Here is a 56271-nt window from a genome sequence, read left to right as displayed (position 1 = left end):
GCGGCTAAGCCGCCCTCGAATACGGAAGGGCACCATGGCGCAGGACGGGCTCAATTATCGCGATGCAGGCGTCGATATCGATGCCGGCAATCGGCTGGTCGATCTCATCAAGCCGCTGGTGAAAGCCACGGCACGCCCCGGTGCGGATGCCGACATCGGCGGATTCGGCGGACTGTTCGATCTGAAGCGCGCCGGCTTTTCCGATCCGCTGCTGGTGGCCGCGACGGATGGCGTGGGCACTAAGCTCAGGATCGCCATCGAGACCGGCAAGCATGACACCATCGGCATCGATCTCGTCGCCATGTGCGTGAACGATCTGGTGGTGCAGGGCGCCGAGCCGCTGTTCTTCCTGGATTATTTCGCCACCGGCCGGCTTTCTCCCGAGGTGGGCGCGCAGATCGTGCGTGGCATCGCGCTGGCCTGCAAGGAGTCCGGCTGCGCTTTGGTGGGCGGCGAGACCGCCGAGATGCCGGGCATGTATTCAGATGGCGACTATGATCTCGCCGGCTTCTCCGTGGGTGCCGTGGAGCGCGCCGGCCTGCTGCCGCGTTCGGATGTCGGCCCTGATGACGTGATCCTCGGCCTTGCCTCGTCGGGCGTGCATTCCAACGGTTATTCCCTGGTGCGCCGGGTGGTGGAGCGCGCCGGCCTCTCCTGGCAGGATCCCGCGCCGTTCGCCGGGGGCCAGAGCGTCGGCGAGGCGCTGCTGACGCCGACCCGGCTCTATGTGAAAAGCGTGCTCTCCGTGATCCGCCAGACCGGAGCTGTGAAGGCATTGGCCCATATCACCGGCGGCGGCATCACCGAGAATCTGCCCCGCGTGCTGCCCAAGGGCACCATCGCGCGCATCGACCTCTCCAACCTCATCGTGCCGCCGGTGTTCCGCTGGCTGGCGCAGGCGGGAGGCGTGGCGCCGGAGGAAATGCTGCGCGCGTTCAATTGCGGGATCGGCATGGCTGTGGTCGTGCCGGCGGAGCAGGCCGAGGCCGTCGCCGATGCGTTCGCGGATGCTGGCGAAACCGTGGTTCACCTGGGCAGCATCGAGCCGGGCGAAGGGGCGGCCCGCGTGGTCTATGAGGGCGATCTGGGGATCTGATCGCTGGACCCGCGCCGTTCCGTTCGCACGGCGTTGCGCTGTCCACCTGATTTCGTGTTCAACTCTTTGTGCGTAGACGCTTTTTGGCTTAGATGACGTTGGGCGATTTCCAATTTGAGCGGGCCGGGCTGTACATAGAATGCAGAAGAAGCGCACAGCCATCCTCATTTCGGGGCGTGGCTCCAACATGTCGGCACTGATTAAGGCTGCTCAGGCCGCTGATTTTCCGGCTGAAATTTCGCTTGTCGTTTCCAATCGCCCGGACGCTGCGGGGCTCGCGGTCGCCAAGGCCGCGGGGATTCGCACCCTGGTGCTCAACCATCGCGAATTTGCCGACCGGATCGCCTTCGACGCCTCACTGGACGCGCATCTGCGCATCGAGAGCATCGACATCATCTGCCTTGCCGGTTTCATGCGCCTTTTGACCCCCTGGCTGGTGGGGCGCTGGCGCGACCGCATGATCAACGTGCATCCCTCGCTGCTGCCGAGCTTCACCGGGCTCGACACCCACGCCCGTGCGCTTGCGACTGGCGTGCGCTTCCATGGCTGCACGGTTCATTTCGTGCGGGCCGAGGTCGATAGCGGGCCGATCATCATGCAGTCCGTGGTGCCGGTGCTGCTCGAGGACACGGCTGATATCCTGGCCGCCCGCGTGTTGCGGCAGGAACACCTACTTTACCCCACCGCTCTGGGTCTCATTGCCGGCGGCCGTCTGCGGGTTGAAGACGAGCGTGTCATCATCGAGGGCGCCCGCATGCCCTCCGAGGTGCTGGTCGCGCCTCGGGTCTAAATGGCGCGGTCCGGTTGGTCGGCCGCTTTGCGCACCTGCACCCGGTTGTCATGAAACGCCGCGCCGCCGATCGGCGCGACCGGGTCGGCTCCGGTCAGGGCGTTGATGCCCCGCCCGTTCTCGTGGGCATGGTTGGGCTTGATCTGCTCCGACACCACCACCCCGCGCCGCAACCCCTCGAACAGGCGGGCCACCAGCACCACCGAGCCGCGCGGGTTGGACACCTCCAGCCGGTCCCCCTCTGAGACACCCAATGCCGCCGCGTCCTCGGGATGGATCAGAAGCGAGGGCGCGCCTTCGCGCTTGGCGGAGGTCGGGGTCTCGGTGAAGGTGGAATTGAGGAAGTTGCGGGCCGGTGCCGTCACCAGCCGGAAGGGATGCGCATCGGTGGCGTCCTCGATCACCCGCCAATGGTCGGGCAATTCCGGCATGTCGTGGATCGGGCCGAATGTGTTGCCCCCGCCATAAGACGGCTTCTGCCAATCCGGCTTCAGGCGGAAGCGCCCGTCGCGGTGGCCGAACCCCTTGAGGTAGTGCGCGGTCTCGAAGTCCGGTTGGACATCGATAAAGCGCGCCGCCTCCAGCGCCTCGAACGAGCCGCGCCCGGAGGCCGCCAGCGTGTGATCGACCAGTTCGCGCGCACTCATGGCGAAGCCCGGGTGCTCGGCGCCCAGGCGGCCGGCGAGGCCGCAGAGGACATCGTGATTGGACCGGCACTCACCCGGCGGTTCCACCAACTTCGGGCCGAGCAGGATGTGTTGGTGGCCGCCGGCGGTGTAGACATCGTCATGCTCGGTGAACATGGTGGCCGGCAGAACGATGTCCGCCTGTCGCGCGGTATCGGTGAGGAAATGCTCGTGCACCGCCACGAACAGATCCTCGCGCGCGAAACCGCGTTTCACCGCCTCCTGGTCGGGGGCGATGTTCATGGGGTTGGTGTTCTGGATGAACAGTGCCGTCACCGGCGGCCCGCCTTTCAGGGCTTCGCTATCGCCGGTGAGAATGGCGCCGATGCGCGACTGGTCGAGTTCGCGGGTCGCGGGATCGCGAACATCCAGACCCTCGATCAGGGTCTTGCGCAGGTTGTAGATGCCGGAATTGGAATGGAACGCCCCGCCGCCCTCGTGCTGCCAGGCGCCTGAGACCACCGGAATGCAGGAGACGGCGTGCATGTTCACCGCGCCGTTGCGGCTGCGGGAGAGGCCGTAGCCGATGCGGAAATAGGCGCGGGGCGTCTCTCCCACCAGCGCCGCGAAGGCTTCGATCTCCGCCACCGGAATGCCGGTGATGGCGGAAGCCCAGGCCGGGTCGCGGGTGCGCAGGTGCGTCTCCAGCGCCTCGGCATCATTGGCATAGCGGGCCAGATAGGCCCGATCCGCCCGCCCGTCGCGGAACAGCACATGCATCACCGCGCAGGCCAGCGCCCCGTCGGTGCCAGGCCGCAGCAGGAGGGGAATGTCGGCCTGCTCCATGGTCGGGGTGCGGTAGACATCGACCACCGCGATCTTCGCGCCGCGTTCCTTGCGCGCCTTGATGGCGTGGGTCATGACGTTGACCTGGGTCGCCACCGCATTGGTGCCCCAGATCACCACCAGATCGGAGCGGCCGATCTCGCGCGGGTCGGCCCCTGCCAGCCGGCCGGTGCCGGCCATATAACCGCTCCACGCCGGATTGACGCAGATGCTCGCGAAGAAGCGGGAATATCGCTTGGCATGGGTCAGCCGGTTGATGCCGTCGCGCATGACATGGCCCATGGTGCCGGCATAATAATAGGGCCACACGGTTTCCGCACCCAGCGCGCGCTCGGCCGCAAGCAGCCGCTCCGCGATGCGGTCCAGTGCCTCGTCCCAGGAGATCGGCGCGAACTGGCCGGAGCCCTTGGGCCCGGTGCGCAGCAGCGGGACGGTCAGGCGGTCGGGATGGTGCGCCCGCTCGGCATAGCGTGCCACCTTCGCGCAAATCACCCCGGCGGTGTAGCTGTGGTCCGCCGCACCGCGCACCCGGCCGATCCGGCCATCCCCACGCACTTCCACTTCCAGCGCGCAGGTGGAGGGGCAGTCATGGGGACAGGTAGAGGCGCGGATCGCCGCGTGCTTGGTCATCGTGGGCTCCTTCGCCCGCGATCATAGCGTGCCGGCGGGGGCTTTATCGAGACCCGCGCGCCTTTCTCTTGCGGTGCGCCATGCGCTTGGCGTCAGCGCCCGCCCCTCCTAATTACCGGAGGAGCGGGGGATGGGGAACTCACGCCGCCTGGGGGCGCTGACGGCTGCGCAGCAGCCAGCCCAGCGCCACCACGAACACCGCACCCACGGCGCTCGCGACATAGTGGGGGAGATTGGCGGGCTTCATGCCGATGGGCGAGTCTTCGTCGGGCTTGACCAGGTGCGGGTCGAAACTCTGCATGTATTGCAGCGACATCACATCGCTCACCAGCATCTCGCCGGCGATCCAGCCGAGCAGGGCCGCTCCGGCCCAGACCAGAGCGGGCAGGCGGGCGAGCAGCGCCATCACCAATTGCGAGCCCGCAACGATCAGCGGAATCGTGAGCAGAAGGCCGAAGATGAACAGTTCGGGATGGCCGCGGGAGGCGGCGGCGATGGCCACCACATTGTCCAGGCTCATCACGGCATCGGCGATGGCGATGGTCCGAACAGCCTTCCACAGGCTGGTTGCCGCCTGCACCTCATGGCCGCCGCCCTCGCTATCGGTCACGAGCTTCACCGCGATCCACAGAAGAAGCAGGCCGCCGACCACCTTCAGCAGCGGCACGCCGAGGAGGTAGGACACCGCGAGCGCGAAAATGATGCGCAGGCCGACCGCCGCGCCCGCACCGAGCAGGATGCCCCACTTGCGCTGCCTGTCGGGCAGGGAGCGGCAGGCCATGGCGATCACCACGGCGTTGTCACCCGATAGCAGCAGATCGATCCAGATGATCTGGAGCAGCGATAGCCAGAAGGTGGGTGCGGCAAAATCCATATCGGTTCTCGTCGATGTGCGGCGGGATGGGTTGAACGCTTATTATTTACGTTACGTCATGTGAGAAGCGAAGAAAAAGGGGACGCGGACGTCCCCTTTTATCGCCGCGTGAGGCGGCGTTTCCTTGAGCTAGTGGGCCGCTTTCGCCTTGCGCATCCGCCCCACCGTGTAGGCAATGCCCACCACGAGAACGGCGCATACCGCTGCCGCCGGATATTCCCAGCGATGCGCCACTTCGGGACCGATTCGGTCGATGACGGCGACGTCCGAGACCAGCATCTCTCCGGCCACCCAGCCCAGCAGCGCCGCGCCGGCCCAGATCAGCAGAGGGAAGCGATCCAGCAGCGACATCACCAAGGAGGAGCCGGCGACGATCAGCGGAATGGAGATGGCGAGGCCGACAATCAGAAGGAACCAGCTTCCGTTGGCGACCGCCGCGACCGCCACGACATTATCGAGGCTCATGACGATGTCGGCGATGGCAACCGTGCCGATGGCCTTCCAGAGGCTGTCGCTGGCTTCGACCGTGTCTTCGCTCTCCTCATTGGGAAGCGCGAGATCGACGGCGATGTACATGAGCGCCAGCGAGCCGACCAGCTTCAGCCAGGGAAGGGCGAGCAGGGTGGCGACGATGCCGGTGAACAGGATTCGCAGGCCGACCGCGACGCCCGCGCCGGTGATGATCCCCCACTTGCGGGTCTTTTCCGGCAGCGAACGGCATGCCATGGCGATCACCACGGCATTGTCACCCGAGAGCAGAATGTTGATCCAAATAATCTGAAGCAGCGCCAGCCAAAGCGCCGGATTGTCGAGCGACAGCGACATCGTTCCCCATCCTCACAAACGTTTCCAACTGGAATGCCGGAGTCTGGTGCGCCGTATTATGCATTCCTGAGCGGAAGCTAGTCGACAGGCCGCTGTGCGACAACCAAAACCGGACACGGCAGGCGGTAAAAGCATATTGCAGTGCAGCCGGAGCTGTTAAGCCCCGGCTGCGGATGTCGTCAGCCGACGATTTCGTTTCCGGCGAAGAACTGGGCGATTTCGATGCCCGCGTTCTCCACGCTGTCCGAACCGTGGGCCGTGTTGGCTTCGATGGATTCCGCGAACAGCTTGCGGATCGTGCCTTCGGCTGCGTTTGCCGGGTTGGTCGCGCCCATCACTTCGCGATACTTCGCCACCGCGTCTTCGGCTTCCAACACCTGGACCACGACGGGGCCGGAGGTCATGAAGGCGACGAGGTCGCCGAAGAAGGGCCGCTCGCGATGCACGCCGTAGAAGGTCTCGGCCTGGGCGCGGGTCAGTTCAATGCGCTTCTGAGCAACGATGCGAAGGCCGGCCTTCTCAATGACGGCGTTGACCGCGCCAGTGAGATTACGGCGCGTCGCGTCGGGCTTGATGATCGAGAAGGTGCGCTCGATCGCCATGTTCACCGTCCTGTTTTTTCTGAAATCGGAATTCCACGCTCAAGGCGTGGACGCGGGCTCTTAGCAGCGATGCCAGCCTGCGGCAAGGGAAGGCGGCTGGCGCGCGCGCTGCCGGCGCCCCTCAGCCGCCTTTGCTTTCCTCGAACACCAGGGCAAGCCGGGTCATGAAGGGCTCGTCGGTCTGGTCTACCCGCAGCGGGGTGACGGAGATAAAGCCCTGGTCCAACGCGCGCAGATCCGTGCCGGGAATTGTGGCGGAGATCCGGCGCTCGAAGGCGATCCAGAAATACGGGTTGTTACGCCCGTCGTGCCGCGCCTCGATGCGCATCAGGTTCTGGTCGCGCTTGCCCTGGGCCGTCACCGCGATGCCGCCGACGGCGTCCGGCTTGCGGTCCGGGAAGTTCACATTGATGACGACGCCCGGCGGCACCCCTTCCTTCAGCAGGGTGCGAATCACCCCGGGGCCGTGGGTCTCGGCCGTGTCGTAGCTGGGATTATCGCGCGTGGTGGGGCCGAATGCCTGGGACAATGCAATCGAGGGAATGCCGAGGATGGTGCCCTCGATGGCGCCGGCCACGGTGCCGGAATAGCTCACGTCTTCGGCGATGTTTTGCCCGCGGTTGACGCCGGACAGCACCAGGTCGGGACGCGCGTCGAGGATGTGGCGCACGGCCATGATCACGCAATCCGTGGGTGTGCCCTTCACCGCGAACCGGCGCGGAGCCACTTCGCGCAGCCGCAGCGGATCGGACAGGGAGAGCGAATGGGCAACGCCGGACTGGTCGGTTTCCGGCGCAACCACCCACACGTCATCGGACAGGGCTTGAGCGATGCGCACGCAGGCGTCGAGGCCGGGGGCGTGGATGCCGTCGTCGTTCGTCACCAGGATGCGCATGTGTGTCTCTTTTCCTGTTTTCGGGCGGCTCCCTCTCCCGCTTGCGGGGGAGGGCTGGGGAGGGGGCCGGAGCCTCACAAAAAGCGCTGCACCCGCTGTTTCGTCGCCATTCCCCCTCCCTACCCCTCCCCCGCAAGCGGGAGAGGGAATGCGGTGTGCGAGGGGGGAGGGAGACGGATCCCTATCCCATCTTCTCGATCTTGGTGATCCCGCCCATGTACGGCAGCAAAGCCTCCGGCACGATGACGGAGCCGTCCTCCTGCTGGTAATTCTCCAGCACCGCCACCAGCGCGCGGCCGACCGCGACGCCGGAGCCGTTGAGCGTGTGGACGAAGCGGGGCGCGCCCGGCTTGCCGCTGGCGTCCTTCGGGCGATAGCGCGCGTTCATCCGCCGGGCCTGGAAGTCGCCGCAGACCGAGCAGGAGGAAATCTCGCGAAACGCGTTCTGCCCCGGCAACCAGACTTCGATGTCGTAGGTCTTCTGCGAGGCGAAGCCCATGTCGCCGGTGCAGAGCGTCACCACGCGATAATGCAGGCCAAGCTTCTGCAACACCGCCTCGGCGCAGGCCAGCATGCGGTCATGCTCCGCCAGCGCCTGCTCCGGCGTGGTGATGGAGACCAGTTCCACCTTGGTGAACTGATGCTGCCGGATCATCCCCCGCGTATCCCGCCCGGCCGATCCCGCCTCGGCGCGGAAGCAGGGGGTGCAGGCGGTGAAGCGCAGCGGGAGTTCGTCCTCGGTGAGGATGGATTCGCGGACGAGGTTGGTCAGCGGGACTTCGGCGGTGGGGATGAGCCAGAGCAGTTCACTCCTGAACTCTTCAGAACTAAATAAAAGCCGACTCCAGCTACCCTTTGGATGGGCAGCCTCAAACTTCGCTTCTTGTTCGGCTTTTGGGAGAGATTTAAGCGTAGGGAACTGGTCGTCTCGAAATTTGGGAAGTTGCGCGGTTCCGAACATCGCGTCGTTGCGCACCAGCAGCGGCGGGTTCACCTCAGTGTAACCGTGCTCGACGCCGGTATGCACATCCAGGAACAACTGCCCCAGCGCCCGCTCCAGCCGCGCCATCGGCCCCTTCGTCACCACGAAGCGCGCGCCGGAAAGCTTGGCGGCGGTCTCGAAGTCCATGAGGCCGAGCGCCTCGCCCACCTCGAAATGTTGCTTGGGGGTGAAGGCGAAGTCGGGCTTTGTGCCGACCACCTTCAGTTCCACATTGTCGTGCTCGTCCTTGCCGTCCGGCACCTGATCGAGCGGGACGTTGGGAATGGCGGCGAGTTCGTCGTTGAGCGTGCTCTCGATCTCCTTCACCTGCGCTTCCAGCGCCGGCACGTCGGTCTTGAGCTTGGCGACCTCTTCCATGAGGGCGGCGGCGCGCGCTTCGTCCTTGGCGGCCTTGGCCTGGCCGATGTCCTTGGACGCGGAATTGCGGCGGGCGAGCAGGGTCTCAAGCGTGGTGAGGGTGGCGCGGCGCTGTTCGTCCAGCCCCAGGAGCTTATCGCGCAGGGCGGTCGCGTCCGCCTGGGGCACCTGCCGCCGGACGAGAGCGCGCACCAAACCCTCGGGCTCGTCGCGAATCCATTTGATGTCGTGCATATCGACCGACTCCGAGGAAACGGCGGACGCCCCAAACCACGGTCATGCCCGGGCTTGTCCCGGGCATCCACGCCTCTCCACTAGACGGAACCGCGTGGATGGCCGGGACGAGCCCGGCCATGACGCTTGGGAGAGAGGACGGCCTCCGTCCAAAAACCTTAGGAAATGCGCATCACGCGCCGCGTCAGGCGGCGTCGGATGCTGCCTCTCGGGCCTTCTCCTCCGCTGCCCGGCGCTTCTCGACGATGCGCACCAGATAGACGGAAATCTCGTAGAGAAGGAGCGTCGGGATCGCAAGGGCGAGCTGCGAGACCACGTCCGGCGGCGTCAGCACGGCGGCGACGATGAACACGCCGACGATGGCGAAGCGCCGCGCCTTCTTAAGCTGGTCCGAGGTGAGGATGCCGATGCGCGCCAGCAGCGTCAGGACCACCGGAAGCTGGAAGGTGATGCCGAAGGCGAGGATCAGGGTCGTGATGAGCGAGAGATATTCGCTCACCTTCGGCAGCAGCGAGATTTCCGCGCGCCCGTCGCCGCCGACCTGCTGCATGTTCAGGAAGTAGCTCATGGCCAGCGGCATGGCGCCGAAATAGACGAAGGCCGCGCCCGCCAGGAAGCAGAAGGGTGTCGCCACCAGATAGGGCAGGAAGGCCTGCCTCTCGTGCTTGTAGAGGCCCGGCGCGACGAACATGTAGATCTGCGTCGCCACGATCGGGAACGACAGGAAGGCCGCGCCGAACATGCCGAGCTTGATCTGGGTGAACAGGAATTCCTGCGGTGCCGTGTAGATCAGCTTCACGTTACCGCTGAAGCCGGAGGCGAATTCATAGGGCCACAGCAGGATGTTGTAGATCTGCTTGGCGAAGAAAAAGCACAAGAAGAACGCCAACATGAATGCAATGACCGACTTGATCAGCCGCGAACGCAGCTCGATCAAATGATCGATCAAGGGGGCCTTGGAGGCGTCGATTTCCTCCTCGCTCATGTCGGCGTTCCGCTCTGGGGAGGCTTGTCTTCCGCCGCCACCGGGGCAGGCGTGATCGGAGAAATCGGCAAGGGCAGATTGATTTCCGGCTCTGCGGCAGGCTCGGGCAGGGGCACCAGGGGCTCGCTCGTGATCGGGGGTGTCGGTGCGGCGGCCAAAGTCTCGCTACCGCTTTCCACGGCCGCGACAGGCGCTGCCGGCTTGCCCGCGCTTTCCACGGTGGAGCGGATTTCCTCACGGATCGAGCGCAGCGGGTCGAGCACATCCATGCCGGGGAAGCTTTTCTTCACGCTCTCGCCGGCACCGCCGGCACCGCCGACGATGTCGCCGATGTCCTTGCGGATTTCGGAAAGCTCAGCTTCCCTTAGGGCATCTTGAAATTGCCCTTGGAACTCCCCGGCCATGCGGCGCACGCGGGCGATGGTTTTGCCGACCGTACGCAGGACGGAAGGCAACTCTTTTGGACCGATGACGATCAGCGCAACCACGCCGATCAGCATCAGTTCCGACCAGCCGATGTCGAACATGACGGCCTATTGCCGGCGACTATGCCGCCGCCCTCTCCTCGTGGGGTGCCGTCAGACCGGCTTCTTCTCGGCCTCGGCCGAGCTGGGTACTTGATGCGGAATGTTTCGCGGGGCCTCGGGCGCGGTGGACGGCGCAGGTGTCTCGTCCTCGGCCATCCCCTTCTTGAAGGACTTGATGCCCTTGGCCACGTCGCCCATCAGGTCGGAGATCTTGCCGCGACCGAACAGGAGGAGCACCACGGCCAGCACTACGATCCAGTGCCAGATGCTCATCGAACCCATCACTCACCCTCCGTGAGAGTCTCGTCGCCGAGTCTCTTGATTGTAGCCGGCCTCAGGCTTGCGCCCGTGCCACGCTTTTTCGAGCGGCGACACTAGGACCCGGAGAAGGCGAAAACAAGGACTTCCGCCGGGTCGATCAAAAGCCCGACTTTCTCGCCCGTTTGCACCGGACCGCTGGTCCGCAGCCGTGCCGTCAACGGACGATCTAACCCTTCCACCGCCACCAGCACAAGGTCGATTTCCCCAAGGGAACGTCGCTCGATGATCCGCCCCGTCAGCCCCTCGCCACTCACAGCAAAAGCGATGCCCTGGGGTCGCACCGCCGCCACCGCCGGCCCGTCGGAGATTGCGGGGGCGGGAAATCGCCCCAGCGGCGTGTCCGCCACGCCGGCCCGCACGCGTGCCGGCACCTCATTCAGTTCGCAGAAGAAGCGGGCGACGCCAAGGTCCACCGGGGTGCGGTAGAGGGTTTCCGGCGTGTCCACCTGCACCAGTTCGCCGTCGCGAAGCAGGGCGATGCGGTCGGCAAGGCGCATCGCCTCCTCGGGATCGTGGGTGACGATCATCGCCGTGGCGCGCACATCGCGCAGCACCGCCAGCGTGTCGGCCCGCACCTGGTCCCGCAGCCGCCGGTCCAGGCCGGAGAACGGCTCGTCCAGCAGCAGGATGCCCGGCCGTGGCGCCAGCGCGCGGGCAAGCGCCACCCGCTGCTGCTGCCCGCCTGAGAGTTCATGGGGATAAGCGGCCTCGACACCTCCGAGGTCGACCCGCGCCAGCGCCCGCATCGCCTCGTCCCGCGCCGTGGCGCGCGGCAGGCGGTCGAGCCCGAACATCACGTTCTGGAGAATGGTGAGGTGGGGGAACAGGGCATAGTCCTGGAACACCAGCCCGACGCCGCGCCGCTCCGGCGGTACGACGCCGAGAGGTCCGGCGACCTCCTGCCCGTCGATCAGGATGCGGCCTGCGTCGGGCACCTCGATGCCGGCGGCGAGACGCAGCAGCGAGGTCTTGCCGCAACCGGAGGGACCGAGCAGGCAAAGGACTTCGCCCGGCCGCACCTCCAGCGACACGCCGCGCACCGCCTCCACGCGCCCGTATGACAGGTGAACATCCAGAAAATTCAGGCCCTTGGCGAGGGCGGTCGGCGCCGGTTCGCGCATGGCGAGGGCGCTCATGTCTCGTCCTCTTCCTCTTCCGGTGCGGGAGTGAGGATGAGGTCGAGCAGTTCGGGCTCCAGCGGCTCCTCGTCGTCCCGCAGGCGGTCATCATCCGAGGGCAGGGGGATGGCGAAGCCGGAGGGCACACGCGGATCGATCAGGCCGGCCCCCTTCATCTCTTCGATCCCCGGCAGGTCGTGCACCGCGTCGAGGCCGAAATGGATCAGGAATGCCGGTGTGGTGCCATAGGTCACGGGCCGTCCGGGCGCCCGGCGGCGGCCGCGCAGGCGCACCCAGCCGCTTTCCAGCAGCACATCCAGCGTGCCCTTGGAGGTGGAGACGCCGCGAATATCCTCGATTTCGGCGCGGGTGACGGGCTGGTGATAGGCAACGATGGCCAGCACTTCGGTCGCCGCCCGCGAGAGCTTGCGCATTTCGGGCGCGCCCTCTCCTGCCACCTCGGCAAGGTCCGGTGCGGTGCGCAGCATCCAGCCGCCCGCGACCCGCACCACATTGACGCCGCGCCGGGCATAGTCCGCCGTCAGCATGTCCATGAGGGCGAGAATGTCGGTGTCCTTCGGCAGACGGGCTGCGAGGGTCACGGCATCCAGCGGCAGGGAGGAGCCAAACAACAGGGCCTCGACCGTGCGCATGTCGCGCACCAGGGCGGCCTCGCGCTCGTCCAGCGGGCGCGCGTCGAACAGGTCGATACGCGGGGAGGCGCGGCTCATAGTAGGGATTCCTGGGTCCCGCGCGGCCGCAGCCAGAGCGGGGAGAACGGCGCGTCCTGGCGGATATCCAGCGTCCCCTCGCGCACCATCTCAAGGCTTGCGGAGAAGCAGGAGGCGAGCGCGGTGGCGCGCTGCTCGGGTTGGGCGAGATAGTCGATCAGGTACAGGTCCAGCCGCACCCAGTCGCCATGCTCGGCGCCCACCAGCCGTTCCAATCGCGCGCGCGCTTCCGCCAGCGACCACACCGCCCGCGTCTTGAGGGTGACATAGGAGAGGGCGGTGCGCTGGCGCTGCGTGGCATAGGCGGAGAGGAGATCGTAGAGGCTGGCGTCATAGACCACCCGCCCCGGCAGCGCCGCTTTGGCTTCCGGGAGTCGCCGGGCAAAGACGTCCACACCGAGCCGGGTGCGCGCCATAAGCCGTTGCGCGGCTTGGCGAATGCGCTCGAGATGCCGCAGGCGCCGGGCGAAGGCGTCCGCCATCTCCTCAGCGCTCGGCCCATCCTCCTTCGGCGGAGGCGGCAGCAGCAGGCGGGATTTGAGATAGGCGAGCCACGCCGCCATCACGAGATAGTCCGCCGCCAGTTCCAGCCGCACCTTCCGCGCCGCATCGATGAAGGCAAGGTATTGGTCGGCAAGGGCGAGGATCGAGAGGCGGGTCAGGTCCACCTTCTGGGTGCGGGCGAGGGCGAGCAGGAGGTCGAGAGGTCCCTCGAAACCTTCGATGTCCACAACGAAGGCGCCCTCTCCCGCGGTGGCCGGGGTGTCCTCGGCGAATTCGGGGGGAGGGGGCGCCTCGGTCATGATGTCAGGCCGGCGCGTCGGCCAGCGCCGCCAGTTCGCGACGGACGGCTTCCAGGTCGAATTCGGCCGGGTCCTTGCGGAAAGCCAGCGCCGCGTCGGCGCGCTCCGCGGCGAGGCCGGAGAGAAGGGGGGCCTCAGCGGCGATTGGCATCATCTCGTCCATCCGGCCGTTGCAGTGCAGGAGCATGTCGCACCCGGCGGCGAGCGCGGCCACGGAACGGGTGGCGAGGGTGCCTGCAAGCGCCCCCATGGAGAGGTCGTCGCTCATCACAAGGCCGGTGAAGCCTATGAAGCCACGCACGATTTCGTCCATCACCCGCTTCGAGGTGGTGGCGGGATTGTCTGGGTCGATGGCCGAATAGACCACATGCGCGGTCATCGCCAGCGGCAGGTCGTTGAGCGGGCGGAACGTCGCGAAGTCGGTGCGCTCCAGAAGCTCGCGGGGCGCGTCCACCTGCGGCAGGCGCTCGTGGCTGTCGACCGGGGCGCGGCCGTGGCCGGGAATATGTTTGACCACGGGGAGGACGCCGCCCTCCAGCAGCCCCTCGGCGGCGGCGCGGGCCAGGGCTGAGACCTGCTCCGGCGTGTCGCCATAGGCCCGGTTGCCGATGATGCCGTGGCCCTCCGGCAGGCGCAGATCCGCCACCGGCAGGCAGTCGACATCGATCCCGACTTCAGCCAGATCTGCCGCGATCAAGCGTGAGTTCAACCGCACTGACGACAGGCCACGTTCAGGGTCTTGTTGATAAAGTCGGCCGAAGGCTTCGCCGGGCGGGTAATCGCGCCAGTGAGGGGGGCGCATCCGCTGCACCCGGCCGCCTTCCTGGTCGATCAGCACCGGCGCGCGCCAGCCGAGAGCGGTGCGGGCCTCCTCGATCAGGATGCGCACCTGCTCGGGGGTCTGCACGTTGCGGGCGAACAGGATGAGGCCCCAGGGCGCGGCCTCCTTCAGGAAGGCGCGCTCCTCGTCGAGGAGCACGAGCCCGGCAAGGCCGGTGATGAAGGCGCGCGAGGTCATGGTACGGGCGTATCGGCGGGCCGGCGCGGCGTCAAGGCGGGGGCGGGCCGCCGGCCGCTTTCTCCCACACTGGCGCGGGGATCAGTCCGCGAACGGTCCGAACACCATGTCCGGGGCGCTGGTGTTGTGGCGCGAGGGGGAGAGGCGGCCGGCCCAGAGTTCCAGGGCCGGGCCGCCGGGGAAATCCAAGATCGGCTGCTCGCGCCAGCCGGCCACGCCCGGCGGCTTCCAGGCGACCGCCGCGACGTCGTTGTTGAAGGCTGTGACATACATGGAGCGCAGCGCCGCGAACGGGCGGTCCGTCGCCACCCCGTCCAGCGTCACGTCGAGCGTCTGGCGTTCGCGGTCCAGCGCGGAAATGCGCATGCGGGCGGTGCCGCCGGCGGCGAAGGAGAGGGTGAAGGTGCTGGCCCCGGGGTCGAACGCGATTTCCTTCAGCTTGACCAGTGGCCGCACGTCGGTTTCAACCGGTCCAACCAGAAAGGAGGAGCCATAGGCCGCGACAGGCAGGTGGCTCGGCGGCAGCGGGCGGGCGCGCCAATAGCCGTCAGGGGGATAGACCACGAGGCTTTCGTACAGTCCGCGCGGCGAACGCGCCCAGAGCTGCACCATGTGCAGGCCGTTGAAGGTCCGCCCGGCGATCTTCACCGGCACATCCGGCGCGCGCCAGAAGCTTGGGAAGGTGAAGCCCACGAGCTTGAATTGCGAGGAGCGGAACAGGATCTGCGTGCGCGGCTTCGCGGCAAAGCGGGTGTCGCCGGACATATCGCACTGGGTCCAGTCGGGCGCAGTGCGGTCGGCGTTGAGCATGCCGATATAGGCGGGGTGGCGCGCCTCGATGCGGAACGCGCGCACCGCCGGTGCGGCGAACACCAAGGCGACATTGTCCTTCTCGGCACACAGCACCGGCTCGCTCTCGTTGCGCACCTCGACGGAGACGGGGGCGGCAAAGGCGGGGGTGGAGAACGCCAGCAGACTGGCGAGGAGGACGTTTCGCATCGGGAAAGACCCATCTCCGTCATGGCCAGGCCGGCCGGTTCATGGCTGAGGGACCCGCCGCGCGCTCCCTCTCCCGCTTGCGGGAGCTCTGCGAAAGGGATCTCGCAAACGCCCTCGGTTCGCTAGATGCAAAGGCCGAGCTGCCTTTTACCTCTCCCCGAGGGGGAGAGGTCGGCTGCGAAGCAGCCGGGTGAGGGGGCTCCGACATTTCAGGGCTGGAAAGGGTTGTCCCCCTCACCCCAGCCCTCTCCCCCGCGGGGAGAGGGGGCATGCCGCAGTCACTCGACAAACACCACCAAACCCGCGCCTACCCCTTTCGCAGAGCTCCAGCTTGCGGGGGAGGGCTGGGGAGGGGGCAGGAGCCTTCAGACAAAGCTCTGCGCCCGGCCATTTCTGACCAATTCCCCCTCCCTAACCCTCCCCGCAAGCGGGAGAGGGGATCATAGGGCGGAGCGGGATCAGATGCCGCCGATGCACATGTATTTGATGTTGAGGTAGTCGTCACAGCCGTATTTGGAGCCTTCGCGGCCGATGCCGCTCTCCTTCACGCCACCGAAGGGGGCGACCTCGGTGGTGATGACGCCGGCATTCACGCCCACCTGACCATAGTCCAGCCCTTCCGCCACGCGGAACGCACGGCCGAGGTCCTTGGTGAAGAAATAGCAGGCGAGGCCGTATTCGGTGTCGTTGGCGAGGCGGATGGCGTCCGCCTCGGTCTCGAACTTGAAGACCGGAGCCATGGGGCCGAAGATTTCCTCACGCGAGAACGCCATGTCGGGCGTGGCGTCGGCGATCACCGTGGGCTCGAAGAAGGTGCCGCCCAGGGCATGGCGGTGGCCGCCGGTGACGATCTTGCCGCCCTTGTCCAGTGCGTCCTTCAGCAGGCGCTCCACCTTGTCGACGGCCCGCTGCTCGATCAGCGGCCCCTGCACCACGCCCTCCTCGAAGCCATTGCCGACCTTCAGCGCCTTGGACGCCTCGACGAACTTGGCGACGAAGGCATCATAGATGCCGGCCTGCACATAGAAGCGGTTGGCGCAGACGCAGGTCTGGCCGGCGTTGCGGTATTTCGAGGCGATGGCGCCCTCGACCGCCTTGTCGAGGTCGGCATCGTCAAACACCAGGAAGGGGGCGTTGCCGCCCAGTTCCAGGGAGATCTTCTTCATAGTGTCGGCGGACTGCTTCATGAGCAGCTTGCCGACGGCGGTGGAGCCGGTGAACGTCACCTTCTTCACCGCCGGGTTCGAGGTCATCTCCCCGCCGATCGACTTGGCATCGCCCGTGACGATGTTGATGACGCCCGCCGGAATGCCGGCCTTCTCCGCCAGCACGCCCCAGGCGAGGCCGGAGAAAGGGGTGAGTTCCGAAGGCTTGCACACCACGGTGCAGCCCGCCGCCAGCGCCGCGCCGATTTTGCGGGAGAGCATGGAGGAGGGGAAATTCCAGGGGGTGATGGCGGCAACCACGCCCACCGGCTCCTTGGTGACAAGGATGCGCCGGTCGGCCCAGGGGGAAGGGATGGTGTCGCCATAGAGCCGGCGCGCTTCCTCGGCGAACCAGCGCACATAGGCGGCGGAGGAGCCGACCTCGCCCTTGGCCTCGGCCAGCGGCTTGCCCTGTTCGGTTGTGAGGATGCGGCCGAGTTCGTCGACATTCTCCACCAGGAGGTCGGCGAGCTTGTGCAGCAGGGTCGCGCGTTCGGCGGCGGTCTTGGCGCGCCAGACGGGGAAGGCTTTGGAGGCGGCTTCGATGGCGCGGCGGGTCTCGGCGGCGCCGGCATCGGGAATGGTGCCGAACAGTTCGCCCGTGGCCGGGTTCACGACATCAATCGTTGCGCCGCCATCGGCGTCGACCCATGCGCCGCCGATCAGCATCTGCTTGCGCAACAGGGGGAAGTCGGAGGCGTTACCGGAAATGGGCGTGTGGACGGTCATGGTTTCCTCTTGCCGGCGGCGTGCGAAAGGCTTCCGCCGAGATGCGGAGCCACAAAGAAGCGCGGCGGATAGGACTAGCGCACGCAGGTGATGGAATGGAAGGGGACGATCTGTTCCTTGTGATGCTCGCCGCCCGCGATATGGCACCTGAGATAGTCTCGCCCCACGCTGAGCGGGGCATATCCGGTGATGGTGGCGCCGCCGATCACCTGGATGATGATGGCCTGTCCGTCCTTCGCGCCGACGATATCGAGAATGGCTTCCCGGAAGTCGTCTTCTTTCAATTGGCACCGCATGGATGGTCCTCCAATGCTGACGTTTCCTCGACCGGCCGTTTCGGCTCGTTATGTCCAGTATAGCGCGCATTGCCTGGCGCAGACATGCCGGAATTGCAGCCCTTTTCCTGCAAGGATTGCGAAGCGAGATGGTTCCCGTAGGTCAGGCTGGGGCGATGGCGTGGAAGAAACTGCCGGAAACCTGGCCCCTTCGGCTCCCCTCAGCGCCGAGCGCACGGCCCTGCGCATCGGTGAGGTCAGCCAGCGGGAGGTCGGCGCCGCGCGAGACAATGGTGGCGTAGTGGAACTCGTGTCCCCGCACCCGTGCCCCCTCCGGCCCCAGCGCGCATTGCCCCAGCAGCCGCGCCTCGCGATAGCCGAGCGTCATCTTGCGCTTGGCGAAACTGGTCTCCAGCGCCAGCAGGCCGAGCATGGCATGGACGGTGCCCTGCGCATCCACCAGCGCGGTGCCGAGCGCCATGTAGCCTCCGCATTCGCCATGCACCGGGCGGGTCTGCGCGAACCGCAGCATGCCGGCCTTGAAGCGCGCGGCGGCGGCGAGGGTGCCGGCGTGCAATTCGGGGTAGCCGCCCGGCAGCCAGCAGGCATCGCATGTTTCGTCCGGCGCCTCGTCCGCCAACGGCGAAAAGGGCAGAATTTCAGCGCCTTGGCGGCGCCAGCTGGCGAGGAGATGGCCGTAGACGAAGCTGAACGCCCCATCCCGCGCGAGCGCGATGCGCTGGCCCGGCGGCTTCAGCATCGGCCCCTCTTCGCTCGGTGAGGGCGCTGCCAAGGGGGCTGAAAGGGCGAGCACCGCGTCAAGATCGATGTGCCGCTCGGCCATGTCGGCGAGCGCCGCGAGGCGCGCGGGCAGGTCGCCATGCTCGTCCGCCTGCACCAGCCCGAGGTGCCGCTCCGGCAACACCAGCGCATCGGTGCGCGGGATCGCGCCGACCACCGGCAGGCCGAGCGGGGCCATGGCGTCGCGGATCAGCTTTTCGTGCCGTGCGCTGCCGAGCCGGTTCAGCACCAGGCCGGCGATGCGCACGGCGGGATCGTGGTGCATGAAGCCCCGCGCCACTGCGGCGGCGGTCTGCGACTGGCCGGAAACGTCCAACACCAGGAGCACGGGCAGGCCGAGGCGGGCGGCTACATCCGCCCCCGCGCCGGAACGGCCGGGCACTCCCGGTACGCCGTCGAACAGCCCCATGGCGCCTTCCACCACTAGGATTTCGCCCCCCTCCGCAGCCTGGCCGGCGATGGCGCCCAGCAGATCCGGCGGCATGGCCCAGCTATCGAGATTGAGCCCCGGCCGCCCGGTGGCGGCGCCATGGAAGGCGGGGTCGATATAATCCGGCCCCGACTTTGCCGCCCGCACCGCGATGCCCCTGCGCGCCAAAGCGGCGAGCAGGCCGAGCGTCACAGTCGTCTTGCCCGAGCCGGATCGCGGCGCCGCGATCATGAAACCGCGCGTCATGGGAGGGCTCCGTTTGTGCGTGCCGCTCTTGGCGGGACTTCAGGCGCCGGCCCCCTCCCAACCCTCCCCCGCAAGCGGGAGAGGGCTTTTCCGGCTGCGCTGCGCGTGAGTCCGCGTCCGCCGGGAGCGCCCTCCGCCGCTGCCGCTCCCGCTTGCGGGGGAGGGTTGGGGAGGGGGAATGGGTGAGAAATGGCGACCGCGCAAAACGCAGTTCGCACGCTTTCCGCAGTGCCCGGAAATAAGGCTGTTTCCACCTCTCCCCGAGGGGGAGAGGCCGGCTGCGCAGCAGCCGGGTGAGGGGGCTCCTGAGGCGCAGAACGGACAGGGTTGCCCCCCTCACCCCAACCCTCTCCCCGTCGGGGAGAGGGGGGTGCATCGCCCGAAACCCAAGAGGCTCCCTCTCCCGCTTGCGGGGGACGGCTGGGGAGGGGGCAGGGCGCCGCCATCAAAACCCGCTGGGGGATGAGAGGAATCCCGTCCGGCTTCGTGTAAGAAACCTCATGGACGAAGACATCGCCCTCGATCCCCCGCCGGACCGTCCGCTGAAGCGCGGCTGGACCACGGGCACCTGCGCGGCCGGCGCGGCGAAGGCGGCCTTTGCCGCTTTGGTGACGGGCGCGTTTCCCGATCCCGTCGAGGTGGAACTGCCGGGCGGCGGGCGCCCTGCCTTCGCATTGGCCGTCACGGGCCGCGAGGGCGACACCGCCATGGCCGGCATCGTCAAGGATGCGGGGGATGATCCCGATGTTACCCACGGCGCCCTGGTGCGGGCGCGGGTGACGCGCGGCGCGGCGGGGACCGGCGTGACCTTCAGGGCGGGGGAGGGTGTCGGCACCATCACCCGGCCCGGCCTGCCGCTGCCGCCGGGCGAGCCGGCGATCAACCCCATGCCCCGCCGCATGATCGCCCAGGGAATCGCCGAGGTGGCGCAAGCGGCAGGCGTGGGCGCCGATGCGCAGGTTGAGATCGCCATCGAGGACGGCGCCGCGCTGGCGCTGAAGACGCTGAACCCGCGCCTCGGCATCCTGGGCGGACTTTCGGTGCTGGGGACCACGGGCATCGTCATCCCGTTTTCCTGTTCGGCCTGGATTCACTCGATCCATCGCGGCATCGATGTCGCCCGCGCCATGGGGCAGGCTCATGTGGCCGGCGCCACGGGGTCGGCATCCGAGGCGGCGGTGCAGACGCTGCACGGCCTGCCGGAGGTCGCGCTGATCGACATGGGCGATTTCGTCGGTGGGATGCTGAAATATCTCGGGGCTCATCCGGTGCCGCGCATCACGGTCGCTGGGGGCGTCGCCAAGATGACCAAGCTGGCCCAGGGCCTGCTCGACCTGCATTCCAAACGCGGCGCCGCCGATCTCGCCGCCCTTGCCGCCCTGGCATTGGATGCAGGCGCGAGCGTGGACCTCGCCGCTCGGATTGCCGCCGCCAACACCGTCGCCCACGCCTTCCAGCTTGCCGGCGCCGAGGGGGTGATGCTCGGCGATGTGGTCGCCCGCCGCGCCTGGGACACCGCCGCGCGGGTCATCGCCGGCAAAGGCATGGCGCTGGAAATCGCCGTCTTCGACCGCGATGGGGCGCTGATGGGATTGGCGCCGTTCAGGGAAGCGTAATTTTTTTGCGCGACCCCACCGTTCGCGACCCTCCCCCCTTGAGGGCAGGGGAATTGCATTTGGAAATTTGGAGCCCCGTTTCTTTGAAACGCGCGGCCGAAAGACCTCATGGAATCGTCATGGCCGGGCTTGTCCCGGCCATCCACGCGGTGCCGCCGGGCGCCGGCCCAGGAGGTCAGCGCGCACGGAGGGGCGTGGATACCCGGGACAAGCCCGGGCATGACGTCATGTCGGGCGGGAACGCCCGCACAACGCCATAGGCAATTCCCCTCCCCGCAAGGGGGAGGGCAGGGTGGGGGGTATCTCTCGGCGTGTTCCGGCGTGGGTGGCCCTGGCGGCACCATACCCCCCACCCCAACCCTCCCCCTCAAGGGGGGAGGGGGCGCGAAACGACGGGGCGGTTGATTCACCGGAATTGCCTCACATAATCCGCATCATAAAGCGCGCTGTCGCGAAAACCTTCAGCGGCCAGTGCCGGCCCCACAAGGATCAGCGCCATCCGCGCCAGGGGCTCGGCGGCGAGCCTGTCGCGGATGTCGGACAAGGTGCCGCGCACGATGCGCTCGTCCGGCCATGTCGCCTTGGAAACCACCGCCACCGGGCATGCAGGCCCGTAGAACGGCGTCAATTCCGCAACCACCCGGTCGAGCGCGTGCACGGCGAGGTGGATGGCGAGCGTCGCACCGGTGGCGGCGAAGGCGGCGAGGGTTTCCCCCGCCGGCATGGCGGAGGCCCGCCCGGAGATGCGGGTCAGCACGAGGCTCTGCGCCACTTCCGGCACGGTGAGTTCACGGCGCAGCACCGCCGCCGCCGCGGCAAAGGCGGGAACGCCGGGGGTGAGCGTGTAGGGAATGGCGTGACGATCCAGCCGGCGCATCTGCTCGGCGAGCGCACTGTACAGCGAGAGGTCGCCGGAATGCAGCCGCGCCACGTCGAGGCCCTTGGCGTGGGCATCGAGATATTCGCTCTCGATGCGGTCGAGATCGAGCGGGGCGGTGTCGACGATGCGCGCGCCCGGCGGGCAATGGCTGAGAAGCTCCGGCGCCACCGTCGCACCGGCATAGAGGCAGACCGGGCAGCGGGCGATGAGGTCGCGTCCGCGCACGGTGATGAGATCCGCTGCGCCGGGTCCGGCGCCGATGAAATGGACGCTCACGCCACGCCCCCCCGCGCGATCGCGCATGTCACCGCGCCAAGCACGAGGCGCGGCCCCAGCAGATGCGAATCGCGCCCCGCAGCGGCGAGAGCGGCGGTTTCCGATGCGGAGGGCACGCGCAGCAGAGCCACCACCCGCTCGGAGCGGGTCTGCGTCCGCGCGGAGGCGGCCTCCAACTGGGCCTGCGGCACCAGAACCAGCGGCAATCCAAGGCCGGCGGTGGCGGCGGCGATGCCCGGTTCGCCGCCCTTGATGGCCGGGGTGGCGATGGCGCTGAGCGCATCGCGGGTGAGTTCCGCCCGCTCCAGCGCGGCGTCGATGGCGTCGAGCACGTCGCGCGCGCTCACCCCCCCTTTTGCTGCCGATGCCGGCGACGATCATGCCCGCGTCTCCAGGGGTTTCACCCAGACCCATTGCGTGACCGGCATGGCCGGGCGCCAGCCGGTCATGCCCTTCACCGGCGCGGCGCGGGTGACAGCGAGGCGCACGAGATCACCGCCGAGCCGGGCGTGAAGACCTAGCAGCAGCGCTTCGGTTTCCAGCGTCACCGCATTGGCCACCAGCCGTCCACCCGGCTTGAGATCGAAGATCGCGCCATCCAGCACCCCTTCCTCGCTCCCGCCGCCGCCGACAAAGATGGCATCCGGCACGGGCAGGCCCGACAATGCGGCCGGCGCCGTGCCCTCCACCACCCGCAGGTGGGGCACGCCCAGCGCCGCCGCGTTCCGGGCGATGCGCGCGGCACGCTCCGGCGCCGCCTCGATGGCGATGGCCTTGAGCGAGGGATCGCACAGCAGCCATTCGATGGCGACCGAGCCTGCCCCCGCGCCGATGTCCCACAGCGTTTCGCCCCGGCGCGGGGCAAGCGCGGACAGTGTGAGCGCGCGGATCTCGCGCTTGGTGATCTGCCCGTCGTGCTCGAACAGCGCATCCGGCAGGCCGCGCCCCAGGTGGAGGACTGGGGCACTGCCTTCCACCGTGATGGCAAGCAGGTTCAGCGGATCGATATCGGGAAGCGCGAAATCGCTGGCCTGCACGCGTCGCACCCGCTCGCGCGGTCCACCCAGGGCTTCCAGCACCACCACCTGCGAAGCGCCGAAGCCCAGGGTGTCGAGCAGGGCGCAGACCGCCGCCGGGCCGTCCGCATCCGACGTCAGCGCCAGGATGCGGCTGCCGGGATGCAGGATCGGCCGGATGCGGCCGATCTCCCGGCCGTGGAGCGAGATGCACGAGACGTCCTGGAGCGCCCAGCCGAGGCGCGCCGCCGCAAGGCTGAAGCCAGAGGGCGCCGGGATCACGCGCATCTCATCGGCCGGCACATGCCGCGCCAGCGTCGCGCCCACCCCATGGAGGAATGGATCACCGGAAGCGAGGACACAGACCTTTCGCCCGCGCGCTGCCAGCACCTGCGCGATGCCCTCGGAGAAGGGGCTCGGCCAAGCGCGCGGCTCGCCCGTCACGAGGTCGCCCGCAAGCGCGAGGTGCCGCGCGCCGCCGAAGACAAGCTCGGCATCGCAAATCAAGCCGCGCGCAGCGGGCGAGAGGCCGGCGGCGCCGTCCTCGCCGATGCCGACGATGGACAGCCAAGCGCGCGGCGAGGCAGTGTGCGGCGCCATGCCAGATTTATCGCCGTCCCACGCGCCCTCACCCATGCCCCTGCTCCTCCTGGGCGGCACGGCGGACGCCCGCCGCCTCGCGGGGCAGATCGCCGGCCGCGCCGATCTCAAGGTTATTCTCTCGCTCGCCGGGCGCACGGAAAATCCCGCGCCCCAGCCGGTCCCCACCCGTACCGGCGGGTTCGGCGGGGTGGAGGGGCTGGCGCATTATCTGCGCGCCGAGGGCATCGGCGCGGTGATCGATGCGACCCATCCCTATGCCGCCGCCATTTCCCGTAACGCCGCCCAGGCCTGCGCGGCCGCCGACGTGCCGCTGCTCGCCCTGCTGCGCGCGCCGTGGGAGCGGCAGGCGGGGGATCGCTGGCATGAGGTGGCGGACGTCGCTGGCGCCGTGACGGCGCTGGGGGACAGTCCGCGCCGTGTGTTCCTGGCGCTCGGCCGCAACGAGGTCCGCGCCTTCGCGGCGGCGCCCCAGCATGGCTATGTGGTGCGCAGCGTCGATCCCGTGGTTCCGCCTTTGGCGGTGCCGGATGCGCATTATGTGATGGCGCGCGGCCCGTTCGCGCTGAGTGATGAACAGGCTCTGCTCGCGGCCCACCGCATCGATGTCATCGTCGCCAAGAACAGCGGCGGCGCCGCCACTTACGCCAAGATCGCCGCCGCGCGGGCGCTTGGTATCGAGGTTCTTCTGCTGCGCCGGCCTGAACTTCCAGACGTCGCATCGGTGGAAAGCACCGAGGCCGCCGTCGCGTGGCTGGATGAGGTTCTGGCGCGCCGGTGAGGGGGGCTCCCGTCTGCTTCGCAGCGGATCTCTCGACCTTGGCGGGGCTATTCTCTCTCCCGCTTGCGGGGGAGGGTTAGGGAGGGGGAATTGCTGAGAAATGGCCAGACGCAGTGCTTCCCGTGAGGCTCCTGCCCCCTCCCCAACCCTCCCCCGCAAGCGGGAGAGGGGGCGCCCGCGCATGACGTGGCGCGCGTTATCAGCGGAAAATCCGCTTCCGGAGCACCACCGGGTGCCGCGCGAACCCTCCCAATAAAGGGGAGCGTCGCCTAAAGCGCGGTGGCTCCCTCTCCCGCTTGCGGGGGAGGGGTGGGGAGGGGGCAGGAGCCCTACAGAAAGCTCCGTACCCGGCCATGACTCACCAATTTCCCCCTCCCCAGCCCTCCCCCGCAAGCGGGAGAGGGGGCGAGCGCGGATGATGCGGCGCGCGTTATCAGGGAGAAATCTACTTCCGAAGCTCCGCTGGGTGCCGCATGAACCCTCCCCCCTTGAGGGGGAGGGCAGGGTGGGGGGTATTTCTCCGCTTGGTCCGGCGACGGGGGTCCTGGCGGCGCCATACCCCCCACCCCAAGCCTCCCCCCTCAAGGGGGAGGGGGCGGCCCGGGCTGCGCGAGCGTCGACAAAGGAGCGAGCCTCGACAAAAGAAGCAGACATCGGCGCGGAAGAGGCCGTCATCCCCCCGCGCTCCGGGGGGAATAGACCAATGGCTCAAGGCCGGCGCGCTCCACGATGCGGGTGGCGGGAGAGCCGATGATGATGCAGGTGGCCATGTCCGCCATGTCGGATGCCGCTTCGGCCAGGGGCACGACGCGCATGCGCTCGTCGGCCCGTCCCGCCGCGCGGCCGAACACCACCGGAACCGTGCCAGGCAACACCTCGCGCAGCAGGTCGAATGCGGCGCTCAATTGCCAGGGCCGTGCGCGGCTGACCGGATTGTAGAGCGCCACCACGAAGCCGGCCTGCGCCGCCGCCTTCAGGCGTCGCTGCACCAGATCCCACGGCTTGAGATTGTCGGAGAGCGACATAGCGCAGAAATCATGGCCCAGCGGCGCGCCGACCCGCGCCGCCACCGCCAGCATGGCGGTCACGCCGGGGACCATGCGGGTCTCGATGGCGCGCCATTGCGGCGGCCCCGCCTCAATGGCTTCGCACACCGCCGCCGCCATGGCGAACACGCCGGGGTCGCCGCCGGAGACCATGGCGACGCGCGCACCCGCAGCCGCGTGTTCCAGCGCCGCGCCGGCGCGGGACAGTTCCTCGCGATTGTCCGAGGCGTGGCATACCTGGCCCGCGCGCAGGACCACACGGTCGAGATAGGGCCCATAGCCGAACAGGGCGTCGGCTTCGCTTAGCGCCTGGGCCGCCTCGGGTGTCATCTGCTCCGGTGCGCCCGGGCCGAGGCCCACCACGACGAGGCGCCCGCTCATTCCGGGCGCTCCCAGCCGGGAACCAGCACGATGGCGAAATAGGGGGCGGGCGTGTCGGGCCGCTCGGCGAGCGGAATGGTGGTGCAGTTCGCCATGGTGCCGCGTTCCACATAATGGGCGCGCGGCAGGCGCCCGGCAGACGCCAGCGCGCGGCGGATCTTCGGCAGGTTGCGGCCCACCTTCATGATCACCGCCGCGTCCGCCTGCGCGAGGCGGCGGGCCAGTTCGCTCTCCTCCAATGTGCCGGGCAGCACCATCAGGACATCGTCGCCCTGGGCGATGGGGGTACCCACCGTGGACCAGCAGCCAGACATGCCTGTCACGCCGGCGATCACCTCGGTGGGAAACCGCGAGGACAGGCGGACATGCAGATGCATGTAGGAGCCGTAGAACAGCGGGTCGCCCTCGCTCAGCACCGCCACAGTGCGGCCGGCGTCCAGATGCAAGGCGAGGGCCGCAGCCGAGGCATCGTAGAAGGCGCTGATGGCCTCACGATAGGCGGCATCATGGCGGTGGATTTCGGTGGTGACGGGATAGAGCAAGGGCAGTTCGAGAACGCCCTCGGTGAAATGGCTTTGAGCGATGGCGCGGGCGTGGCTGGCATTGCCCGCCTTGGCGAAATAGGCCACCACATCTGCCGCGCCGATCGCCCGCGCGGCCTTGAAGGTCATAAGCTCGGGATCGCCCGGCCCGACGCCGACGCCGATCAGCCGCCCGCTCATACCCCGGCCCTCGCCAGTGCGTTCAATGCGGCGGCGGTGATGGCGCTGCCGCCGAGCCGCCCGCGCACGATGGCGAACGGCACGCCGCGCGGGTTCTCCGCCAACGCGTCCTTGGATTCCGCCGCGCCCACGAAGCCCACCGGCATGCCGAGAATGGCAGCGGGGCGCGGCGCGCCGGCGTCCAGCATTTCCAGCAGGTGGAACAGAGCGGTCGGCGCATTGCCGATGGCAACCACCGCCCCCTCCAGCCGATCACGCCACAAGTCCAGCGCCGCCGCCGAGCGGGTGGTGCCGAGCCGTTCCGCCAGCGCCGGGACGCTGGCATCGCGTAGGGTGCAGATCACCTCGTTGCCGGCGGGCAGGCGCGCGCGTGTGATGCCGTGGGCGACCATCTGCGCGTCGCACAAAATGGGTGCGCCGGCCTTGAGCGCCGCGCGGGCGGCGCTGACAAATCCCTGGCCGAACACGAAATCCTGCGCCGCCGCGACGAGGCCGCAGGCATGGACCATCCGCACCGCGACATCGGCTTCGTCTTCGGAGAAGCGCGAAAGGTCCGCCTCGGCGCGGATGATGGCGAAGGATCGCTCATAAATGGCGGTGCCGTCGCGGACGTAATCGAACGTGGCACCCATCAGGCTGAAGGCTCCAGCAGCGCCGCGAGATCGAGGCGGGAGAGAAATTGCGCACCGCTTTCCCCCGTCCGCCGCTCGGCCGCCAATTCGGCGATGCGGGCGAAGGCGGGCATCAGGGCCTGCGGCTTGAGGACGGCATCGGGCGGGGACCCCGCATTGCCCTGTCGCACGAGGCCGACCGGACTGTCCATGCCCTGCGCGTCGCGCCCGACGATGGTGAGTGTCGCAGCCGCCGGCCGGGCGCACCCCTTGGCGCAGCCGGACACATGCACCGTAACGCTGCCGTCCAGCAGCGGGGCCAGCATCGCCGCAATCTCCGGCGCCATCGCCCGCGCCGCGATCCGCCCCGAAGCACAGGCCGGTGCACCGGGGCACGCCATGACGGACCGGCGCGGATCCGCCGGATCGATGATGAAGCCGAGCTGTTCCGCGTCTCGGGCCAGCGCCGCCGCGCCTTCCCGCGAGAGCCCTACCGCCACGATCATGCGCGGCGGCGCTGGCCGCAGATCCCGCGCGCCATGGTGCGCGGCTGCATCGGCAAGCGCGATCATCATCCCGGCATCGGCGACGCCGAAGGGAAGCGCGATCGCCAGGGCGAGGGTGCCGTCGGCGAGGGGGTGGAGTGGGATACTTGGTGTGGGGGGATCTCTCAACGAGATCGAGCCGCCGTGCATGCCAAGCTCCCTCTCCCGCTTGCGGGGGAGGGCTGGGGAGGGGGCAGACGCAGGCGCTTCAGCATAGTCAGGATTGTCCATGCCGCGCCAATTCCCCCTCCCTAACCCTCCCCCGCAAGCGGGAGAGGGGACAACCTTGCGTGGGAGCCAAGAGAGAGCAGGCAGAATGGACGCGAGAGCCGCGACGCGCCCGCCACGCAGAAAATCGGCCATCCTTGCCGCCGGGCCGTGCGTCGCGAGTTGGGTGAGCAGGGCAACGACAGAGTCAGCCGCATCCCTATGATCGATATGCCCGAGTGCGGTGGCGGCTTGGGCGCTGCCGGCCAGGGCGAGGTCCCAGGCGCCGTCGTCGCGCGCCTTCAGGCGGATGTCGGCGGGGAGTGCGTCGAGGGAGACCGAGCCGCCGCCGTCGATCACCACGGAGACTTTCGGGCCGAGCCGCCCGCCGATCCCCAGGGCCGCGATGCCAGCCCGGACGGCATCAGCCAACGGCCGGGCATCGGCGTGTTCCTGCGCATCCAGCCCAGCCAGCGGCGAAACATCGAGCGCAAGCCCTTCCCGGGCGCGGATGCCGAGGGCGTCCACCGCTCTATTGAGCGGGCCGATTGTCGCCGCGCGGAGGCCGCGCAATTGCAGGTTTCCCCGTGCCGTCACCTCCAGCAGGCCGTTGCCGAACGTCTGCGCTGCCGCTGCCAGACCCGCGAGGGCCACGGGAGACAAGGCGCCATCCCAGGGGGTGAGACGCACCAGCAGGCCGTCGCCGGTTTCCATGGGTACGCTCAGCGCCGGGCAGGCGCCGCGGCGGCGGGGGAGGGTCATTCCGCAGCCTCCGCGCGCAATGCCGTGAGGTCGCCGTCGAGATCGTTGCGGCGGGGATGCCACAGCCCGCGCCGCCGGGCATCCTCGAAGCGCGCGGCCATGGCCTGCGCGGCGGCGGGATTTTCCCGCAGCAGGAAGGCGCGCACGTCGGGATCGCCGAGATAGGCGGCGTGAAGCTGGTCCAGCAGGTCGCCGGGCACATCGTGGGTGGTTTCGGCGAAGCCGATGAGGCGGTCCACGGTCTCGGTGAATTCGGACGCGCCGCGCGGTCCATGACGCATCTGCCCGGCGATGAAGCGGCGCGAGACCCGCCCGTGGACGATCCGGGCCAGGGCATCGCGCAGCCGGCGGGCGCGGGGGCGATGCGGGTCGCTGGTATCGAGCACCACGAGGTCGGCGGCGCGGCCCAGGGTAAAGGCCGCCGCCGCGAAGCCGCCCATGAAGGCGACATCCTCGCCGCCGTCCAGCAGGTCGCGGCCGGGATCGTCGGCGCCGTGGATCAGCGCGTCGGCATCGGCAATGCGGTGGGCGAAGGCATCGCCGCTGGGGCTGGCGGTGCCGTCCGGGCCGCCATAGGCAAAGGCGGTGGCGTCGAGATAGGCCCGGCCCAGTTCCGCGCGGTCGGTGAAGCGGCCCGAGGCAAGATGATCCTCGATGCCGGCGCCATAGCTGCCCGGCGCCGAGCCGAAGATGCGCGCGACCGTCCCGCCCGCGCGCACGCTGACGGCAAGCGGGTTGTCGTCGGCTTCATCCTCGCGCGCTGCGACCGCGCGGGCTGCGGCGTCGAGCAGGGCGAGCTGAGCGGGAAATACGTCGCGGAACAGGCCGGAGATGCGCCATGTCACGTCCACGCGCGGCCGACCGATTGCGGCCGGCGGCAGCACCTCGATGCCGGTGACGCGTCCGCTCGCTACGTCCCAGATCGGCCGGCAGCCCATGAGATGCAGGCCCTGGGCGATCTCCTCGCCGCCGGTGCGCAGGGTGGCGCTCCCCCACAGGTCGATCACCACCGCGCGGGGATAGTCGCCGTGGTCCTGGAGATAGGCGCGCACCACTTCATCCGCCGCCAGCCGGCCGAGGTCCATGGCGGTGGCGGTGGGCAGATGGCGCGGGTCGGCAGTGAAGAGATTGCGGCCGGTGGGGAGGACATCCTGCCGCCCGCGTGACGGCGCGCCGGAGGGGCCGGGCGGCACATGGCGCCCGTCGAGTGCCATGAGCAATGCCGCGCGCTCGGCCGCGCCACTTGCCGCTCGTTGCGGGTCGGGTGAGGCGGCGCCGAAGACATGGAGCCCGTCCTTTACGGCGAGGTCCTTGAGATCGCACAGCCAGGCGTCGATGCGCTTCAGGGCCTCATCCGGATCGGTGCCGTCGGCGACGCCGGCTCTGCGGGCGAGGTCGGTTTCGCCTGCGGTCGCCACGATCAGCCGCGCGAGCTTGTCCCGCCGCCGGTTATCGAGCCCGTCGGCGCCGGCATATTCGTCCACCAGCCGTTCCAGGCGCTGCTCGGCCTCGGTCAGCTCCGCCCCGGCGAGCGGCGGGGGAAGATGGCCGATGGTGACGCCGGCGATCCGCCGCTTGGCCTGCGTCGCCTCGCCGGGATTGCTGAGGATGAAGGGATAGATCACCGGCAAAGCGCCCAGCACCGCGCGCGGGAAGCAGGCGGGTGTCAGCGCCGCCGCCTTTCCCGGAAGCCATTCGAGCGTGCCGTGGGCGCCCATGTGGATGAGCGCATCGAAGTTCCGCTGAAGCCAGAGCCCGAAGGCGAGCAGCGCGTGGCGCGGCGGCAGGGCCGGATCGTGATAATCGGCGCGCCGGTCGAGCGAGGAGCCCCGGTCGGGCGCAAGCGCGACCATCGCCGTGCCGAACCGCGCGGCGCGGAAATGGAATGCGCCCTCGCGCGCCAACGGGTCGTTTTCCGGCGGGCCCCATGCGGCCTCCATCTGCGCCTGGAGAGCGGCGGGGAGTGTTGCAAGCATGGCGCGGTAGGCGCCAAGCGGCAGGGCTTCGGAGGGAATGATCGCGTCGAGCAGGGCGCGGGCATCGGGCGGTGCCGGGGGAACATCGTAGTCCGCCCCCGCCAGGGTTTCGAGCAGGCTGCGCACGCTCTCCGGCACGTCGAGCCCCACCGCATAGCCGGTGCGGCCCGGTGCGCCGGGATAATCCGGCATCAGGATGGCAAGGCGCCCGCTCATGGGTTGGCGCGCGCGCCAGCCGTGCCAGGGCGGCGGCGCGATCCGCCACATGGGCGACGCCCTCCGGTTCGGCGCGGTTGCGGGCGGCGGAGAAGGCGAGGTCGTCGTCGCGCGCCTCCGCATCCTTGAACGACAGCGCGCCCGCAAGGACCCGGCCGTCCAGTTCCGGCAACACGACGTGCATGGCGAGGTCGGCGGAGGCGAGACCGCGCGGGCTTGCCGCCCAGGCGGAGTGCGCGGTGGTGGCGGGGATTGCCTGGAGCACCGGCGGGCCGCCGGCCGGGAACAGGTCCTGCGTCTCCCCCGCCGCAAACGCGGTGGCGGTGATGATGACATCCGGCCGGTGCGCGGCGATGGCCTCGCGCACGAAGGCGCGGGCAATGTGGTCTTTCAGGGACGACACGAAAAGCGGCAGCGGTGCGACCCCGCGCGCGGCCAGCGCATCGCAGAGGGCGTCAATGGGCGCGGTATCTCCGGCGAGCCACATGGAGCGGTAGAAGAGGATGAGGACGCTTGAACTGCCCGCAGCTTCCCGCTGCGTGTGGTCTGAACCCTCCCCCCTTGAGGTGGAGGGCAGGGTGGGGGGTATCTGTCCGCTTAGTACGGAGGTGGTGGTCTCGGCGGCGCCATACCCCCCACCCCAACCCTCCCCCTCACGGGGGGAGGGAGCGCGCGAAGGTGGGAGGGGCGGTGCGTGAGCGAAGGAAAGGCCAGGCTCGCAGGAAGCGGCGACGGGTATTGGCTGGGTGGTCTCATTGCCCGTGCTCTCGAAACCCTCTCCTCTTGAGAGGCCGTCGCGATGGGCGCGGTCGCCCCCTCTCCCGCTTGCGGGGGAGGGCTGGGGAGGGGGCAGGAGCCCTGCGACGGGTGCCCCACCCAGCCATGTCTCAGCAATTTCCCCCTCCCTAACCCTCCCCCGCAAGCGGGAGAGGGAATAGCCCACCTCCCCCCTTGAGGGGGAGGGCAGGGTGGGGGGTATCTGTTCTCTTAGTGCGGAGGTGGTGGTCCTGGCGGCGGTATACCCCCCACCCCAACCCTCCCCCTCAAGGGGGGAGGGCGGCGATTGAGTGGGGAGGGTTGGGGTGTGGTTGGCGGCCTGCACACGCGCGTAGAATGCAGCGGCGGGGACGGGGTGTGGCGGCGGGGCGTCCAGGGCGCGGCCATCCGTGCGCGCAGCAGCCAAGCGCAGCAGGGCGCGCATGTTGTCCGGGCCACCCTGGCGGAAATAGGCGAGCCAGAGGGTCCAGTCCTGCGGTGTGACAGTGGACAGGCCCATAAGGCGGGCGTCGTCCTGGTCCTCTCCCGGCAGCAGCGCCAAAGCGATGCCGTGGGTGCGGGCGATGACCGACAGGCGCTCGGCTCCGTAGCGCCACCAGTCGAGCCCGCCCAAGAGGCGCGCGACGATGACCTTGGCGTGCCGCGCCGAACGCTCCAGCCAGAGGTCCACCGACATGGGGTGGCGCAAATCCTTCAGCCGGGCGAGGCGCAGGCTGGGGAGGTCCGCGCGGTCCGTCCGCCAAGCGGCAGCAAGTGCGAGCAGGTCGCTATCGGTGAACGAGAGGGCAAGCATCGCGGCCGGAGGCTGGCGGAGGTCGATGGGCTCCGCCAGATCCTCGATGGTGGCCGACGTGCTCGCCAGGAGATGCATGGCAGAAGTCTAGCCCCTCAGGCTGCCGTCGTCGCCAGCCGCGCCGTGCCGAGAATAGCCTGCGCCGCTGCGTCCCGATCGAAACCCTTGAGGCCGATCACCACCAGCGCGCCGGCCCGCTTTTCATTCGCGGCCCACGGCCGGTCGAACTGGTGCGACACGCGGGTGCCCACACCCTGGACCAGCAGGCGCATCGGCTTGCCGGCGACGCTGGCGAATCCCTTTACGCGCAGCACGCCCGGCAGGCCGGCAGCCTCAGACACGCGCTGCGAGAGCGCGGCCGGCTCGGAGATTTCCGGCAGGGGCAGCACGAAGCTGTCGAAATCATCGTGGTCGTGATCGAGTTCGTCGTCGTGATGGGTCTTGCGGTTCTCGATCTCGTTCTCGGTGCCGACGCCGAGGCCCAGCAGCACGGCCGGGTCCACCTTGCCACCGGCCGCATACACCATCGATACCGCGCGCGGCAGAACCTGCGCGACGCGGGCGGCGGCGATCTCGGCGCCGGCGGCGTCCATCAGGTCCGACTTGGTGATGACGATCAGGTCGGCGCAGGCGATCTGGTCCTCGAACACCTCTTCCACCGGGTCGTCGTGATCGAGCGTGTCATCGGCGGCGCGCTGGGCGGCGAGGGCGGCGAGGTCGTCGGCGACCCGGCCTTCGGCGAGCGCGCGTCCATCCACCACCGCGACCACGCCATCCACGGTCACGCGGCTCTTGATGTCCGGCCACTGGAACGCCTGGACCAGGGGCTTGGGCAGCGCGAGGCCGGAGGTCTCGATGAGGATATGGTCGATGCCCGGCCGCGCCAGGATCTGGTCGAGCGCCGGCACGAAGTCATCCGCCACGGTGCAGCACAGGCAGCCGTTGGAGAGTTCGACGATATTCTCCTCGGGGCAGCTTTCGATGCCGCATCCCTTCAGGATTTCCCCGTCGATGCCGACGTCGCCGAACTCGTTGACGATCACCGCGAGCTTCCGCCCTCCCGCATTCTCAAGGACATGGCGGATCAGCGTCGTCTTCCCGGCACCGAGAAAGCCGGTGACGATGGTGCAGGGAACGCGGGTGAGAGAGGTCATCGGGGTTCCTCGATGAAGGAGAGGGGAGGCACGCGGGCGATCATGCCGCGCTTGAGGCAATCGGGGCGGCCGCGCCAGGGCATGATGCCCTCGGTGGCGCCGGCAAACAGCGAGGCGCCGGCCAGAAGATCGGGTGCCGACTGGGGCGTGAGGTCGCCGAAGACATAGGACCAGCCGCCCGCGCGGACCATGGCGGCGGAGAGCCCGCGCTTGCAGTTGGAGAGGCAGCGCACGGGCCGGACCACCACACCCGGGTCGGCTGCGGCCGCAGCGACCGCTTCGGCAAGATGGCCCCCTTGGGGCGGCTCCTCGGCGGGCGTGCCCGGAACGCGGCAGGTGGTGCAGACGAAAAGGGTGACGGCGGGCGCGGCTTGAGAATCAAGCGCGACGGGCCCGTGATCGTCGGGCTCCTGCTCGTGCCGGTCTGTGGGCGTCGGTCGCTCCAGGGCGATGGTCCTGCGGGTGCGAAAGACGCGCCGATCCGACGCGAAGCCGCCTTGCCAGGGCACCCCGCCCGGCGCGCGGTTCGTCGAAGGCAGGTCTCCTGGCTCGCGGGTCGTCGTCTCGTGCCGCCTTCCCGAAGCGCCGGCAGGGCCGGTCTCCAGTGGCTTTTCGGTCGAGACTATCCGCCTACAGTTGCGGGGGCAGCCGCGGAATTGGCGCCGAGTCGCGCCGAACCGCATTCCCTTTTCACCCATCCGACACGGGTCTGCGTCGGTTGGGAACCTTTGACACCGGCACTAAAGGGTGGGTGGCCGGCGAAGTCAATCAACATGGAATGCATGGGCTGGACGGCGGGAGATTTGCCAGGCGGGTGTCGCCTCTCTGGGCCGCTGCTTGATTCCCTCTCCCGCTTGCGGGGGGAGGGGTAGGGAGGGGGCATTGGTGAGAAATGGGGTAGGTGCAAAGTTTATTCGGAAGGCTCCCGACCCCCTCCCCAGCCCTCCCCCGCAAGCGGGAGAGGGGGCGGCCCAAAGCAGAAACGCCCCCCAGAAACAATCATGCCCGGGCCTGGCCCGGGCATGATGAAGTGGAGGTCTATTCGCCGAACAGCTTGCGCTGCCACCAGCCGGAGCGGGGCTTTTCCGGGGGCTGGGTGGGAGCGGGCGCCGCCGCGGGTTCTTCAGCCGCAAGCGGCGCTGCGATATCCGCGTCCGCGATCGGAACCGAGGCCTCTTCCTGGATGGACACCACGTCCACCGGAGCGGTCGATGCGGTCTCCAACTGGGGGGCAGGGGCACCCGCGCCTGGGGCCTTCTCGCGCACCGTGGACCGGCGGCGGGCAGGCTTGGCTTCGGGAAGCTCAGGGGCGGTCGGAGCCGCGGGGGCCTCAACTGACTTTCGCTTGGAGGCAGGCGCCTCGGCAACAACCGGTGCGGGCTCGTAAACAACGGCTTCCGAGATCGAGACTTCGGAAGTCGAGACTTCTGAGGTCGACACGTCCGCGACCATGGGTTCCGATGTCACCGGCTCGGCGTCTGCGGGGACGCGATCCGCAGGCTCGGCGCTGGCGGCGATCTCTTCGCTGCCCTCGTCCTCGCCATCATTCGTCTCGCCTTCGCCTGCCTCGCCTTCGCCGTTCGGAGCATCCTCGCCCTCACGACGATTGCGGCGGCCACCACGGCGGCCGCGACGGCGGCGGCGGCGGTCGCTCTCGGCCTGCGATTCGCTGGTTTCGCCGTCCTCGGTCTCTTCGGCTTCGCCTTCGGCGGCGGGTTCGTCTTCGCCTTCCGCAGTCTCGCCTTCAGAGCCGGGCTCGCGCGGCTCGCCATCGCGCTCGCCACCACGGCGGCGGCGGCGGCGGCGCTTGCGGCGTCCGTTGCCATCATCGGCGCGCTCGCCGCGCTCCTCAGTCTCCTCGGTCTCGGCTTCCGGCTCGGCTCCGGGGGCCTCCTCGAGGGTCTCGTCCTCTTCCTCATACTCCTCCTCGGGGAGGATGGAGTCGGGGCTGATGGCCTTGCTGAGGCGCGGGGCGGCCGGCGCGGGGGCGGCGGTGTCGCCCTTCTCGATGATGAAGGGCTGGTGCCCGTTCACGCTCTCATCGGCGCTGATGGTCAGCGTGACGCTGAAGCGTTCTTCCAACTCGCGCAGGTGCGCCCGCTTATGGTTGAGCACATAAAGCGCAACCTCGGTGCGGGTGCGGCCGATGAGGTTGTTGGAGGCGCTGCGCAGCAACTGCTCCTCGAAGGCGCGCAGAAGCTGAAGCGCGACCGAGGCGGCCGAGCGCACATGGCCGGTGCCGCCGCAGGTGGGGCACACCTCGATGGAGCTTTCCAGCACGCCGGTGCGGATGCGCTGGCGCGACATTTCCATCAGGCCGAAATGCGAGATCCGCCCGACCTGGATGCGCGCCCGGTCGTTTTGGAGGCAATCCTTGAGCTTGCGCTCGACCGTACGGTTGTTGCGCTTCTCCTCCATGTCGATGAAGTCGATGACGACCAGGCCCGCGAGATCGCGCAGGCGCAACTGCCGGGCGATTTCCTCGGCGGCTTCCACGTTGGTCTTGAGCGCGGTGTCCTCGATGTGATGCTCGCGCGTGGCGCGGCCGGAGTTCACGTCGATGGAGACCAGGGCCTCGGTCGGGTTGATGACGATGTAGCCGCCGCTCTTGAGCTGGACCACCGGCGAGAACATCGCGTCGAGCTGATGCTCGACACCGTATTTCGCGAAGATCGGCTGCGGCTCGCGGTAGGCCACCACGTTCTTGGTGTGCGAGGGCATGAGCATGCGCATGAAGTCGCGCGCTTCGGCATATCCTTCCTCGCCGGCGACGTGGATGTCGTCGATGTCCTTATTATAGAGGTCGCGGATGGCGCGCTTGATCAGCGAGCCTTCTTCATAGACCAGGTTCGGGGCGGCGGAGCCGAGGGTCAGCTCGCGCACGGTTTCCCAAAGGCGCAGCAGGTATTCAAAATCGCGCTTGATCTCGACCTTGGTGCGGTTGGCGCCGGCGGTGCGCAGGATGATGCCCATCCCCTCCGGCACTTCCAGATCCTGCACCACTTCCTTCAGGCGCTTGCGGTCGACCGCATTGGTGATCTTGCGGGAGATGCCGCCGCCACGCGCGGTGTTGGGCATCAGCACCGAATAGCGGCCGGCGAGCGAGAGGTAGGTGGTGAGAGCGGCGCCCTTGTTGCCGCGCTCCTCCTTGACCACCTGCACCAGCATCACCTGCCGGCGGCGGATCACTTCCTGGATCTTGTAGGAACGGGCGCGGCGCTGATGCGAACGCACCGGCACCTCTTCCATGGCGTCGGCGGAGCCCAACTGCTCTACTTCGTCCTCTTCGTGTTCCTCGTCTTCGTCCTCGTCGTCGTCTTCCGCGTGGGGCGCGTCCGAATGGGTTTCGGCGGCGGGGGCGGCCTCGGTCACCTCAGGGGCGCTTTCGCACTGGTCGGCGACTTCGGAAACAGTATGGGACGCGACGGAGGCTTCAGCCGGCGCCGGCTCGTGGACCGGGGCGTCCTCTGCGGGGACCTCCTGCGCTACGGGCGCATCTTCGGCCTGCGCGAACATCTCTTCGGCGATGTGGGGCGCGGCTTCCGGGTGGTCGTGGTCGTGATCGTCCTCGTCGTCGTCCTCGTCGCCGCCCAGAATCTGGCCGTCCTCGATGGTTTCGACGGCGTAGGAGTCTTCGATCTCCTCGATGTGACCGGAGCCGCCCTGGCTGTCCTCGTCCTCTGCGGTCTCGGAGACGCGCTCGTCGCGGCGGGCGCGGCGGGGCCGCGAGCGGCGGCGCTCACGGCGCTCCTCGTCCTCGTCGGCCTGACGGGCGGCGCGCTCTTCTTCCTCGATCAGGGCGAGGCGGTCGGCGACCGGGATCTGATAATAGTCGGGGTGGATTTCGCTGAAGGCGAGGAAGCCGTGGCGGTTGCCGCCGTATTCCACGAAAGCAGCCTGGAGCGAGGGCTCGACCCGCGTCACCTTGGCGAGATAAATGTTGCCCCGCAACTGCTTGCGGGACGCGGCCTCATAGTCGAATTCTTCGACCCGGCTGCCGCGCACAACCACCACCCGGGTCTCCTCCGGGTGGGTGGCATCGATGAGCATCTTGTTTGCCATGGAATTCTCTCTGGGCGGCACCGGAGCCAAGGCTCCGCGACGGTGGGCGCGGCATTGCCTGCGAACCGCCGATACGCCGTGAATGGGAAAGGGAAGAAGGGGAACGCAGGCGCAGGGGCAACGTCTCGACGCTCTTGGCATCGTGGCACGTGGTGGCACGCTGTGCGCGCCTGTCGTGCAGTTGAACGTTCATGCCCTCGGCTACTTGTTCCTTAGCGAAGCGTCGGACCGGACGGGCGCCCAATCCTGGCATACGGCGGTTCGATCCCCCTTCGGATCGGGCACCTCGGTGGTCGTGAGCGACGCGGCCTGCCATCCAAGCGCACCTTACGGCGCGCTCACCGCTGAAGCCCTCACGCTTGATCGTTGAGCAGCTTGCGGCGGGAGATGCCGGCTCGCCGGGAATCCCGGATATGAGGGCGGCATCGGGAGAAAGCCACGCCACCGGGGCCGAAGTGCCAATTCCGGAACGCGAACGGTATGCCCCTCTTTCTTAAACGCGCACATCCTGCTTTGGCAAGGTTCATGCCTGTTTCGGGGGCAATAATCTGCGGATGCCCTGTTGCGGGCACGCCACAAGGCGATGTGAACGGTGGACGGCCGTGAACCATCGGTTAACGCGGTTCGCCCTATCCGGTACATATCGCTTCAGGACGAAGCGTCGCATGACGGGGGTCTGGGGCTCGCAGCCAATGGTGGCGCACGCACTTCACACCGGGATCGCTCAGGTCGATCCAAGGACGTCGGGAAGCGCCCACGCCTCGCGGGGCGTGTCATTCTGCCGCGCGCCCTTGGTGCGCGCCGGCCTCGCCGCGCTGGCACTGCTCGCGGGCGGGAGCGCGCAAGCGCAGCAGCAGCCCCAAGCGCAGGCGCCGGCTCAGGAAACCGCTCAAGTCCAGCAGCCGACGCCATCGGCCCCCGCACAGCCGTCTGCCGTCGCCACCCCGGCGCAGGCCCTCGACGCGCGCGTTGCCGGAGACGAGCGCCGCACGCGGCTGATCGTCGATCTCAGCCGCAAGGTGGAGTTTCGCGCCTTCACTCTCGCCAACCCCTACCGGGTGATTCTCGATCTTCAGGACGTTGCCTTCATCTTCGAGCCGGGCCGGGTGCCGACCAAACGCGGCCTGGTGTCCAATTACCGTTATGGGGTGTTCGCGCCCGGCAAGGCGCGGATGGTGCTGGATGTGTCGGAGCCGGTGGCCATCGACAAAGCGTTCGTGCTGGACGCGGTTGACGACCAGCCGGCCCGCCTCGTTCTCGATCTTGTGAAGACGGATGCGGCGAGTTTCGCGGTCAGCGTTGCCACCGCCGCCGAGGCGCGGGGCGCGCCTTCGAACATTCTGGCGCGCAGTTCCGTCCCCGATGGCGACACCCGCCCGGTGATCGTGCTCGACCCCGGCCATGGCGGCATCGATTCCGGCACCACGGGGGCCAGCGCCTTCTCGGAGAAGAACATCGTGCTGGAGGTGGCGCTCGCGTTGCGCGCCAAGCTTGAGCAGAGCGGGCGTTACCGCGTGGTGCTGACCCGCTCCAGCGATACCTTCGTCGCCCTCGGTGAGCGGGTGAAGGTCGCAAGGGCCAACCGCGCGTCGCTGTTCGTGTCGATCCACGCCGACGCGCTCGCCAGCAATGACGGCCAGGCGCGCGGGGCCAGCGTCTACACCCTGTCCGAGACCGCCAGCGATTCGGAGGCCGCGCGCCTCGCGGAAATCGAGAACAAGGCGGACTTGATCGCCGGCGTCGATCTCTCCGAGGAGAGCGACGAGGTGGCGGGCATTCTGTTCGATCTCGCCCAGCGCGAGACCAAGAATTTCTCGGCCTTGTTCGCGCGCACGTTGGTGAGCGCGATGAAGGCGGCAGGGCGGATCCACAAAACGCCGCTGAAATCGGCGGGCTTCCGGGTTCTGAAAGCCCACGACACCCCCTCGGTGCTGGTGGAACTCGGCTATATGTCGAGCCGCGAGGACCTGAAGCTCATGACGTCCGACGCATGGCGCGACAAGGTCACGGGGGGAATGAGCGATGCCATCGACGAATTCTTCTCCACCCGCACCGCCGGCATCACCGGGTCGATCCCTGCCGCGCAGACCGGCAAATAGCGCCCGCGCCACAGGTCGCGAGGGCCGTGCGGGCTGGTGGCAAGCGTGCTTTCCGGGCATCATCTCCAGAGGGTTGAAGTCCCCTGCGGGCTTTTGGCCGTGAAGCGGCCACTTTTCGCCAACATAGCGGGACCAATGTCGCCCGCGTGCGTTATGTACCGGGCGCTGCGCCGCCAAGCTTGAATGCAAGCTTGAATGGCGGTCAATGCGGATAGTTTGCGGCGGGCCTTGACGGGTCCCGGGCGGGAGGAGCCGGCGAATGCGGCTGCTGTTGAGGTTCTTCGGCTTTCTGTTTGCCCTGGGCACTGTGGTGCTCATGGTGGGAGCGGGCGCGGCTACCTATTTCGTCTGGAAATATTCCCAGGACCTGCCGGATTATTCGCAGCTCCAGAATTACGAGCCGCCGGTGATGACCCGCGTCCATGCGGACGACGGAGCGCTGGTGGCCGAATGGGCGCGCCAGAAGCGGCTCTATATCCCGATCCAGAACGTTCCCCGCCTGGTGATCGAGGCGTTTCTGTCCGCTGAGGACAAGAATTTCTATGAGCACGGCGGCATCGACCCCTCGGGCATCTTCCGCGCCGGCCTGGTCTATCTCCAGAATTACGGCTCGAACCGTCGCCCCCAGGGCGCCTCCACCATCACCCAGCAGGTGGCGAAGAACTTCCTTCTGACCAACGAAGTGTCGATCGACCGTAAGATCAAGGAAGCGCTTCTGGCGCTGCGCATCGAGCGCGCCTATTCGAAGGACCGCATCCTCGAACTCTATCTGAACGAGATTTATCTCGGCATGGGCGCATACGGCATCGCCGCGGCCTCGCTGATGTATTTCGACAAGTCGGTGGACGAACTGACCCCGGCGGAAGCCGCCTATATCGCGGCTCTGCCCAAGGCGCCGTCCTCCTACAATCCATTCCGCGACCGGGAGCGTGCCATCGACCGGCGCAACTGGGTCATCGACCGCATGGCGGAGAACGGCTACCTCACCGCCCAACAGGCGGACGTGGCGCGCAAGTCTGCGCTGACTGTGACGCCGCGGCCCACCGGCGGGCAGATTTTCGCAGCGGAATATTACGCCGAGGAAGTCCGGCGCCAGATTTATGACCGGTACGGCGAGACCAAGCTGTACGAGGGTGGCCTCTCGGTCCGCACCGCGCTCAATCCCAAGCTTCAGGTGATGGCGAAGAAGGCGTTGTCCGACGGCCTGATCCGCTTCGATGAACAGCGCGGATGGCGCGGCCCGTACAAGACCATCGACCTCACCGGCGACTGGGGCGTGAAGCTGTCCGAGGTGAAGGCCTACAGCGATATTCCCTGGAAGCTTGCGGTGGTCCTGTCCTCAGACAAGGATTCGGCACGCATCGGCTTCCAGCCCCCGCGCGAGAAGGGCGGCGGCGTCTCCTCCCAGCGCGACCTCGGCCTGCTGTCGCTCGACGGCGTGAAATGGGCGCGGTGGACCAAGGGGCCGGATGCGGGCAGGGCGGTGTCCTCGGTTGCCCAGGTGGTGAAGCCGGGCGACGTGGTCTATGTCGAGCCGATCACCGGCAAGGATGGCCAATACCGCCTGCACCAGATCCCCGAGGTGGAAGGTGCCATGGTGGTCATGGAGCCGCTGACCGGGCGCGTGCTCGCGCTTTCGGGCGGCTTTTCCTACGACGAGAGCCAGTTCAACCGCGCAACCCAGGCGCTGCGCCAGCCCGGCTCCTCGTTCAAGCCCATCGTCTATTCAGCGGCGCTCGACAACGGCTACACCCCCTCGACCGTCGTTCTGGACGCACCCATCGAGATCGACCAGGGACCCGGCCTGCCGGTGTGGGCGCCGGAGAACTACGCTAAGAAGTTCTACGGCCCGCAGACCCTGCGCTTCGGCCTGGAACAGTCGCGAAATGTGATGACCGTGCGTCTCGCACAGGATGTGGGCATGCCGATCATCTCCGAGTATGCCCGCAAGTTCGGCGTTTATGACGACATGCTACCGGTGCTCTCCATGGCGCTCGGTGCCGGCGAGACCACGCTGATGCGGATGACCGGCGCCTACGCCATGATGGCGAACGGCGGGCGCAAGGTGACGCCGTCGCTGATCGACCGCATTCAGGATCGCTATGGCCACACCATCTACCGCCATGACGAGCGCGAGTGCCGTGGCTGCGACGCCGAAAGCTGGCAGAATCAGCCCGAGCCGACGCTGATCGACCGGCGGCCGATCGTGCTCGACCCCATGACCTCCTACCAGATCACCGAGATGATGGAGGGCGTGGTTCAGCGCGGCACCGGCACGGCCCTGAAGGAACTCGGCAAGCCGGTGGCCGGCAAGAGCGGCACCACCAACGACGAGAAGGACGCCTGGTTCGTCGCCTTCACGCCTGAAATGGTGGTGGGCGTCTATCTCGGCTACGACAAGCCCAAGCCCATGGGCAAGGGCGCGACCGGCGGCGTCCTCTCGGCACCCATCGTTCGGGACTTCATGAAGACGGCGCTCGCCGACCGGCCGGCGATTCCGTTCCGTGTTCCGCCGGGCATCAAGCTGGTGCGGATCAATCCCAAGAGCGGCCTGCGGGCGGGGGCGGGCGAGAACGCCATCCTCGAAGCCTTCAAGCCGGGCACCGCGCCGCCCGACAGCTATTCCGTCATCGGCGCCTCGGATGCCTCGCTGGGCGTGACACCCGAAGCCGACCGCGCCGTCCGCGCCGGGACCGGCGGTCTCTACTGATCGCGAAACAGGCTCAGCTTCCGTCCTCTTTAGGGGTCGGAAGCTCGGAGCGGGGGTCCCGAGCGGCCGCCCTGCCGAGCTTTCGTGCGTGACCGCTGGTTTACACGCTCCACCCCCCTCGCTACTTTCCCCGGCCATTTATCGAAAGACAGGTTTGCCATGCGTGCGGAGCTTGCCGCGAAGGTCGAGGAGATCAACGAATCCGTCGACCTTCTGCGCCAGCATCTCAATGTGGACCGCTCGCGTCGGCGTCTTGCCGAGCTGAACGCCATCGTCGAGGATCCAAAGCTTTGGGATGATCCCGAACGGGCCCAGAAGCTGATGCAGGAACGCACCTCGCTCGAAGACGCACTCGGCGCCATCGACCGGGTGAACCGCGAACTCGCCGACCACGTTGAACTGATCGAGCTGGGTGAAGCGGAAGGCGACGAGGGCGTGATCGCCGAAGCCTCGGTCGCGCTCGACGGGCTGAAAGCGGAGCTTGCCCGGCGCGAACTGGAATCGCTGTTCAACGGCGAGGCCGATAGCAACGACACCTATCTCGAAGTCCATGCCGGTGCCGGCGGCACCGACAGCCAGGACTGGGCCGAGATGCTTCTGCGCATGTATCGCCGCTGGTGCGAGCGCCATGGCTTCAAGGTGGAACTGGTGGACGAGTCCCAGGGCGAGCAGGCCGGCCTCAAGTCCGCGACCATCACGGTGAAGGGCCACAACGCCTACGGCTGGCTGAAGACCGAAGCCGGCGTGCACCGCCTGGTGCGCATCTCGCCATTCGATTCCAACGCCCGCCGCCAGACCTCGTTCGCCTCGGTGGACGTCTATCCCGTGATCGACGACCGCATCGTGGTCGAGATCAATGAGAGCGAAGTGCGCATCGACACCATGCGCTCCGGCGGCGCCGGCGGCCAGCATGTGAACAAGACCGAATCGGCGGTGCGCCTCACCCATTTGCCCACCGGCATCGCGGTGGTGTCACAGGGCGATCGCTCGCAGCACAAGAACAAGGCCACCGCCTGGAACATGCTGCGCGCCAAGCTCTACGAGGCCGAGCTGAAGCGCCGCGAGGCGCAGGCCGCCGCCGAGCAGGCCGCGCGCACCGACATCGGCTGGGGCCACCAGATCCGGTCCTACGTGCTCCAGCCGTATCAATTGGTGAAAGACCTGCGCACCGGCGTCCAGTCGGGCACGCCGCAGGAGGTGCTCGACGGCGACCTCGACCCCTTCATGGAAGCCGCCCTCGCCCAGCGCGCCTATGGCGGCGGCCCGGCCGAGGTGGAGGACGTGGAGTAAGTTCGATCTCGGACGGCGGAGCGTTTACCGACGCTTCGCCGCAGAGCCGGTCAATAATGGAACCGGCATTGGGCGATTTCGAGCTGCTGGTGGGGCGCCTTCCCGGAGACGCGATACACCAGTCGATCATCCCGCGTGAGCCGGCGCGACCACCAGCCTGCCAGATCTCCCTTCAAGGGTTCAGGCTTCCCCATGCCGACAAACGGGCTGCGCCGGCATTCCCGGATGAGGTCGTTCAGCCGCCCGAAGACCTTCGGGTCGGCCGCTATCCAATGATTGTATTGCTCCCACGCGAGGTCGGAGAAGATCAGCCTCACGGCTCGATCAACGCACGCTCGGTGCCGCTGCCTTCATCGAGCTGGGCAATGGAGTCCCGCAGCGCACGGGCATTCGCCGGCGTCGAGAGGAGATGCATGGTCTCCTGGATGGAATTCCAGGCGTCCAGGGAGACCATCACCACCGGCTTTCCGTTCTTGCGGGTGACGACGACCTCTTCGTGGTTTTCCACCACGCGGTCCATCACATCCTTCAATTTGGCGCGGGCGTCCGTGTAGGTCAGAACCTGCATGTGATCCTCCATATCCCTGATATGTACAGAACACTGTACATATACAAGTGGGAGAAATGAAGGCATGCGCACCGACCCACGCACAGTGTGGGTCGGTGCTTATTATCAGCCGATCGTCACCTTCAGCGTGCCGACACCCGCGACGCCGCCTTCCAGCACGTCGCCGGCCTTGCAGGGGCCAACCCCTGCCGGCGTGCCGGCGAAAATCAGGTCGCCGGGCATCAGGCGGAACAGGGTGGAGAGTTCGGAGATCATCTCCGGCACCTTCCAGATCATCTGGTTGAGGTCGCCCTCCTGCTTCAGCACGCCGTTCACCGAAAGCCAGATCCGCCCGGCGGAGGGGTGGCCGATGCGCGAGACGGGCACCAGGGCCGAGGCCGGCGCCGACTGCTCGAATGCCTTGCCGACTTCCCACGGCCGTCCGAGCTTCTTGGCTTCGCCCTGAAGATCGCGCCGGGTCAGGTCGATGCCGATGCCGTAGCCGTAGACATGATCGAGCGCGCTCGCGAGCGGGATGTCCTCGCCGCCTTCCCGGATCGCCACCACAAGTTCGATCTCGTAATGCACATCCGAGGTGCGCTTGGGATAGGGGATGGTGGCGCCGTCCGGCACCAGATTGTCGGGGTTCTTCTGAAAGAAGAAGGGCGGCTCGCGGCTCGGATCGTGGCCCATCTCGATGGCGTGATCGGCGAAATTGCGGCCGACGCAATAGATGCGGTGAACCGGAAACAGCGCCGCGCTCTCCACGACGGGAAGGGTGGGAATTTCCGGGGCGGTGATAACGAAGGCGCTGGCCATGAGGGGTCCTCTTAAAGGGCCGAGGACTCAAACCCCGGCGCAAGCTGCGGCGCGGCATAAAAGGCGTTTCTGGCGCCGGGATCAATGCGTCAGCTGGCGCGGGACCGAAAAACGGCGGGAGTTGCCTCCCGCCGCGCATGAAGACTTACGGTGTCGCGGACTATTCGGCCGCCACCCCGACCCCGATTGGGCAGGACACGCCGACGCCGCCGAGGTTGCAATAGCCCTGCGGGTTCTTGCCGAGGTATTGCTGATGGTAGGTCTCGGCGAAATAGAACGGGCCGCCCTCGGCGATCTCTGTGGTGATGGCGCCGAAGCCCCGCCCCTTGAGCGCGGCCTCATAGGTGGCCTTCGAGGCCCGCGCCTCCGCCAGCCGCGCCGCGTCGGGCACATAGATGCCGGAGCGGTATTGCGTGCCGATATCATTGCCCTGGCGCATGCCCTGGGTCGGGTCGTGGTTTTCCCAGAACGCCTTCAGCAATGCGCCGAACGAGGTCTGCTTCGGGTCATAGACCACCAGCACACCTTCGGTATGCCCGGTGCGGCCGGAGCAGGTTTCCTCATAGGTCGGGTTCGGCGTGTGGCCGCCGATATAACCCACGGCGGTCACATAGACGCCCGGCAGCGTCCAGAACATGCGCTCGGCGCCCCAGAAGCAGCCCAGCGCGAACACCGCGCTCTGCAAGCCTTCGGGATAGGGGCCCTTGAGCGGGCGGCCGTTGATGAAATGGGTCGCGGCGGTGGGAACAGCGTCGGCCCGGCCGGGGAGGGCATCCGCGGCGGCGGGAATGTCGAGGGACTTCTTGGACCAGAACATGGCTTCGCGCTCCTCGCGCGCGTTCCGCGCCGGTGCTTGAGACACGGTGCGATGCGGCGCGCTTGATCGAGGGGGGAGCAACTTGTGGGAGGGCTTGGGGCCGCCCGGAGCCTGCTCGAACGGCTCGCTGCCTAATATGGGATTGCGCCCACTTAAATGCGAGGGGCGGCTCAGCCGACTTCGTAGCGCGAGCGCCGCCGCACGCGGCCGATGGCCAGCATCAGAAGCCCCAGAACGGCGAGCACCGCGAACAACGGCAGGCCCAGAACCGGCGCGGCGAGGTCCGGCCAAGCCCAGGCCGAAAGGCCGGAAACCCGCGCCTGCGCCTGGGTGAGCGTGGCCGGGGATAAGGAGTTCCAGGCGTCCCGCGTTGAGGTGAACAGGATCCGCGAGGCGGCGATAGAGCGCGTGCCGTCCACAACCAGGGCGACGAAGCCGCCGGCCAGAACCCAGAAGCCGAAGAAGCGAAACAGGAAGCGGATCATATCGTGACGTGCCAAATGTGCCGGCGGATTCCCGCGACGCTTCCTTCTAGCACGACGGCGGGCCTGGGGAAGCGGCGAAGCATGTTCGCCCTCAAGGGCTTAGAGCATGCCCGAGTGGCATGCCGGCAGGGTGCCTGTGCGCAGTGGACCTAAAGGACTTGATGCGCGCGCGCTTGTTTGCTTCCATCCCGACATGGGCACTGGACTCATCGAGATCCGACGCGCAAGGACGCAGGACGCTCCTGCGGTTGCAGACGTCCACGACAACGCCTGGCGCACCGCGTATCGCGGTCTGATCCCGGGCCTGGAACTCGAGCGCATGGTCGAGCGGCGCGGCCCCATGTGGTGGGAGCAGGCGATCCGAAGGGGCAGCCGCGTTTCGCTTCTCATCGCCGGGGACGAAGTGGTTGGCTACGCCAATTACGGCGGCAACCGCGCCAAGACCCTCCCCTATGGCGGCGAGATTTATGAGATCTACTTGAAGCCGGTCTATCAGGGGCTCGGCTTCGGGCACCGGCTTTTTTCCGCCGCCCGGCGCGATCTGTCATTGGCGCGCCTCAATGGTCTTGTGGTGTGGGCGCTCAAGGACAATTCAGGGGCCGTCGGCTTCTATGAGGCCTTGGGCGGGCAACGCGTCGCAGCCTCGACAGAGCGTTTCGGAGCGAAAACCCTGGACAAAATCGCCTTCGCTTGGCAGCGGTAACCGCGCTGCAACGCAGCGCGAGATCCCCTAGGCTTTCCAAGTGAGTGGTGACATGCGCATCGACGCGATCAAGATCGGCAAGAATCCGCCCCACGAAGTCAACGTGGTGATCGAGGTGCCGATCGGTGGAGAGCCCATCAAGTATGAGCTGGACAAGGAAGCCGGCACCCTGTTCGTGGACCGCTTCCTCTATACGCCCATGCGCTACCCCGGCAATTACGGCTTCATCCCGCACACGCTCTCGGGCGATGGCGACCCGTGCGATGTCCTCATCGCCAACACCCGTCCCATCATCCCCGGCGCGGTTATCGCAGCTCGGCCGGTGGGCGTGCTTCTCATGGAAGACGAGGGCGGCCTCGATGAGAAGATCATCGCCGTGCCGGCGCCGAAGCTCACCAAGCGGTACGACAAGGTGCTGACCTATTCCGACCTGCCGGACATCACGATCCAGCAGATCGAGCACTTCTTCACCCACTACAAGGATCTTGAGCCCGGCAAGTGGGTCAAGATCGTGCGCTGGGGCGATGCCGAAGAGGCGCTGCAGATGGTCAACGAAGCCATTGAGCGCGCCAAGGCGAAGGGCTGATCGTTCCGTCCGACTGAGTTGAGCGTATCGTGGCCAGGGCAATCCCGGCCACGATTGTTTCTACGGCTCCCTTAAGCCGCGATGCCGTGGGCCGCGAACACCGGCCGGGCGCGGGCGGCGGCGAGGTCGGGGTCGCGCAGCAGGCCGGCTGCATCCGCCAGCCGGAACAGGTCCGCCAGATGCAGTGTCGAGCGGGCGCTTTCCTGGCCGCCGACCATGGTGAAATGGTCTTGATGGCCGTTGAGATAGGCCATGAAGACGATGCCGGTCTTATAGAAGCGCGTGGGCGCCTGGAAAATGTGCCGTGAGAGTGGGACCGTGGGCGCGAGAATGCGGTGGAACGCGCCCTCATCCCCGCTCGCCAGCGCCGTGAGTGCGGCGGACGCGGCCGGCGCGATGGCATCGAAAATACCTAGCAGCGCGTCGGAATAGCCCTCCGCGTCCCCTGCGATCAGCTCGGCATAATTGAAGTCGTCGCCGGTATACATGCGCACGCCCTTGGCGAGGCGCCGGCGCATGGCAATCTCAAAATCCTTGTCGAGCAGCGACACCTTCACGCCGTCCACCTTGGCGGCGTTGCGGTTGATGACCTCGACGGCGGTATCGAGCGCCGCGCCAAGGTCGCGCGTGCCCCAATATCCGGCAAGCGCGGGGTCGAACATATCGCCCAGCCAGTGGATGATGACCGGCTCCTTCACCTGCGAGAGCACCCGGTCATAGACCCGGCCGTAATCCTCCGGCCCGCGCGCGACACGGGCGAGCGCCCGCGAGGCCATGAGGATGATCTTGCCGTCTACCGCTTCGATGGCCTCGATCTGCTCCTCATAGGCGCGGATCACATCGTCCAGGGAGCGCGCGGCCTCGGGCGCGAGATGGTCCGTGCCGGCGCCGGAATAGACACCCGCGCCGCGTGCCTTGGCGGCCGAGACCGAACGGCGGATCAATTCCAGGGAGGTCGGCCAGTCCACCCCCATGCCGCGCTGCGCGGTGTCCATGGCTTCGGCGACGGAGAGGCCGAGGTCCCACAGATGCTCGCGATAGGCGATGGTGCGGTCCCAATCGATGGCGGCGTCGATCCAGGGGTTTTGCGCGCGCAGCGGGTCGGCGACCATGTGGGCGGCGCCGAAGGCGATCCGGTTGAACGGCCCCGCCTGCTTGGTGGGAAACGGCGAGGGCTCGCCGGTGCGATAGGTCTCGACGCGACCGGAGGCGGTGGGAAGAAGGAGCGCGGGCATCAGTCAAACCATTCGTCGTGGTGATCGAACGCGGGGATCGGGACAATCAGGATGCGCATCTTGCCGATGGCGCGGTGGCGGCATCCCGGTTTGATGAAAATAGACGTGAGGGGCGAGACCGGCACGCGCGCGCCGTCCAACTCCATTTCGCCCTCGCCTTCGAGGATGACGTAAATCTCGGTCATGCGCTTGTGGTAGTGCACGCGCGCATCCTCGGTGATGTCGGTGAGGTGCACGGTCGCGGTCGTGTTGTCCTCGGTGCTGAAGGCGCGCCGCGCGAAGCCGCAGGGGCAGGGCACGGCCGGCACATCCTCCAGGCGGGCGATCATGTAATTCTGCGTTGTCATTGTGCGGCCTCGGCAATGGCAGGCTGGCGGTCGCGCGCGGTCGCGCCCGGCACCGTGAGGGGGGCAAGGCGGTCCCAATCGGGCAGGACCGAGGAGGCGAAACCGGGCACGGCAAGGGAAGCGGTATCGAGAAAGCCGTCACCGACGGCGAGTCGCATATTGCCTGCGGTGTGCTCATAGAAGGCGGGATGGGCGCGAAGGAACGCCTCAGCTTCCGGCGCCCTGTCGAAGCCGTCGGCATAATGATGGCCGTTGCGCTCGGCGTGCGTGAGGCCGAGGAAGGCGACCAGCGCCGTGTCCTGCTGCACCGCCAGACCTGCCTGGCAGGTCAGGTCCTCAGCCGTGAGGAAGCCGCCATTGGCCTGCGCCCGCGCGCCGTTGAGCAGGGATTTGTAGAAGCCCTTGCAGGATTTGGACGACACGCCGGCATAGCCGAGAGCGCGGGCGGCGGGGAAGGCACCATAGCCGTCGTCCGCCTCGTCGATGATGACATCGAAGGGCAGGGACGGCAGGGCGGCCGCGAAGGTCTTCTCGCGCGGCAGCGGCTGTTCCAGATACAGCATGCGCTGGGCGATGCGCGCGAGGGCGGGATCCCGCGTGATCGCCTCGGCCAGGGCGGTCAGGGCATTCGCGTCGGGATATTGCTCGTTGGCGTCCAGGCTGACCTGGCTATTGTCGGGGAGATGGGCGGCGATCTGCGCAAGCCGCGCTCTGTCCGCATCGAGGTCGCCGGACAGCTTGAGCTTGAAATAGCGGACCTTGTCGCGCGCCCCAAGCGCGGCGATGCCGTCCGGCCCCTCCAGCGGGTCCATCATCCCAACCGTATGGCGCAGGGCGACGCGCGCTTGTGGGGTACGGGTTTCGAGAAAAGCGGAAATGGTGTCGTCGGAGAGGTCAGGCGTCAGCCGGCCGTCGAGGCCGCCCGCATTCGCACGAAGGCCTCGGAAGACATCGAGCCCCAGCCCTCGCAGCAGCGCGTCGAGGATGGCTTTGTCGATTTCGGCAGGTCCAAAAGCGGCGGCGAGCGCGGGAATGCCTGCGTTTGCGCACCGCGCCATGTGCGCGCCGTAGCGCGTCGCGTGCAGGCCGAAGGCGGTATCGGCCTCGCCCTCAAGATAAAGCGCGCGCGCCCAGAGCAGCGCGGTGCGCAATTCATCCACCGTATCGGCGACGTCGAGATGGGGCCGCTTGTCGAACCATTTCGGCACCATCAATTCGGCGGTGCCGCCGATCACCTGCCGACCATCGGGAAATTCCGCCGTGACCCGCACGAAAGCCTGCGATGCGCTTTCCACCGTCACCGCGCCGAAGCGGAACGGCGCGCGGAAGTTCACAGGCCGCTCGAACAGCTCGATCTCGCGCAGCTTGAGGCGCGGGGCGTCCATCAGTCGAGGCCGCCGTGAGCGTAAAAATGGTGGCGGATCTTCTGCGTCAGCGACACGAACACCGGGTCGGCCATCACGTCGAGCGTGCGCGGGCGCTCCAGATTCACGTCGTAGACGGCGGCGATGGTGCCGGGCCGCTCGCTCATTACCAGCACGCGATCAGCCAGGAACACCGCCTCCGGGATGGAGTGCGTGATGAACAATATGGTCTTGCCGGTGGCGCGTTGGATGCGTTGCAGCTCCACGTTCATCTTCTCGCGCGTCATGGCATCGAGCGCGCCGAACGGCTCGTCCATCAGAACGATCTTGGGGTCGTGGACCAGCGCCCGGCAGATGGAAGCGCGCTGCTGCATGCCGCCGGACAGCTGCCAGGGGTATTTCCCGGCAAAGTCGGCAAGCCCGGCCATCTCAAGCAATTCATAGGCTCGCTTGGCGTAGGTCGCCTTGTCCAGCCCCTTCACCTCCACCGGCATCATCACGTTGGAGAACACGCTGCGCCACGGCAGCAAAAGCGGCTGCTGGAACACCACGCCGACGCCCGCATGCGGCTGGAGAATGACTTTTCCCTCGACGCGGATTTCGCCGGTGGAGGGCGGCATCAGCCCGGCCACCATCTTCAGCAAGGTGGACTTGCCGCAGCCCGAGGGCCCCACCACCACCAGGAATTCACCTTCGTTGATGGTGAAGTCGATGGGCTTCAGCGAGGGCACATCGCCGTCTCGCGTGCGGTAGGTCTTGGAGACCCCCTTCATTTCGATGATCGGGCGGGATGCGGGCGTGGGGGCTTCGCCGGCAAGATTGGCGCCGGCAAGATTTTCGCTGGCGGTATTTTCGCTGGCGAGCCTGAGGTGCGGTCGGGCCATTTCAAGTTCCTTGACGATCGGTCGCTCTCAACCGGGCGCGGTGCGCCCGGTACCCACTCAGGCTGCGACCACGAAGTCGCGTCGCTGGCTGGCGTGCCAGGGGATCGAGACACGCTCGATGATGTCGATGATCCAGAACAGGATCACGCCGATCATCGAGAGCACCACCAAAGCGGCGAACATCATCGGCAGCTCGAAATTGCCGATGGACCGCTGGAGCACGTAGCCGATGCCGGAGTTGGAGCCGACGAATTCGCCCACCACCGCGCCGACCACGGCCAGAGTCACGGAGACTTTCAGCCCGGCAAAGATGGCGGGGGTGGCGAACGGCAGGCTGACCATGCGGAAGGTCTGGAGCCCCTTGGCTTCCATGGAGCGCGCGAGGTCCAGAAGGTCGGGGTCCACTGACTTGAAGCCCTGCACGGCGGCGACCACCACGGGAAAGAAGCCCAGCAGGAAGGCCGAAATCACCTTGGGGAAAATGCCGAAGCCGAACCACACCACGAACAGCGGCGCGATGGCGATCTTGGGGATCGACTGGGAGAACACCAGGAGCGGGTAGATGTAGCTCTCCACCGTCTTCGAGGAGGCGATCAACATCGCCACCGGAATGCCGAACAGGGCGGAGAGCAGGAAGCCCGCCAAGGTCGCCGTGGTCGTCGGCACCGCCTCGCGCAGCAGCAGCGGCCATTCCTTATAGAGGGTGATGATGACATCCACCGGCGAGGGGACCTGATACGGCGGAATGTTGAACACCTTGATGGCAAGGTCCCACATCACGATCGTCGCCAGCATGAACAAGGCGGGCCGAATCCAGGGGCCGTTTATCACGCTCATGATGGTCCGGCGGCGTTTGGTTTGCGCCATGGCGCTCCTCCCTGGAGCTATGTGGTTTTTAGTTTGTAGCTTTATTAACTCGATAGTTAATAGATGCGCGCGCCGGGCGTCAAGCGGGCTGATGTACCCTCTCCAATGTCGGGCCTCAGAGGCCACACGCGGCCTTTCCGGAAGGCGACCCCGCCCTCAATTACTTAAGCGGAACTATTCGCATCCGCCGGTGTTGTGGGACGTTAATTGGGGGCAAAAGAAAATGGGGGAGGCCCTGGAAGCCACGAATGCGGCAGGGATGCCGACCACGATCCTGGTGGTCGAGGACGAGGTGCTCGTGCGCTTCGTGATCTGTGATGCGTTGCGGGCACAAGGCTTCAAGGTGGTCGAAGCGGTCAGCGCGGTCGAGGCCGATGCGTTGGTGCGCGAGGGCCTAGCGGTGGATCTGGTGTTTACCGACGTTCGCATGCCAGGCGCGTTCGACGGGCTGGAACTTGCCCGCCGGCTGAAGGCACAGAAGCCCGACCTGCCCGTGCTGGTCACGTCAGGCCATCTTGATGGCAGCGTCGTGAGCTGGGCCACCGGCTTTCTGCCGAAGCCCTATATCGCGCAGGATGCCGTCACGCGAATATCCGCCCTAATTCCGAGGACGACGCGCTGATCCCTTGGGCCTACTTCAGCCCGAAGCGCAGGCCGATGCGGAATTGCTGTTCCTGGACGCCGGACAGCTTGAGCGGCAGCGGGCTGGCGTCGGTGGTGAATGTGGGCGCGCCCAAATCCAGGTAACGATATCCAGCGTTGAAGGTGATATCCGGCGTTATCGTCCAGGCGACCCCAGCCATGAGGGCCCAGGCGAATTGCCAATCGTTGCGGTCAAGATCGGGAATCCGCGCAACAGGCGCCCGCGACGACAATGACACCGACCCCGCGCCGATGCCCGCACCGACATAGGGCGTGAGCTTGTTCCAGGTGGCGATATCCCAATAGGCGTTGGCGAGAAAGGTGTTTTCCGTCAGCCTGTTGTGGCTGGTAAAATCGGCGGTCACGTCGGCGCGAATCTGAGGCGCGAACCGGTAGCCCAGCCCCACGCCCAGGGTCCAGCCGCGGGCGCCGCCATAAGGGCGGATGGCCCGGCCGAAGGTCGCCGTGCCCTCGTCGATCCGCGATCCGCCACCATCGATGCGCACATACCAGCTTGAGGGCATCTGCTCCTCAAGGTCCGGCAGCGCAAGCGAGAAGTCGCCTTCTCTGCCGAGCACAGGCATCGCCGGGTCAGCGGCGCTGGCCGGCGTGCACGAAATCGCCACACCAGCGAGCGCGGCGAGGGCGAGCATCAGGCAACGAAAGCGATACGGCATGCGCAAGGTCCATGAGCCGCGCGAACCGGCGGCCGAGGGTAAGCTCGCACGGGACGCTTAAGCACCGGTTAACCCTAACGGATCGTGTATGCGGCTTTGCCCTGATCGCGGGAAAGCAGAGGTGGCGGCCCTCAGGCCGCCGCCTTCCGCAGCGCGTCGATCACATCGTCCACCACCGTCTCCACCAAGTCGCGGTCGTCCCCTTCGCCCATCACGCGGATCACCGGTTCGGTGCCGGAGGGGCGGATCAGGAGGCGGCCGTGATTGGCGAGGCGACGCTCGGCCTCGGCGATGGCGATGATCACCGCCTCGTTCTGAAGCGGCTGGCCCGAGGCGTAGCGGACATTCTTGAGAATCTGCGGCAGCGGCTCGAAGCGATGGCATATCTCGGACACCGGCCGGTTCCGCCGCGCCACGACCGCGAGCACCTGGAGCGCCGCGAGCAGGCCATCGCCCGTGGTGGAATAGTCGGACATGATGATATGGCCGGATTGCTCGCCGCCCAGATTGTATCCGTCCGCACGCATGCGCTCGAGCACGTAGCGGTCGCCCACCGAGGTGCGGGCGAGGGTGAGGCCGATGCTTTTCAGATGCCGCTCCAGCCCGAGGTTGGACATGACGGTGGCGACGATGCCGTCGCGCGAAAGGCGCCCGTCTTCGAGGAAGCTTTCCGCGACCACCGCCATGATCTGGTCGCCGTCGATGATATGGCCCTTCTCGTCGACGATGATGACGCGGTCCGCATCGCCGTCGAGGGCGACGCCGATGTCGGCGCGCACTTCACGCACCTTCGCCGCCAGCGCGGCGGGAGAAGTGGAGCCCACATCGCGGTTGATGTTGAGCCCGTCCGGCTCGGTGCCGATGGCCACCACGTCCGCGCCAAGCTCCCACAGGGCCTCCGGCGCGACGCGGTATCCAGCGCCATTGGCGCAATCCACCACCACCCGCAGGCCGTCGAACGACTGGTCGCGGGGCAGGGTGCGCTTGGCATATTCGATATAGCGCGCGTGCACGCCTTCCAGGCGGCGGGCCCGGCCGATTTCCGCCGGCTTGGCGAGCTTCTTCGCCAGTTCCTGGTCGATCAGCTCCTCGATTTCCATCTCGATGGCGTCGGACAGCTTGAAGCCGTCCGGCCCAAACAGCTTGATGCCGTTGTCGTCGAACGGATTATGGGAAGCGGAGATCATCACCCCGAGATCGGCGCGCATGGAACGCGTGAGCATGCCGACGGCCGGCGTCGGCATCGGGCCGAGCAGCAGCACGTCCATGCCCACCGAGGTGAAGCCGGCGACCAGCGAATTCTCTATCATATAGCCGGAAAGCCGGGTGTCCTTGCCGATCACGACCCGGTGGCGGTGCTCGCCGCGCCGAAACACCAGGCCGGCGGCCATACCGACCCGCAGCGCCAGATCCGCCGTCAGCGTACTGTTGGCGCGGCCTCGAACGCCGTCCGTGCCGAAATATTTCCGAGCCATCCCATCACCTTTCCCCTGAAAGCGGCGATGCCCCCGGCTTCGCCACTTTCAACGCCACCCGCCATTCCCGCCTGACCGGGACGTGACCGAGGCTGACATTGCGGGGGTTTGGGCTCTTTTCAAGGGGAATCTGAAGATTTGGTATCCAGCGCGGGGACGCCCGCGTTGCCGGAGCCATCGTCGCAGTGCTAGGGCTGCCGCCACACTTGATCCGGAGTTGTCTCCCCGTGCCTTCAGCGACCCTTGATGTCCTCGCCATCGGCAATGCGATTGTCGATGTCCTCTCGCGCACCGAGGAGGATTTTCTTCTCGCCCAGGGCATGCCGAAAGGCTCCATGACCCTGATCGATGAGGCGCGCGCCGAAGCGGTCTACCAGGCCATGGGGCCGGGGATCGAGATTTCCGGCGGTTCCGCCGCGAACACCGCCACCGGCATTGCCTCGCTGGGCGGGCGCGCCGGCTTCATCGGGCTGGTGCGGGACGACGGGCTGGGCGAGGTGTTCGGCCACGACATTCGCGCGGCGGGTGTCGCCTATGAGACCCCGGCGGCGTCCGATGGCCCCTCCACCGCGCGCTGCCTCGTCCTGGTGACGCCGGACGGCGAGCGCACCATGAACACCTACCTCGGCGCGGCCCAGAACCTGACGTCAGCGCACATCGACCGCGCCACGGTTGAGAGCGCCGCCATCGTCTATCTGGAAGGCTATCTGTGGGATCCGCCGGCCGCGAAGCAGGCGTTTCTCGCCGCGGCGGAGATCGCCCATGCCGCCGGCCGGCAGGTCGCGCTGACCCTCTCGGACGCCTTCTGCGTCAGCCGCTACCGCGCCGAGTTCCTCGATTTGATGCGCACCGGGGTCGTCGATCTGGTGTTCGCGAACGAATCCGAGGTGAAGGCGCTGTATGAGACCGGCGACTTCGAGGCGGCTCTGGTATCGCTGCGTGCGGATGCCAAGCAGGCGGTCGTAACTCGGGGCGAGACGGGTGCCCTGTTCACCGCGGATGGCGCCACGGTTACAGTGCCGGCCTATCCCGTGATCGAAGTGGTCGACACAACGGGCGCGGGCGACCTGTTCGCCGCCGGCTTCCTCTTCGGCCACGCGCGCGGCATCGACCCCGCGACCTCGCTGCGCCTCGGCGCAATGGCGGCGGCGGAGGTGATCTCCCACATCGGGGCGCGGCCGCAGAAGACCTTGGCGGACCTTGCCAAAGAGGCTGGTCTCATCAGGTGAGCATCCTCCCCGTCGATCCAGGCGCAGGCGCCGCCGAGGCGGTGCGCCACATCGAGGCCGGGGCCGGAACCATCATGGTTCTCGGCGGCGCCGGCACGGGCAAGACGA

51 protein-coding genes, 1 pseudogene and 1 riboswitch are annotated in these 56271 nt (G+C 67.6%); of the genes and pseudogenes, 11 read left to right on the top strand and 41 right to left on the bottom strand.

Annotation, left to right across the window (positions count from 1 at the left end):
- Nucleotides 1-34 precede the first annotated feature (34 nt).
- Both purM and purN read left to right on the top strand, forming a co-directional pair.
- A complete protein-coding gene (purM, locus tag ADADO0_RS04695) occupies nucleotides 35-1096 on the top strand; it encodes a phosphoribosylformylglycinamidine cyclo-ligase (RefSeq protein WP_511303941.1) in 1062 nt (353 codons plus the stop codon).
- Nucleotides 1097-1235: 139 nt separating this feature from the next.
- Entirely contained in the window at nucleotides 1236-1886 is a 651-nt protein-coding gene (purN, locus tag ADADO0_RS04690; RefSeq protein WP_511303940.1) for a phosphoribosylglycinamide formyltransferase, read from the top strand.
- Here the strand turns inward: purN and ADADO0_RS04685 are convergent.
- The 17 genes from ADADO0_RS04685 to ADADO0_RS04605 form a co-directional block, all read right to left on the bottom strand.
- Nucleotides 1883-3988 carry a molybdopterin-containing oxidoreductase family protein gene (locus ADADO0_RS04685; protein ID WP_511303939.1) on the bottom strand — a complete coding sequence of 702 codons (2106 nt, stop codon included), beginning with the start codon at nucleotides 3986-3988 and terminating at the stop codon, nucleotides 1883-1885. The two genes, purN and ADADO0_RS04685, sit on opposite strands and share 4 nt — an antisense overlap.
- A gap of 139 nt (nucleotides 3989-4127) precedes the next feature.
- Nucleotides 4128-4862, bottom strand: a complete 735-nt coding sequence (locus ADADO0_RS04680) for a TerC family protein (protein WP_511303938.1) — start codon at nucleotides 4860-4862, stop codon at nucleotides 4128-4130.
- Between the two features lie 129 nt (nucleotides 4863-4991).
- The gene (locus ADADO0_RS04675) at nucleotides 4992-5687 is read right to left on the bottom strand and encodes a TerC family protein (RefSeq protein ID WP_511303937.1); all 696 of its coding nucleotides are present in this window, start codon (nucleotides 5685-5687) and stop codon (nucleotides 4992-4994) included.
- A gap of 179 nt (nucleotides 5688-5866) precedes the next feature.
- Nucleotides 5867-6289: a nucleoside-diphosphate kinase gene (ndk, locus tag ADADO0_RS04670; RefSeq protein WP_511303936.1), complete on the bottom strand. Its 423-nt coding sequence runs from the start codon at nucleotides 6287-6289 to the stop codon at nucleotides 5867-5869.
- Nucleotides 6290-6410: 121 nt separating this feature from the next.
- Entirely contained in the window at nucleotides 6411-7184 is a 774-nt protein-coding gene (gene surE, locus ADADO0_RS04665; protein WP_511303935.1) for a 5'/3'-nucleotidase SurE, read from the bottom strand.
- Nucleotides 7185-7365: 181 nt separating this feature from the next.
- A complete protein-coding gene (serS, locus tag ADADO0_RS04660; RefSeq protein WP_511303934.1) occupies nucleotides 7366-8778 on the bottom strand; it encodes a serine--tRNA ligase in 1413 nt (470 codons plus the stop codon).
- A gap of 184 nt (nucleotides 8779-8962) precedes the next feature.
- Nucleotides 8963-9763, bottom strand: a complete 801-nt coding sequence (tatC, locus tag ADADO0_RS04655) for a twin-arginine translocase subunit TatC (protein WP_511303933.1) — start codon at nucleotides 9761-9763, stop codon at nucleotides 8963-8965.
- Nucleotides 9760-10290, bottom strand: coding sequence for a Sec-independent protein translocase protein TatB (gene tatB / locus ADADO0_RS04650; RefSeq protein WP_511303932.1), 531 nt, complete (start codon nucleotides 10288-10290; stop codon nucleotides 9760-9762). Before tatB ends, tatC begins: the two co-directional genes overlap by 4 nt.
- Nucleotides 10291-10341: 51 nt before the next feature.
- Nucleotides 10342-10572, bottom strand: a complete 231-nt coding sequence (locus ADADO0_RS04645; RefSeq protein ID WP_511303931.1) for a twin-arginine translocase TatA/TatE family subunit — start codon at nucleotides 10570-10572, stop codon at nucleotides 10342-10344.
- 92 nt (nucleotides 10573-10664) lie between these two features.
- Nucleotides 10665-11747, bottom strand: coding sequence for an ABC transporter ATP-binding protein (locus ADADO0_RS04640; protein WP_511303930.1), 1083 nt, complete (start codon nucleotides 11745-11747; stop codon nucleotides 10665-10667).
- Nucleotides 11744-12460, bottom strand: coding sequence for an SMC-Scp complex subunit ScpB (gene scpB, locus ADADO0_RS04635; protein ID WP_511303929.1), 717 nt, complete (start codon nucleotides 12458-12460; stop codon nucleotides 11744-11746). The genes ADADO0_RS04640 and scpB overlap by 4 nt, the downstream gene beginning before the upstream one ends.
- Entirely contained in the window at nucleotides 12457-13263 is an 807-nt protein-coding gene (locus tag ADADO0_RS04630; protein ID WP_511303928.1) for a segregation and condensation protein A, read from the bottom strand. The genes scpB and ADADO0_RS04630 overlap by 4 nt, the downstream gene beginning before the upstream one ends.
- A 4-nt stretch (nucleotides 13264-13267) precedes the next feature.
- Nucleotides 13268-14281, bottom strand: a complete 1014-nt coding sequence (nagZ, locus tag ADADO0_RS04625; RefSeq protein ID WP_511303927.1) for a beta-N-acetylhexosaminidase — start codon at nucleotides 14279-14281, stop codon at nucleotides 13268-13270.
- An 81-nt stretch (nucleotides 14282-14362) separates the two neighbouring features.
- Complete coding sequence (locus ADADO0_RS04620) at nucleotides 14363-15280, bottom strand: hypothetical protein (protein ID WP_511303926.1); 918 nt, start codon at nucleotides 15278-15280, stop codon at nucleotides 14363-14365.
- Nucleotides 15281-15738: 458 nt separating this feature from the next.
- Nucleotides 15739-17214 (bottom strand): NAD-dependent succinate-semialdehyde dehydrogenase, encoded by a 1476-nt coding sequence (locus tag ADADO0_RS04615; protein ID WP_511303925.1) that lies wholly within the window; start codon nucleotides 17212-17214, stop codon nucleotides 15739-15741.
- A 74-nt stretch (nucleotides 17215-17288) separates the two neighbouring features.
- Entirely contained in the window at nucleotides 17289-17510 is a 222-nt protein-coding gene (locus ADADO0_RS04610) for a hypothetical protein (RefSeq protein WP_511303924.1), read from the bottom strand.
- A 142-nt stretch (nucleotides 17511-17652) separates the two neighbouring features.
- Nucleotides 17653-18966, bottom strand: a complete 1314-nt coding sequence (locus tag ADADO0_RS04605) for a cobyrinic acid a,c-diamide synthase CobB (RefSeq protein WP_511303923.1) — start codon at nucleotides 18964-18966, stop codon at nucleotides 17653-17655.
- Between the two features lie 500 nt (nucleotides 18967-19466).
- Between ADADO0_RS04605 and ADADO0_RS04600 the strand changes: the two genes are divergently transcribed.
- Nucleotides 19467-20582 (top strand): cobalt-precorrin-5B (C(1))-methyltransferase, encoded by a 1116-nt coding sequence (locus ADADO0_RS04600; RefSeq protein ID WP_511303922.1) that lies wholly within the window; start codon nucleotides 19467-19469, stop codon nucleotides 20580-20582.
- Between the two features lie 406 nt (nucleotides 20583-20988).
- On the opposite strand, the gene cobM is transcribed toward ADADO0_RS04600, so the two are convergent.
- From cobM to cbiE, 3 genes are read right to left on the bottom strand one after another with little or no spacing between them, the layout of a single operon-like run.
- The gene (gene cobM / locus ADADO0_RS04595; RefSeq protein ID WP_511303921.1) at nucleotides 20989-21738 is read right to left on the bottom strand and encodes a precorrin-4 C(11)-methyltransferase; all 750 of its coding nucleotides are present in this window, start codon (nucleotides 21736-21738) and stop codon (nucleotides 20989-20991) included.
- The gene (locus ADADO0_RS04590; protein WP_511303920.1) at nucleotides 21735-22085 is read right to left on the bottom strand and encodes a cobalamin biosynthesis protein; all 351 of its coding nucleotides are present in this window, start codon (nucleotides 22083-22085) and stop codon (nucleotides 21735-21737) included. The genes cobM and ADADO0_RS04590 overlap by 4 nt, the downstream gene beginning before the upstream one ends.
- A gap of 30 nt (nucleotides 22086-22115) precedes the next feature.
- Complete coding sequence (cbiE, locus tag ADADO0_RS04585; protein WP_511304100.1) at nucleotides 22116-23354, bottom strand: precorrin-6y C5,15-methyltransferase (decarboxylating) subunit CbiE; 1239 nt, start codon at nucleotides 23352-23354, stop codon at nucleotides 22116-22118.
- Between the two features lie 34 nt (nucleotides 23355-23388).
- Between cbiE and ADADO0_RS04580 the strand changes: the two genes are divergently transcribed.
- Complete coding sequence (locus ADADO0_RS04580) at nucleotides 23389-24135, top strand: cobalt-precorrin-6A reductase (RefSeq protein ID WP_511303919.1); 747 nt, start codon at nucleotides 23389-23391, stop codon at nucleotides 24133-24135.
- Between the two features lie 671 nt (nucleotides 24136-24806).
- Here ADADO0_RS04580 and ADADO0_RS04575 read toward each other — a convergent pair.
- The 9 genes and pseudogenes from ADADO0_RS04575 to ADADO0_RS04535 form a co-directional block, all read right to left on the bottom strand.
- Nucleotides 24807-25562 (bottom strand): precorrin-3B C(17)-methyltransferase, encoded by a 756-nt coding sequence (locus tag ADADO0_RS04575; RefSeq protein WP_511303918.1) that lies wholly within the window; start codon nucleotides 25560-25562, stop codon nucleotides 24807-24809.
- Nucleotides 25559-26284: a precorrin-2 C(20)-methyltransferase gene (locus ADADO0_RS04570; RefSeq protein ID WP_511303917.1), complete on the bottom strand. Its 726-nt coding sequence runs from the start codon at nucleotides 26282-26284 to the stop codon at nucleotides 25559-25561. Before ADADO0_RS04570 ends, ADADO0_RS04575 begins: the two co-directional genes overlap by 4 nt.
- Nucleotides 26281-26916, bottom strand: a complete 636-nt coding sequence (locus ADADO0_RS04565; RefSeq protein ID WP_511303916.1) for a precorrin-8X methylmutase — start codon at nucleotides 26914-26916, stop codon at nucleotides 26281-26283. The genes ADADO0_RS04570 and ADADO0_RS04565 overlap by 4 nt, the downstream gene beginning before the upstream one ends.
- Nucleotides 26916-28409, bottom strand: coding sequence for a precorrin-3B synthase (cobG, locus tag ADADO0_RS04560; protein ID WP_511303915.1), 1494 nt, complete (start codon nucleotides 28407-28409; stop codon nucleotides 26916-26918). Before cobG ends, ADADO0_RS04565 begins: the two co-directional genes overlap by 1 nt.
- Entirely contained in the window at nucleotides 28406-30652 is a 2247-nt protein-coding gene (locus ADADO0_RS04555) for a cobaltochelatase subunit CobN (protein ID WP_511303914.1), read from the bottom strand. The genes cobG and ADADO0_RS04555 overlap by 4 nt, the downstream gene beginning before the upstream one ends.
- A 22-nt stretch (nucleotides 30653-30674) precedes the next feature.
- A pseudogene (locus ADADO0_RS04550) lies at nucleotides 30675-31088 on the bottom strand (cobaltochelatase subunit CobN); the annotation flags it as partial.
- Nucleotides 31089-32266: 1178 nt separating this feature from the next.
- A complete protein-coding gene (gene cobW / locus ADADO0_RS04545) occupies nucleotides 32267-33325 on the bottom strand; it encodes a cobalamin biosynthesis protein CobW (protein ID WP_511303913.1) in 1059 nt (352 codons plus the stop codon).
- Complete coding sequence (locus tag ADADO0_RS04540; protein WP_511303912.1) at nucleotides 33322-33834, bottom strand: DUF1636 family protein; 513 nt, start codon at nucleotides 33832-33834, stop codon at nucleotides 33322-33324. The genes cobW and ADADO0_RS04540 overlap by 4 nt, the downstream gene beginning before the upstream one ends.
- 8 nt (nucleotides 33835-33842) lie before the next feature.
- Nucleotides 33843-34070: riboswitch (cobalamin riboswitch) on the bottom strand.
- A gap of 293 nt (nucleotides 34071-34363) precedes the next feature.
- Complete coding sequence (locus ADADO0_RS04535; protein WP_511303911.1) at nucleotides 34364-37387, bottom strand: Rne/Rng family ribonuclease; 3024 nt, start codon at nucleotides 37385-37387, stop codon at nucleotides 34364-34366.
- A 665-nt stretch (nucleotides 37388-38052) separates the two neighbouring features.
- Between ADADO0_RS04535 and ADADO0_RS04530 the strand changes: the two genes are divergently transcribed.
- The 3 genes from ADADO0_RS04530 to prfB all read left to right on the top strand — a co-directional run bounded on the left by ADADO0_RS04530 (nucleotide 38053) and on the right by prfB (nucleotide 43486).
- On the top strand, nucleotides 38053-39486 hold the full coding sequence (locus ADADO0_RS04530) for an N-acetylmuramoyl-L-alanine amidase (protein WP_511303910.1): 1434 nt from the start codon (nucleotides 38053-38055) through the stop codon (nucleotides 39484-39486).
- Between the two features lie 259 nt (nucleotides 39487-39745).
- Entirely contained in the window at nucleotides 39746-42196 is a 2451-nt protein-coding gene (locus tag ADADO0_RS04525) for a penicillin-binding protein 1A (protein ID WP_511303909.1), read from the top strand.
- Between the two features lie 159 nt (nucleotides 42197-42355).
- Entirely contained in the window at nucleotides 42356-43486 is a 1131-nt protein-coding gene (gene prfB, locus ADADO0_RS04520; protein ID WP_511303908.1) for a peptide chain release factor 2, read from the top strand.
- Between the two features lie 50 nt (nucleotides 43487-43536).
- On the opposite strand, the gene ADADO0_RS04515 is transcribed toward prfB, so the two are convergent.
- The 5 genes from ADADO0_RS04515 to ADADO0_RS04495 form a co-directional block, all read right to left on the bottom strand.
- Nucleotides 43537-43803, bottom strand: coding sequence for a Txe/YoeB family addiction module toxin (locus ADADO0_RS04515; protein WP_511303907.1), 267 nt, complete (start codon nucleotides 43801-43803; stop codon nucleotides 43537-43539).
- Complete coding sequence (locus ADADO0_RS04510; RefSeq protein ID WP_511303906.1) at nucleotides 43800-44054, bottom strand: type II toxin-antitoxin system Phd/YefM family antitoxin; 255 nt, start codon at nucleotides 44052-44054, stop codon at nucleotides 43800-43802. The genes ADADO0_RS04515 and ADADO0_RS04510 overlap by 4 nt, the downstream gene beginning before the upstream one ends.
- 105 nt (nucleotides 44055-44159) lie before the next feature.
- Nucleotides 44160-44852, bottom strand: a complete 693-nt coding sequence (locus ADADO0_RS04505) for a fumarylacetoacetate hydrolase family protein (RefSeq protein ID WP_511303904.1) — start codon at nucleotides 44850-44852, stop codon at nucleotides 44160-44162.
- A gap of 160 nt (nucleotides 44853-45012) precedes the next feature.
- Nucleotides 45013-45669, bottom strand: coding sequence for a peptide-methionine (S)-S-oxide reductase MsrA (gene msrA, locus ADADO0_RS04500; RefSeq protein WP_511303902.1), 657 nt, complete (start codon nucleotides 45667-45669; stop codon nucleotides 45013-45015).
- Between the two features lie 170 nt (nucleotides 45670-45839).
- Nucleotides 45840-46169 carry a hypothetical protein gene (locus ADADO0_RS04495; protein WP_511303901.1) on the bottom strand — a complete coding sequence of 110 codons (330 nt, stop codon included), beginning with the start codon at nucleotides 46167-46169 and terminating at the stop codon, nucleotides 45840-45842.
- A gap of 178 nt (nucleotides 46170-46347) precedes the next feature.
- Here ADADO0_RS04495 and ADADO0_RS04490 point away from each other — a divergent pair, with 178 nt between their 5' ends.
- A complete protein-coding gene (locus ADADO0_RS04490) occupies nucleotides 46348-46857 on the top strand; it encodes a GNAT family N-acetyltransferase (protein WP_511303899.1) in 510 nt (169 codons plus the stop codon).
- A 52-nt stretch (nucleotides 46858-46909) separates the two neighbouring features.
- Nucleotides 46910-47443, top strand: a complete 534-nt coding sequence (gene ppa / locus ADADO0_RS04485; protein WP_511303897.1) for an inorganic diphosphatase — start codon at nucleotides 46910-46912, stop codon at nucleotides 47441-47443.
- Between the two features lie 71 nt (nucleotides 47444-47514).
- Here ppa and ADADO0_RS04480 read toward each other — a convergent pair whose 3' ends face one another.
- Genes ADADO0_RS04480 through ADADO0_RS04460 form a run of 5 tightly spaced genes read right to left on the bottom strand, consistent with a single transcriptional unit; the run spans nucleotide 47515 to nucleotide 52140 of the window.
- Nucleotides 47515-48678, bottom strand: a complete 1164-nt coding sequence (locus ADADO0_RS04480) for a dihydrodipicolinate synthase family protein (RefSeq protein ID WP_511303896.1) — start codon at nucleotides 48676-48678, stop codon at nucleotides 47515-47517.
- Nucleotides 48678-49025, bottom strand: a complete 348-nt coding sequence (locus ADADO0_RS04475) for a cupin domain-containing protein (RefSeq protein WP_511303894.1) — start codon at nucleotides 49023-49025, stop codon at nucleotides 48678-48680. The genes ADADO0_RS04480 and ADADO0_RS04475 overlap by 1 nt, the downstream gene beginning before the upstream one ends.
- Nucleotides 49022-50410 carry a hypothetical protein gene (locus ADADO0_RS04470; protein ID WP_511303893.1) on the bottom strand — a complete coding sequence of 463 codons (1389 nt, stop codon included), beginning with the start codon at nucleotides 50408-50410 and terminating at the stop codon, nucleotides 49022-49024. Before ADADO0_RS04470 ends, ADADO0_RS04475 begins: the two co-directional genes overlap by 4 nt.
- A complete protein-coding gene (locus ADADO0_RS04465) occupies nucleotides 50410-51273 on the bottom strand; it encodes an ABC transporter ATP-binding protein (RefSeq protein WP_511303892.1) in 864 nt (287 codons plus the stop codon). The genes ADADO0_RS04470 and ADADO0_RS04465 overlap by 1 nt, the downstream gene beginning before the upstream one ends.
- Before the next feature lie 57 nt (nucleotides 51274-51330).
- On the bottom strand, nucleotides 51331-52140 hold the full coding sequence (locus ADADO0_RS04460; protein WP_511303891.1) for an ABC transporter permease: 810 nt from the start codon (nucleotides 52138-52140) through the stop codon (nucleotides 51331-51333).
- 259 nt (nucleotides 52141-52399) lie between these two features.
- On the opposite strand from ADADO0_RS04460, the gene ADADO0_RS04455 reads away from it, so the two are divergent.
- A complete protein-coding gene (locus ADADO0_RS04455) occupies nucleotides 52400-52762 on the top strand; it encodes a response regulator (protein ID WP_511303890.1) in 363 nt (120 codons plus the stop codon).
- Between the two features lie 10 nt (nucleotides 52763-52772).
- On the opposite strand, the gene ADADO0_RS04450 is transcribed toward ADADO0_RS04455, so the two are convergent.
- Nucleotides 52773-53459, bottom strand: coding sequence for an outer membrane protein (locus ADADO0_RS04450; RefSeq protein WP_511303889.1), 687 nt, complete (start codon nucleotides 53457-53459; stop codon nucleotides 52773-52775).
- Between the two features lie 131 nt (nucleotides 53460-53590).
- Entirely contained in the window at nucleotides 53591-54934 is a 1344-nt protein-coding gene (glmM, locus tag ADADO0_RS04445) for a phosphoglucosamine mutase (protein ID WP_511303888.1), read from the bottom strand.
- 227 nt (nucleotides 54935-55161) lie between these two features.
- Here glmM and ADADO0_RS04440 point away from each other — a divergent pair, with 227 nt between their 5' ends.
- Nucleotides 55162-56163, top strand: a complete 1002-nt coding sequence (locus ADADO0_RS04440; RefSeq protein ID WP_511303887.1) for an adenosine kinase — start codon at nucleotides 55162-55164, stop codon at nucleotides 56161-56163.
- Nucleotides 56164-56271: the final 108 nt, after the last annotated feature.

This window comes from Aquabacter sp. (assembly GCF_965279295.1).
Lineage (GTDB): Bacteria > Pseudomonadota > Alphaproteobacteria > Rhizobiales > Xanthobacteraceae > Aquabacter.
This window is presented reverse-complemented; position numbering and strand designations above follow the sequence as displayed.

Coding starts and splice junctions, on each gene's coding strand:
- purM (WP_511303941.1), top strand. CDS start 35: ATGGCGCAGGACGGGCTCAATTATCGCGATGCAGGCGTCGATATCGAT.
- purN (WP_511303940.1), top strand. CDS start 1,236: ATGCAGAAGAAGCGCACAGCCATCCTCATTTCGGGGCGTGGCTCCAAC.
- ADADO0_RS04685 (WP_511303939.1), bottom strand. CDS start 3,988: ATGACCAAGCACGCGGCGATCCGCGCCTCTACCTGTCCCCATGACTGC.
- ADADO0_RS04680 (WP_511303938.1), bottom strand. CDS start 4,862: ATGGATTTTGCCGCACCCACCTTCTGGCTATCGCTGCTCCAGATCATC.
- ADADO0_RS04675 (WP_511303937.1), bottom strand. CDS start 5,687: ATGTCGCTGTCGCTCGACAATCCGGCGCTTTGGCTGGCGCTGCTTCAG.
- ndk (WP_511303936.1), bottom strand. CDS start 6,289: ATGGCGATCGAGCGCACCTTCTCGATCATCAAGCCCGACGCGACGCGC.
- surE (WP_511303935.1), bottom strand. CDS start 7,184: ATGCGCATCCTGGTGACGAACGACGACGGCATCCACGCCCCCGGCCTC.
- serS (WP_511303934.1), bottom strand. CDS start 8,778: ATGCACGACATCAAATGGATTCGCGACGAGCCCGAGGGTTTGGTGCGC.
- tatC (WP_511303933.1), bottom strand. CDS start 9,763: ATGAGCGAGGAGGAAATCGACGCCTCCAAGGCCCCCTTGATCGATCAT.
- tatB (WP_511303932.1), bottom strand. CDS start 10,290: ATGTTCGACATCGGCTGGTCGGAACTGATGCTGATCGGCGTGGTTGCG.
- ADADO0_RS04645 (WP_511303931.1), bottom strand. CDS start 10,572: ATGGGTTCGATGAGCATCTGGCACTGGATCGTAGTGCTGGCCGTGGTG.
- ADADO0_RS04640 (WP_511303930.1), bottom strand. CDS start 11,747: ATGAGCGCCCTCGCCATGCGCGAACCGGCGCCGACCGCCCTCGCCAAG.
- scpB (WP_511303929.1), bottom strand. CDS start 12,460: ATGAGCCGCGCCTCCCCGCGTATCGACCTGTTCGACGCGCGCCCGCTG.
- ADADO0_RS04630 (WP_511303928.1), bottom strand. CDS start 13,263: ATGACCGAGGCGCCCCCTCCCCCCGAATTCGCCGAGGACACCCCGGCC.
- nagZ (WP_511303927.1), bottom strand. CDS start 14,281: ATGACCTCGCGCGCCTTCATCACCGGCCTTGCCGGGCTCGTGCTCCTC.
- ADADO0_RS04620 (WP_511303926.1), bottom strand. CDS start 15,280: ATGCGAAACGTCCTCCTCGCCAGTCTGCTGGCGTTCTCCACCCCCGCC.
- ADADO0_RS04615 (WP_511303925.1), bottom strand. CDS start 17,214: ATGACCGTCCACACGCCCATTTCCGGTAACGCCTCCGACTTCCCCCTG.
- ADADO0_RS04610 (WP_511303924.1), bottom strand. CDS start 17,510: ATGCGGTGCCAATTGAAAGAAGACGACTTCCGGGAAGCCATTCTCGAT.
- ADADO0_RS04605 (WP_511303923.1), bottom strand. CDS start 18,966: ATGACGCGCGGTTTCATGATCGCGGCGCCGCGATCCGGCTCGGGCAAG.
- ADADO0_RS04600 (WP_511303922.1), top strand. CDS start 19,467: ATGGACGAAGACATCGCCCTCGATCCCCCGCCGGACCGTCCGCTGAAG.
- cbiE (WP_511304100.1), bottom strand. CDS start 23,354: ATGGCGCCGCACACTGCCTCGCCGCGCGCTTGGCTGTCCATCGTCGGC.
- ADADO0_RS04580 (WP_511303919.1), top strand. CDS start 23,389: ATGCCCCTGCTCCTCCTGGGCGGCACGGCGGACGCCCGCCGCCTCGCG.
- ADADO0_RS04575 (WP_511303918.1), bottom strand. CDS start 25,562: ATGAGCGGGCGCCTCGTCGTGGTGGGCCTCGGCCCGGGCGCACCGGAG.
- ADADO0_RS04570 (WP_511303917.1), bottom strand. CDS start 26,284: ATGAGCGGGCGGCTGATCGGCGTCGGCGTCGGGCCGGGCGATCCCGAG.
- ADADO0_RS04565 (WP_511303916.1), bottom strand. CDS start 26,916: ATGGGTGCCACGTTCGATTACGTCCGCGACGGCACCGCCATTTATGAG.
- cobG (WP_511303915.1), bottom strand. CDS start 28,409: ATGACCCTCCCCCGCCGCCGCGGCGCCTGCCCGGCGCTGAGCGTACCC.
- ADADO0_RS04555 (WP_511303914.1), bottom strand. CDS start 30,652: ATGTGGCGGATCGCGCCGCCGCCCTGGCACGGCTGGCGCGCGCGCCAA.
- cobW (WP_511303913.1), bottom strand. CDS start 33,325: ATGACCTCTCTCACCCGCGTTCCCTGCACCATCGTCACCGGCTTTCTC.
- ADADO0_RS04535 (WP_511303911.1), bottom strand. CDS start 37,387: ATGGCAAACAAGATGCTCATCGATGCCACCCACCCGGAGGAGACCCGG.
- ADADO0_RS04530 (WP_511303910.1), top strand. CDS start 38,053: ATGACGGGGGTCTGGGGCTCGCAGCCAATGGTGGCGCACGCACTTCAC.
- ADADO0_RS04525 (WP_511303909.1), top strand. CDS start 39,746: ATGCGGCTGCTGTTGAGGTTCTTCGGCTTTCTGTTTGCCCTGGGCACT.
- prfB (WP_511303908.1), top strand. CDS start 42,356: ATGCGTGCGGAGCTTGCCGCGAAGGTCGAGGAGATCAACGAATCCGTC.
- ADADO0_RS04510 (WP_511303906.1), bottom strand. CDS start 44,054: ATGCAGGTTCTGACCTACACGGACGCCCGCGCCAAATTGAAGGATGTG.
- ADADO0_RS04505 (WP_511303904.1), bottom strand. CDS start 44,852: ATGGCCAGCGCCTTCGTTATCACCGCCCCGGAAATTCCCACCCTTCCC.
- msrA (WP_511303902.1), bottom strand. CDS start 45,669: ATGTTCTGGTCCAAGAAGTCCCTCGACATTCCCGCCGCCGCGGATGCC.
- ADADO0_RS04490 (WP_511303899.1), top strand. CDS start 46,348: ATGGGCACTGGACTCATCGAGATCCGACGCGCAAGGACGCAGGACGCT.
- ppa (WP_511303897.1), top strand. CDS start 46,910: ATGCGCATCGACGCGATCAAGATCGGCAAGAATCCGCCCCACGAAGTC.
- ADADO0_RS04480 (WP_511303896.1), bottom strand. CDS start 48,678: ATGCCCGCGCTCCTTCTTCCCACCGCCTCCGGTCGCGTCGAGACCTAT.
- ADADO0_RS04475 (WP_511303894.1), bottom strand. CDS start 49,025: ATGACAACGCAGAATTACATGATCGCCCGCCTGGAGGATGTGCCGGCC.
- ADADO0_RS04470 (WP_511303893.1), bottom strand. CDS start 50,410: ATGGACGCCCCGCGCCTCAAGCTGCGCGAGATCGAGCTGTTCGAGCGG.
- ADADO0_RS04465 (WP_511303892.1), bottom strand. CDS start 51,273: ATGGCCCGACCGCACCTCAGGCTCGCCAGCGAAAATACCGCCAGCGAA.
- ADADO0_RS04460 (WP_511303891.1), bottom strand. CDS start 52,140: ATGGCGCAAACCAAACGCCGCCGGACCATCATGAGCGTGATAAACGGC.
- ADADO0_RS04455 (WP_511303890.1), top strand. CDS start 52,400: ATGCCGACCACGATCCTGGTGGTCGAGGACGAGGTGCTCGTGCGCTTC.
- ADADO0_RS04450 (WP_511303889.1), bottom strand. CDS start 53,459: ATGCCGTATCGCTTTCGTTGCCTGATGCTCGCCCTCGCCGCGCTCGCT.
- glmM (WP_511303888.1), bottom strand. CDS start 54,934: ATGGCTCGGAAATATTTCGGCACGGACGGCGTTCGAGGCCGCGCCAAC.